The following is a 57,167-nucleotide window of genomic DNA, read 5'->3' on the forward strand; positions in this document are numbered from 1 at the left end:
GCGTTGTGCCGCTCTTCGTTAGCCAGAGGACAGTAGACGGGAACAGCGATGGTTGTCAACCCACAAAAACTTCAGGAGTCAAACCTGCATCTCGCAGGCGGCTTCATCCTCTCTTGCAGAGGCTGATACCGTCTGGCAAAAAGAGAAGGCCACGACCCATTTGAGATCGTGACCTCTCTTACTTTCGCTACAGCGGACTGGAATGCCAAATCGCCTCGGCGCGAAACCTCTTACGGCAGCAAGCCAAACACTGCCACCCCAGTCTGCGTTCCCACATACACCTTGCCGTTCACTATCATCGGCGTGATGAACTTGTTCCCATTGCCGAATGCATCTCGACCGCCCGTCGCCTGACCGGTGTTATACAGCTCATGGCTCAGGTCACTGGCGTCATAAGCATGCAGAACTCCACGGCTCCCAAGGCCCGACTCCAGCGTCCACACAATCCCATTCTGCGTTCCATTCGCCGAGATCCCAGGCGAAGTTCCGGGATACGGAAAGGTGTTCGCCGACTGGCTCGACGGTGTAGTACCCAACTGTGCATTCACCAGCGAAAACGCCTTCAGCGAAGCGCTCACTGGCCCGTAGTAGATCGTGCCGTTGAAGTAGGCGGGAGTGGAGAAAACCGTACCACCCAACTGGCCGTTTATCTGCTGGTAAAGGTTGCTGTCCTGGGGATTGCTCGCCGGATTGAACTTGCCCATATTGTCCCGGTTGGCCAGGTAGATATTTTGGTCCTTGCCCGCGCCCACGATCAGGTGCTGCACATCTCCATGCGCATCCGTCTGGTCAGGCAGCAGCAGCTCGCCCCCCGACCCTAAGTCGAGATCGCCATTCGACTCCGTCTTCGTGTTGTACATCTCGAAGTAGTCGGCCACTGCCAGCTGCCCGTTGGTCGACAGCTTCAACATTGCGTTGCCGTAGTCACCCTTTGCAGGGAAGCCGTTCGTGTCGAAGGTCGTGTCGAAGGTACCGTTCGCATCCAGTAAGTAGATATTCCCGCTGCTGTCTGCAGCCAGCCCATCGCCGCTCATCCAGATCGAACCCTCCTGGCCATTCGGCGTCACATTCAACACCTGCGTCTGTTGCAGTGTCGACTCGCTATATCCCATCACCCATCCCGTATAAAGTCCGTTATCGCAATGGGACGTCCACCCCATGTAGATCGCTCCATTGGCCAGCAAGAGAGCCGCACGCTCTGCATACTGCGACGGATCGAAGACCACTATCCCGTTCTGCGTGTTGTCGCCCAGCCCTGGATAGCTCGCCGTAATCTCCGTCGGACTACCGCTAATCTCCGCGCCCGTCGTTACATCCAGCGCATGCAGCCTCTGGTGATAACTTCCTCCGCCATCCTTGCTCATCCCCACCGCGAACAGCGTCCCATTCGGCCCTTGTGCGCGGTCGATCACCGGCGTTGAAGTAATTCCGATCTCTGGCGAAATCTGGCCGCACCCGTGATCGTCGCTCGGCGTCTCGCCGTTCCCGATCACAGAGACCTGCCAAAGCTGAACACCGCTGTCGGCATCGAACGCATACACGCTGCCGTGTTCGGTGGCCACGTACAACACGTTATGGAGCTGGCCGCCGATCGGCACATTCGCAAGATAGAGCGGCTCCGCATCCACCTTGCCGTCCACTGTATCGAACCCAATCTTCCCAAACAGTGTCGAGTTCACGTTCGTCAGCGTCAGAATCGTCTCCTTCGCATTCAAACCATCCCGCGCCACATCGTAATGATAGGTAGTCACGTCCGGCGCCGCTGTCGTCGCAGCAGCCTGCACCGTCAACTCTAGAGTCACCGAATGATCCAGCCCCGCGGACGTCCCCGCGAACACCACCGTCGAGCTGCTCTGTGCTGCCGTCAACGCTGCCGTCAGCGTCGTACTCTGCGTCACACCCGGAGCCAGCGTCAACGTCGTAGGATTCGCAGTCACTCCACTCGGAAGCCCCGTAATCGTGATCGCCACCGTCCCGCTGAACGCATTGACTCCGTTCGCCGTAAGATTCACCGCCATCCCAGCTCCACCGGCCACCAGCGTCAGTGGAGTCGGCGAAAGCGTCAGCGTGTAATCAGGCTGCGGCCCCGCAATCGTCAGCGCCACGGTAGCCGAGTGGCTCAGCGCCCCCGAAGTCCCAGTCAATGTCAGCGTAGCCGCGCCCGCAGCCACGCCCGGCGCCGCAACCAGCGTCACATGCTGTGCTGTCCCCGGAGTCAGGCTCAGCGTCGCCGGCTCTGCGGTCACTCCCGTTGGCAGACCCGAGATCGCAACCGACACTGCCCCCGCAAACGAGTTCGTCGGAACCGCATTCACACTAATCTGCTGTGTCGCCCCGCCCGACACCAGCGTAAGCGAGCCCGGCATCACCGCCAGCGAAAAATCAGCTCCCGGAGGATTTGTAGCCGCAGCCACCGTCACCGCGACCGAAGTCGTGTGACTCAGCGTGCTCGAAACCCCATTAATCACCACTGTCGAAGCCCCCGCCGCCACACCCGCACCGGCGGTCAGGGTAACGCTCTGCGCCGTCCCCGGAGTCAGGCTCAACATCGCCGGCTGTGCCGTCACGCCCGGCGGCAGGCCGGAAAGATCCACCGTCACCATCCCCGTAAACCCGCCCGACGGTGTAGCCGTCACACTCACCTGCTGTCCCTCACCACCAGGGGAGAGCGTCAAACTCGCAGGCGTAGCCGCCAGCGTAAAGTCCCCCACAACCGAAGGCGTACCCACCGTGCTGCCCGTATCCGTGCCGCCGCCCTTGCTTCCACCGCAAGCGACCAGCCCCACGCAAACCAGCAAACTCACGCACCCCGCCAATGCCTTCTTGCAGAAACTCATCTCGCGTCCCCCGGTTGTTTTTACAGAAAAAGACAGAGTCTCTGCGTTCCGTGCGCTGTCTGCTCTCAACTTACGTTAAACGTCACCGGTTTTGCTATGGATTCTAAGTTGTAGTCCTCCCCCAATCGAATCTCTAATCCACGCGCGTCAGCCCCTCGCGCCACACGCAAAGGGGCTGAACGCACCGCTCCATCTATCTTTCCTGCAGCTTAGGCGCGTACGCCGTACCGCTTGGCCGCATGTTTATGCGAAAGGTTCGGCCCCAGCGCAACCCGCGCCGCATCGAACCTCTCCCAGTCCGCAACCTCTGGCAGCGCCGGAATCGTCACCAGCTCGCCGCGATCAAACCCCGCCAGCGAAGCATCCACCATCTCCTCCGAGCTCATCACAATCTGCTCAGGCAGATTCTGATGGCCGCCAATCCCCGCCCGGTCCCAGAACTCCGACGCCGTCGCCCCCGGCAACACCGCCTGCACCTGGATCCCCTTACCGCCAACCTCCTTGTGCAGCGACTGCGTCAGGTTCAACACGTACGCCTTCGTTCCGCTGTACACGCCATTCAGCATCTCCGGAGCCACCGCAACGATCGACGAGATATTGATGATCGCGCCCTTGCCCCTCGCTAGAAGTCCCGGTACCGCCGCATACGTCAGCCGCGTCAGCGCCGTTACATTCAGCTCAATCATGTTCTCCAGCTCATCGATCTTCGAGTCCACCAGCGAAGCCGTCCCGCCAAAGCCTGCATTGTTCACCAGCGTCGTAATCGACCCGTCCGACCGCAGACGCTCCTCAATCCTGCGCAGATCGGCCTTGTTCGTCAGATCGGCAGCCAGCGCCTCGACCGCACGCCCGGTAGCCGCGCTCAGCGAAGTCGCAAGCTCATTGAGCTTATTGCCATTGCGCGCCACCAGAATCAGGTCGTAGCCGCGCCGTGCCAAACGATCCGCGTAAACAGCACCGATTCCTGTCGATGCGCCAGTGATAAGTGCAGTGCCTTTGGGGGAAGTAGCTGAAGTTGTCATAAGAAAGTCTCCATACCTGCGAAAGATGTGAACTAAAAATCAGTTCCCTTCAATAGAGTAGACCGGTTGGTTAGTGGATTCAAAAGATTCCGCTTCTTGTAAACGCATGCCCGTTCTTCGCCCACTCCTCTTGCTTATCTCGTGACAACTTTTCTCGGTCGCCCGCCCAGAGACCCGTTGGCGCGAGCTGCCACCGCTTTGGGCTTGCTTCGGGAGGAGCCTCCCGCTGCACCCAGACGAGCGGCCATCCACTTGCGAGAGCCAAGGAAGCCTTCAAGAAGCGCAGGCAGGTATAGGTCAGCATCGAGTTTAGGGAAGTGGATGCCGTAGCCGGAGGGCGAGATCTCGATGGTCTCCAGTTGGGATGGCTTCGCATGCTCAAGGCCTTGCGCGTTCTTCGGCGAGAACATGATATCGAGGTTGGTGTTGAGGCTCAAGATGATGCGATCGGCCTTGCGATCGTAGCGTGCAGCCGTGGCTATAGGAGTGGAGGCTTTGCGCTCAGCGGTACGACGATTCGCCTTTTCGAGGGCGCTAGGGGTTGCCATGAATCTCCTTCCAGGCGGCGCATAGCTCCGCAACGGATTTGGTGAGTGCCGCGACCATGCGAAAAATCTCGCGGGTGGAAAAGCCGAAGTTCTCACGCAGATCGACTTGGCCTTTCACGCAGTTTAGATAGAACAGCGCTTCATGCTCAGGTCCGATGACATGAACGTGTGCTGGCCGGTGATCATTCGGGTAGATCACTACTCGAAGGTTGCCAACTCTCAGGACGGTAGGCACAGCAGGAGAATAGCATATTCCTAAGCGGTTGGGTTAATCCACATCGCATGCGTCGAAAGAAGCGATTCGCGAGTGGCACAAAGGCCCAAACCGGAATCGAGAGGGAACGCACGGCAGAAGCGGCCACCAACAGGGTGGCGCATCACCCGAGCAGGTAAGGGGGAAACCGAAACGGGTCATGGAACCATAACCGAATCGCGCCATTTATCAAAACGCTAACCCGGCTAATACTGAGAAAGTTATGGCACGCAGAGCTGCACGCCGCCCAGGGAACATCGGTAGCTTTTGGAGGAAGGACGCCCCGTCGGATCTTCATGAGACGATCGCATGGATCTGGATTGGCTGGGCCTCCGCAACCTTGCTGGCATTCGTTGCCATCCATCTCTTCCACGACTGCCAAATCCTCCACACCGTCCTCAAGCACGAAACAAACCGCCTCAACCAACTCTCCCGCACCCTCAGAATCCTAAGAACCGCGTAGATACTTGGCGTTCCGCCGCACTCGCTTACTTCTTCAGCAGAACATCAAACGCAAAGTGAAGAAAGTTCTCCAGCGGTGCATCACTCTTCTCCGCCTTCATCCGAATCAACGCTCCCTCATAGCTGTTTAACAAAAACTCCGCCAGCGCATCCGGCTGCGTGGACTTCGCCAAATCCCCTCGCTCCACCGCCTCGCGCAGCACATCCGCAAGCGTCTTCTGCCAGAACCCGAAGACCCCTTTCAGCTCCGACCGCAGCCGCGGGCTATGGTCCGCAACCTCCAGGCTCAGGCTCCCCACCAGGCACCCGCTGATCTTCCCTCGCTGTCCGAACACCAAGATCAGCTCTTCAAAGTACCGCCGCAGCCGCTTCAAAGGAGCAACCTTCCGATCTCCAAGCACGCGCTCCAACCGCTCCACCTCGCCCTTCGCATAAAGCTGAAAGACCTCCACGGCAAACTCTTCTTTACTCGGGAAGTAGTGATAGAACGAGCCCTTCGGCACCTTCGCCAGGTCAAGCACCTCCTTGACCCCGGTCGCGGTATACCCGGTTAAGCGCAGCCGCTCCAACCCCACCGCCAGCAGATGATCGCGAGTTGAAGGAGTATCGTTCATAAATAATCAATAATAGACTGGTCGTCTAGTAGGGTCAACCATCGAGAAAAAGTATGTGCAAAGAGAAAAGTCCTCAATATCCCGGCCATCCCGTATCAAATTCGGCACGAACCAACATTGTGTCAAGCCCTATCCCACCTAAACCCGCGCCAAACGGCCAGATTCGCCTGGCGCATTCATCCCCTCCAACCACGTAAAATAGAAGGGAGTACCACCTTAAGGAATGACCGCCTGGTGGTGCTCCGAAAATAACCCCTTTCTTTACAATATTTTGCGGCTAAGTCCCATGTATGGAATATTTTGCGGACACACACTCCCCGCAAACCAAACAAAAGAATAGACTTCCGTACAAAATATCCCCGACGGGTAAGGGGGGAGGGGTACTGCCCCTCGAGAATCTCAAATCTGCGTCTAAACTGTGGAATCACCAGATGGTCCACCTGAGCCGCAGCGCAAAACTCGCAGCAACTCTCCTCGCCGCCACCATCAGCGCGCCACCGTATCTCCACGCTGTGCCGCAGCACACCACGGCCCTGCAACCTGATAACTCGGCTCCGCACCGCACCCGCCTCATCCTCAAGGACGGCAGCTATCAGGTCATCATGAGCTACCGCATCGTCGGCAACGTTGTCCACTACATCAGCGCCGAGCGCGGAGGAGCCGAAGAGGAGATCCCCATCTCCCTCGTAGACCTCGATGCCACCAAACGCTGGGACCGCCAGCACACCCAGCCAACCCCCGACGCCGACAACCCCCAACCCCCAGCCATCGACCCCGAGCTCCTCAAGGAGGAAGCCGACCGCGCCGCCCTCACCCCCGAGGTGGCCCCGGATCTCCGCCTCCCCGAGGAGGACAGCACCCTCGCCCTCGACACCTACCGGGGTACCCCCGAGCTGGTCCCCCTCGCCCAGACCGACTCCGACCTCAATCGCAACACCGGCCACAATCTTCTGAAAGCCGCCGTCAATCCCCTCAGCGCCAGCCACGAGCTTGTCGAACTCAAAGGCGAGTCGTCGCCCATCCAACTCCACGTCAAAGACCCCGTCCTGTACCTCCGCATCGGCGACGAGAGCGTCGGCAACACCGCCGGCACACCCCTCACGGTCGACACCCACGGCGCCACTAGCCGTGTCCAGAGCGACCCCACCGGGGGCTCCCCCCAAAGCCGCTACGTCATCGTCCGCGCCGACGTCCGCAGGGGGGCACGGGTCATAGCCAGCTTCCGCATTGGCCTCCTCGGTAGCGGACAGCGTCAGGAAGATGTGGTCGAAACCACCTCGGAGCTTCTACCGGGGGGCCACTGGCTCAAAATAACCCCCAGAGAACCCCTCGACTTCGGTGAATTTGCCCTCATGGAGGTGATCTCGGACAGAGCCGTCAACCTCGGTGTCTGGGACTTTGGTGTCCACCCCGTTTCCCCTGAAAACCGCGATGTCCTAAAGCCCGAACCCCGCCGGGGTGTCACGCTCGAGCGCCATAAACCAGATTAATCGTGCCTCATAGGCCCCGAAAAAAATCAGCCACGGGGAACGGAATCGCGCTCCAGAAACATCCCAGATACAGCCTGCCTTGCACCCGCAGCGGATCGGGCTACGTCTGAACGTTCCATCATGCCTCTGCCCGCCACCGCAACGTTGTCCCGCGTCACCTTCGCTTCATACATCATCGTGTCGGCCGCACGCAAGATCGTCTGCACCGTACTCCCATCCTCTGGGTACGAAGCCAACCCAAAGCTCCCCGAGAGGGTCAGCGATAACCCGGCACCCTCCAGAAAGCGCGCCGATCGTAGATCTTCGCATAGCGCCATCGTTGTTCCGCTCGCCGCTGCCTTGCCCATCCCAGGCAACAGCGCGACAAACTCGTCTCCGCCATATCGAAAGGCCGAGTTGTTGGGGCCTAAGCTACGCTTCATCAGACTGCCAACCTCCGCCAGCAGCCGACTACCAATCAAATGGCCGTGAGTATCATTCACCGACTTGAAGTGATCGAGATCGACGAACATCAAACTAAATACCTGTCCCCGCGCCACCTCTTCTTCCAGCATGGTGTAAAGATGCCGCGCGTTGAAGAGTCCAGTCACATCGTCTGTAATTGTCAACTCTTGAATGAGCGTCATGGACCGTGCATTCTGAATCGCAATCGCAGCGTAGTCGCACAAAATTCGAAGAAATGAGATGGCGTGCTCCGACTCCAGGTCGAGTTTGCTGTTCAGGAGTTGTATGACGCCCAGAGTCTTGTTGCCCGAACGCACCGGCACGCAGGCGATCGATTGGATCTTCAGGTCAGGATGCTTATTGGCAAATGCCGACCAGTGGGGATCGAGCGCGACATCCGGGACGACCAGTGGATTGCCTGTCGCGGCAACCCAACCTGCCACGCCCTCACCCATCGGCACGCGCAAGCCCTTCAACGTGTCCGCATTCTCACCCACGGCAATGGCGTAGTACAGTTCGCCTGATTTCTCATCCACCATCAGCAGCGACCAGCGCTCGGGCCCAAAAAACTGTGCCATCTTGTTCATGATGGCACCCAGAATCTCCTCTAGTTCAAGACTCGATGTCAGTGCGCGCGCCACATCATGGAACACTCGAAGGTGATCCATTTGGCGACTTTCGATGACTTCAAACTGCCGTCTGTCTTTCAATCGAGGTCCTTGAAATATGTGCATCTTTTTGCACATATCAGATATCAGCCTCTCATAGCTCTCGTAATATTTCAATAAAAGCCACCGCCACAACACCCCGCTAAATCAAGACTTACCCGCCGATATGGACCATGCTGCGCGACGGCTTCTCAAAACCTGGCTCTCCAATATGATGACGAGCTTCTTTCCGCATCAGGATCATGCGAATATACGCAGACACCTCCTCATCTGTTCCACCCCGCAGCATCTCTCCATAGAGGTCGTGATCGCTTTGCGAGAACAAGCAGGTCCGAATCTTTCCGTCCGAGGTCAACCTAACTCGGCTGCAGTGCCCACAGAAGGGGCGTGATACCGGTGCAATGATTCCAATCTCTCCCAATCCATCGGAGAAGGTGAATCGCTTCGCTGTCTCACTGGCTGCGTGTGGCGCCAGTTCCACCAACGGACGATAAGCATTCAAACGCTCCACTATCTCATCCATCGAAACGACCGACTCTCTTTTCCAGCTACGGCCTTCTTCCAGCGGCATCCATTCGATAAATCGGACGATCACGCCCTCTCGTCGCGAGAACTCCGCAAACTGCTCAATCTGCCCATCGTTGAACCCGCGCAACAGCACGCAATTGACCTTTACTGGCCCCAGCCCTACCGCCTGCGCTTTACGAATCCCTGCAAGTACCCTCTCGTGGCTCCGCGGAACCCGAGTAATAGCCGTGAAGGTCTCTGCGTCCACTGCATCCATGCTCACGGTGATGCGGTTCAACCCAGAGTCCTTCAGGGGTTGAGCCAATCCCTCCAGCAGATGTCCGTTTGTAGTAAGTGCAAGATCAAGAGGCCTGCCGTTACCGTTAGCAAAGGTTCCATCCGGAAGAAATGCCGTTCGCATCTCCGCCAACTCGCGGACCATCTCGATCAGGCCCGACCGCAGCAGGGGTTCTCCCCCCGTTAGTCTCACCTTTTCGACTCCTAATGAGACGAACGCCCTAACCATCCTCAGATAGTCTTCGCTAGCAAGCTCAGTGTACTGAGCGCCTTCGTTCCCAGTGCGGCAGTAAACACACTTATAGTTGCATCGGTCTGTCACCGAGACACGCAGGTCCGTTATCGCCCGCCCAAACTTGTCTCGTAATCTCTCCGGCACCTGCAAAGCCTGCTCTTCCGGCTCCAGAACCGCGGTTTCTCTGTGGCTTCTCATCAAGAGTCGTACCCGGCCGCCATCTACTCGATTTCCATTTAAGTGAGATGCATCTTCTTACGAAAGCGGATCAGCAGTACAGAATTTCAGTTGATGATGATACGACTGTAGACCGAGCTGCACCTAATCGCTAACTTCTTCATCCAAAAGTAGTTCGCTGCTTCCGTAACAAACGAAATTACGTATGGTTATCGCCCATAGCTCTGCATTAGCTAACTTGTAGGCGGAAAATATCAGCAATTCGAACGTATCAGGCAGACTTTTTACACAGAACTTTCTGCTGTGAAAGTCATAAAACTCTCTTCTAAATCCTTTTAGAGAAATTTAGTAGCTCACGAACTCATTGCTTCCACGCTTGAGCCGAACCCCGGCTATCCCAAAGATGAGCGCTAAAGTGAAGGTAATTGCGTTCCAATAAACCACCGGATGTGCCCAACCAGGAGACACGGTCAGGTCTTGACCGCTCCACAGAGTCAGCAAAGTTGACACGATCAGGCTCTGGAAGCAGAGAACTAGAAAGAGTTGGCCGCGGCGACGTCGTTTATCCAGCCGTTCCACCTCATCCGGCGTCAAATTGCGTTCTTCGATTGGAAGCAGCGTATTCGCCATTTCGTTCTTGGTCTCCGTCTCTCGTTCATTCCCAGTTCAAATCAGACTGACGAGCTTTCGAGTGTCAGTCTACTTCTGTATTAAATCACAGGCGGCCTGTGCTGACCGTGGCCGCGGAAAAAGTCTTTGATCTGAGCGCCGAAACAGTACTCAGAGACCATCAGGAGCGCTAAATAAACGCCACAGATTGAATCCCCACCACATCGAAGCGCTTCCGGCACCGGATATTCTTGCAACCCATCGGATCATCACGGCGAACCATATAACTTTGAGCCTTCGCGAAACGCGCCCGGTCGCGGTCGTCTGCTCCGCGTGGAAGCTGCGCCTTCTTACGACGCACTACCCATTCGATCTGGTACTCCCCTTGCTGCCCGCAATGGGGACAGGTCATCACGTGGGTCCGCTGCTCCGCCCGCTCATCAAAAAAATCCCGCTCTTCCATCCAGCACCTCATCCGGGTCTTCAGCCGCCAACGGCCAACCGAATCTCCTCTGCAATCCTGCCTCAGATGCCCCCTTACAAGCAAGAGTCATGCATAATCACGCATGGGCCAACCAGGCCCGGAACCGACGCAGGAAGGAACCAGGATGAGCAAGCCGAAGAAGCAGGTCTTTTCGAAGATTAAGGCCGTCAAGGCTAACGCTCGCGAGCGCGTCGGCACACCGCCACCGGAGCGTATCCTCCCCGACCCGAAGCAGAAGCTCGCCGCAAAGCCGAAACACAAAACTACATTAGCCAACCTGCTCGACTCTTCAGGAGAAGATCAATGACTATCGTTCGCCTAGCTTTCTTCGCATGCACTGCCAGTCTGGCCCTCTCGGCGACGATTCCGGCCTTAACCCAGACCATCCAGGTTAACAAGGAAAATCGCACCATCGCGATCACTGCAACCGACAAAGTCATCGCGCTTGCTGATGTGGCAACCGTCCACATCGGTTTCATTGCCTATGGCCCTGACAGCGACTCTGCCTATGCCGCTGGCTCCCGCACCTCCAACGCTATCGTCAAAGCGCTCACCAACGCCGGCGTCCCTAACGACTCGATCGAGAGCGAGAATCAAAACGTCTCCCCGGTGCAGGACTACCAGATCGACAAGCTCACGCCCGCCGAAAAGGCGCAGCGCAAGTTTCAGGTCACGCAGAGTTGGACCGTGCGCACCAACGCGAACGACGCAGCCAAGGTTCTCGACCTTGCCGTGAAGGCAGGGGCTAATCAAAGCGGACAGATCGACTGGAGCCTGAAGGATGAGAACGCTCCGCAGTCTGGAGCAGCTGCCAAGGCGCTCCAGCGCGCCCGCACCGTAGCAGCAGAGATGGCCAAAGGCCTGAACGCCAGCCTCGGAGCACTCCTCTACGCCAGCAACGAAACCCAGGCAGAGCCACTGCGTCCGGTTATGAAAGCAATGGCCGCTCCTCAAATGTCAGGAGGTGGCGGCGGAATCCCCCTCGCCATCAACCCGCGCCAGATCGAAAAAACCGCCACCGTCTACGCCGTGTTCGCCATAGAATAGGCGAACCAAAGATTCGCCAGTCCGCACCCGGACGAAAGTCAGCGAGGGAACCATGCCAGTCCATACCTACCGTGAACTCAAACCCACTCCCGAAGCTGAGGCCCTTTATCGCCGCTGGCTCGCCAAGCTAAACGACGAGTTCACCCGCCAGCAGTCGCCCGAACGTCGCTCCGAGGTCGTCCGCGATGAGCTCTACCAGATCTACTTCGGTCGGCCCCATGGCGGCCACATCAAGGCGGTGCTCAACAGCGAGCTCGCGATGTACTCTCTCTCCGAGAGCTTCGATCCCCGCAACATCACGCTTGAACCGGAGTACTACGGCGACGTCGATGCTGAGCAGTACGCCATCCGCAAGCCTCTCATCTGGTTCTGGCAGATGTTCGACCGCTCGCCGCTTGGCCTGAACCACTGGCTAGGTTTTCGCTTCCGCTGCATGCTCGGCCGCCACATCTTCCGTCACCTCGGCAAACACGTCAAAATCTTCCACAACGTCGAGTTCACCTACGGCTATAACCTCACCATCGAAGACTCCTGCACCATCCACAAGAACGTCTTGCTCGACGACCGCGGCGAGATCATCCTGCACGAAGGCACCAGCATCTCCGACTACGCCAACGTCTACTCTCACACCCACGACATCAACAACCAGTCGAACATCACCAATAAGGTGACGGAACTTGGCCCGCGCGCCCGCGTTACCTACCACGCGACCGTTCTCGCAGGCGCCAGCATTGGCGAAGACGCGATGCTCGGAGCCATGGGGTTGGCCACGAAGCCGGTTCCGCAGGAGACCGTCTCTGTGGGCATTCCGGCTAAGCCGAAGGTCCGTAAGCAGTCCTCACAGCTTGCCGCCGAGACCCTCTAAACCGCAAGGAAACAGTGATCTCGCCTGGGCGCTCCGATGTTTTACCAGGATGCCCAGGCGAAGGCCGCATCTCCGCAAGAGCAACTTTACGGTTCCCTCACGCGAACTTCAGTAGACTTGAACCTGTATGAATCAGGATGTAGTTCTCATCATCTTTCAAGTCGTGGTTTTGGTCCTGGCCTTCAGTGTCCATGAGTGTGCTCATGCCTGGACCGCCTGGCGCCTGGGCGATCCTACCGCCAAGATGCTAGGCCGTGTCACGCTCAATCCGCTGAAACACCTTGATCCGCTTGGCTCAGTCTTTATGCCTCTGCTGGCGCTGGTCTACCACTGGCCGCTCATCGGTTGGGCCAAGCCGACGCCAGTGACCGCGCGCAACTTCAAAAACTATCGGCGCGACGACATTCTGGTCACGCTTGCCGGGCCGGCCAGTAACCTGCTCTCGGCCAGCATCGCACTGATTCTGCTGGTGTTGATCAAGCACCTGGTTCCAGGAGGCGTCCTTGCTATCGGTACCGCGATGGCGCTGGCCTCACACATTCCCGGCATCTCGACCGATAATCTGCCGACGCTCTTTCCTATCGCGCTCTTTCTTTACTTCGTGATTCTCATCAACCTGCTGCTCTTTGTCTTCAACCTGATTCCCATTCCGCCGCTGGATGGGAGCCATATTGTGCGCCACTTTCTTCCTTACCGGGCTGTGCAGGTGTATGACCGCGTGGGGATGTTCGGCATGATCATCTTGTTTCTTGTTGGCGGGAGTTTTATCTTCAGCGTCTTTTTCACTCCACTGCTGAATACCTTCAATCGGATTCTGTTCACGTTGTAGTTTCCTGCAAAAAAATCCCGACGTGGCTGGACAGCGAGTTTCTTGAGATTTGCTGGTGTTTTGAAGGGTGTTTTGGAAAAAGCGGGTGTCTGGACGTGGTTTTTCGATGGTGAGATCGTGGTGGAATGCGTGGTAGACGTGGTGTGCTGACACCGGTTTTCCAAAGCTGAAAAATACGCCACCGATCTGGACTATTTTTTTACCCAGCCCCTCTTTTTCTGCCATGGCCGTCCTGGCCGGGCGCGCTTCTCCACAGTCCGCCCTAATCATTTACCCTTGCAATTGATCGCAATGACTGAAAATACCAACGGCACTCTGACACCTTCACGTCCCCGCGTCCTCAGCGGCATGCGGCCCACCGGCCGTCTCCACCTCGGCAATTACATGGGCGCGCTCTACAACTGGGTCCGTCTCCAGCATGAGTACGACTGCTACTTTTTCATCGCGGACTACCACGCCTTGACGACGAACTATGCCAATACAGCGGGGTTAAAAGAGGACATTCGAGAGGTGGCTCTGGATTTTCTCTCCTCCGGCCTCGACCCCGAACAGTGCACCATCTTCATTCAATCGCATGTGCCCCAACACGCCGAGCTCTTCACCCTGTTCAGCATGTTCACGCCCCTTCCTTGGCTTGAGCGCGTCCCTACCTACAAGGACCAGCAGGAGCAGCTTCGCGAGAAAGACCTGAACACTTATGGTTTTCTCGGCTATCCGTTGCTTCAATCCGCTGACATTCTGCTGTACCAGCCTGACTTCGTTCCCGTCGGCCAGGATCAGGTGGCGCACGTAGAGCTGACCCGCGAGGTCGCTCGTCGGTTCAATGCGTTTTACTGCTCTCAGCCGACACCGGCGATTGAAAGAGCTCGCAAAGACCACTCTGATAAAGAGATTATTACTGCCGAGCTTTCCGCGAACACTGTCGCACTCGGCATTCTGCCGGAGCCGAAGGTGCTCCTTACGCCGTCTCCCAAGCTACCTGGTCTTGATGGCCGCAAGATGTCCAAGAGCTACGACAACACCATCATGCTCTCCGAGCCTGAGGCCGATCTTCGCGCGAAGCTCAAGACTATGGTGACGGACCCTGCACGCATCCGCCGTACCGACGTCGGTAATCCTGATATCTGCCCCGTCTTCGATCTGCACAAGGTCTTCTCGACTGAGGAGAAGCAGCTGGAGGTTCGCGAGGGCTGTACTACCGCAGGGATTGGCTGCATTCAATGCAAGGGCTGGCTAGCAGACGCCATCGTGAGTGAGATTGCTCCGATTCAGGAGCGCCGCCGTGCTCTCGAAGCGGACCCGGGCCAGGTTGACGCTATTCTGTGGGACGGTTCCGCCCGCGCCCGTCAACGCGCGATTCAAACGCTTCAGCACGTTCGCCAAGCTATCGGCCTCGAGTAATGACTATGCCCGACGAGACGCTACCTCCCGAATCATCCGCCGCCGAAGAGGCAAAGACTGACGAGCAGGCCGGCGCTGCGTCTGACGAGACGACTCCTGCAAACGATGCGGCTGTCGCTGCTGACGCCGATACGACAGAGACTACAACTCCCGAAGCCGCCGAGCCCTTCGCTCTGCAGCATCCGCCCGTCCCACCGCCTGCGCCCGAGGCCAAGCGTCCTGCGAAGGACAAAGAGGAGGCCTCGCAGTCTCCGTTCTCGGTCACCATCGGTCAGGTCTACGATGGGCCGCTCGACCTTCTGCTCGACCTGATACGCAAGCAGAATATCGACATCTATGACATTCCGATCGCCCGCGTCACCAGCCAGTTTCTGGAGTACACCCACCACCTGAAGCAGGTGGACGTGGACGCAGCAGGCGAGTTCATCTACATGGCGTCGCTGCTGATCCACATCAAGTCAAAGACGCTGCTGCCGCGCGATCCTTCGGATGTTCTCTCAGGCGATCCCGAAGACCCGCGCCGTGAGCTGGTGGAACGGCTGCTCGAACATGAGCGCTTCAAAGCCGCAGCGCAGATGCTGCTGCAGAAGCAGCAGATTGAAGAGGCCACCTGGACCAACTCCGGGCTGAAGAACTTTCGTCGCGATATCGGGGAGGTAGGCGCGCCAGTACTCGACGAAGATCGCGAGATCGATGCCGATACGGTAGATCTCGTGCGGGTCTTCCAGGATGTTCTGGCGCGTCTGCGCGAGCGTCCCATCCTCAACGTCGATGAAGAGTCCGTCACGGTGGCGCAGATGATCGACTACGTCAAACGCCGCCTATTGATGGAAGACAAACCCATCAGCCTGAAGCGGCTGCTTCACAACACCCACACCGAGCGTGCGCTGATCTGCATGTTTCTGGCGATGCTGGAGCTGGTGCGCCTGCAGGCGGTGCTGCTGCATCAGCCCATCCTGGAGGGCGACATTCTCATCAAGAAGACGGAGAACTTCGACCAGGTCTTTACCGACCAGGCACAGGCCCGCGACGACTGGCGTTAGTAGATCTTGTGCGTCTGCGTCTTGCGAAGCGCCCTGCGGCGAACCGCAGCCGTGAACAGAAGCAGACCGGTCCCGACCAGCATCAGATTGCCGGGCTCAGGCACCGTAGAGACGGTGGTATCGATGGCTTCGTAGATCTCTTCGCCGCTGCCATCGGTCCAGGTGAAGTCGCCGACCGAGTTCAGAAAGACCTGGTCCGCAGACCCGCTGTGCAGAAACTGGAAGTCGTCTCCCGAGCCAATGTATGCACCGTTGGGATTGCCGTTGGCGTTGAACAAGGTCCCTAGTCCGACGTAACCGCTGTTACAGACCTTCTTCGCAGCATTGAAACCTGCGGGAGTTGAAGTGCAGGGAGTTCCGTCGTCGTAGACCATATCCGGAGCGGACTCGCTATGACTGGAAGCCACGCCGTCGATGAAGGTCGTATAACAGGGGCCGAAGGTACCGCACCCATTCCCGTAGATGACCACGTCTCCCGCGGTATCCATACCGTAGATGCTGCGGGCGTTGGCATCGCCGAGATCGAGAATCGTATAGCTGTCGGCGAGTGCGGTCTTCGGACAGGTGAAGGCGGCAACTGCAAAGAGAGCGACCGAGGCGCTAAACCAGCGTGCAAGGAGTTTCATCACAAAGACCCTCGAAAACCTGAATTATAGTACTCATTTTGACAGAAGCGACGGACTTTAGTTGTAGCCCGCGGCAGACTCTAAGGCAAGGTCTGCCGTCGCTTCGAAGTCATAGTGCAACGGGAGGGGATGCCGTTACATCGCGCTCCAGGGCCCGGGGTTCCGTGAGAGAAGTCCGCTCTGCAGGCGGGTGCCGACGCAAACGATTGCAAACAATCGAGGATTGAAGGGAGCCGTGGGCGACTTCATGCGATGGTTGCAGGGTTTTGCGACGTCAAAAGATGCCCATGTTTCACCTTTCTGTAACACCCCATTCTTATTTCAGGCCTATCGTCAGCTCACGCAACCATCTTGAACTTTCAGGCAAACTTAATATGGCCACTCCTGTAATGCCCCCTACCGGCTCGATGCTGGACCAGAAGATGAAGAAGTCGTCGCCAGGCAAGATCGGCGCCGCAGTCTTTGGCGTGTTGGTCGTCGGCGGCCTCGGCTATATTGCCAGCCGGCTTTATACCGATCTTCTACCGGTCCACGAAGGCTCGGCCTTCCCCTTTATTCTGCTGGGCCTCGCGCTGTTCATCGCGCTTGGCTTTGAGTTCGTCAACGGCTTTCACGATACCGCCAACGCCGTTGCGACCGTCATCTACACCCATGCTCTGGAGCCGCATGTCGCCGTGGTCTGGTCCGGCCTGTGGAACTTCATCGGAGTTCTTACCAGCTCGGGTGCGGTCGCGTTCGCCATCATCTCGCTGCTGCCGGTGGAGCTGATTCTCAAGGTGAGTAAAGGCTCCGGCTTCGCCATGGTCTTCGCGCTGCTGATCGCGGCTATTATTTGGAACCTCGCCACCTGGTGGAGGGGACTGCCTGCGTCGAGCTCGCACACCATGATCGGCTCGATCATCGGTGTGGGCGTTGCCAATCAGCTGATGAACGGCAGCAGCGGCGTCAGCGGAGTGGACTGGGAGCAGGTCACCAAGGTCTTCAAGGCGCTGCTGATCTCGCCGCTGGTGGGCTTCGGCTGCGCGGCTCTGGTCTTCCTGCTGATGAAGGCGGTACTGCGCGATCCACGGCTCTACGAGGCGCCCAAGGGAGCTGAGCCGCCGCCGTTCTACATCCGCGCCCTGCTGGTGCTTACCTGCACGGGCGTCAGCTTCGCGCACGGCTCCAACGACGGACAGAAGGGCATGGGACTGATCATGCTGATCCTGGTCGGTACGGTGCCTACCGCGTACGCGCTCAACCATACCGTGGGCGTCAACCAGGTGCAGACGTTTGCCGCGGTCTCGCAGCAGGTGATCGGCGCGGTCGGCAACTACGTGGACCCAAGCACCACCGTGGCGGACAGCGGGCCGGAGCTCGAGGCCTTCGTCAGCACGCATAAGTTTCAGCCTGCGACCATGCTTGCGCTGCAGGAGATGGTCGGTGACATCCGCAACGAGGCGACGCAGTATAAGTCTCTCGGCGCGGTGCCGTCGAACATGCAGGCCAACGTTCGCAACCAGATGTACCTGACCAGTGAGACGCTGCGCCTGATGCCGAAGTATGGCCCCAAGGTTAGCGACGGAGACGAGAAGATCTTCAAGAACTACAAGGGCATGCTCGACAACTCGACGAAGTTCATTCCACCATGGGTGAAGGTCGCGGTGGCGCTGGCTCTCGGTCTCGGCACCATGATTGGCTGGAAGCGCATCGTGGTGACGGTCGGCGAGAAGATCGGCAAGACGCATCTCACCTATGCGCAGGGCCTTTCGGCCGAGCTGGTCGCGATGCTGACCATTCTTGCGGCAGACGGGTACGGGCTTCCGGTCAGCACGACGCATGTTCTCTCGTCGGGTGTTGCCGGTACGATGGCGGCGAACAAGAGCGGCCTGCAGATGTCCACGCTGCGCGATATCGCGCTGGCCTGGGTCTTCACTCTGCCGGTGGCGGCTCTGCTTTCGGGCTGTCTGTTCTGGCTCTTCAACATAATCGCGAAGTAACCGTTCTGGCGCTTTATCTCAAGGAGGGCCTGCCACATCGGCGGCCCTCTTTTTTGCGCCTTTACTGTTGACCCGATGTTGTCGCCCGGCCGATCCGGGTCTGCGCATGACGGGATTTCCGCTTGGTCCCGGGCAGGGGGGCGCGGCGTTGGTATGCTTAGAAGTACACCAACGACACCATGAGCCTTAAAGCCAAGATCGAAGCCGTCATCTACGCCTCAGAAGAACCAGTAACGCTGGCTCAGCTTGCCGGTCTCCTCGGGCATGAAGCCCAGGCCGAGCTGGACCACCTTGACTCCGCGCAGCACTCCTTGGCGCTCGACGCTGAACCGCTCACCACGGATCTCGCGATGGATATGGACGGCCTGAACGGCGAGGTGCTCTCGAACGAATCCGAGGCGCAGTCCGCCGAGGCTGCGGGAGACGACACAGCGCGTCACGAAGCTCTCGAGCATCATCTTCACGAGGCCGCCGCGCACGAGGCTGCCCACGCCCGCGCACTACGCGAGCACGCCGCTGCCGATGCCGCCGCCATGAGCACCTCGGACGATCTCGAACCCGATACGGAGACGCCCGCCGAGTCGGATCGTCCCGCAGAGATTGCAGGAGAAGCCTCAGAGACTTCAGCAACCCAGGAGCAGGGTAGCGAACCCTCTGCCGAGATCGCTCCCACCGAGAAGGACGAGAAGAAGCTCGCCCGCGAGGCCAGAGAGAAGGAGCGTCGCCTCCGCGAGTACTTCCGCACCATCCTCGACCAGCTCATCGCCGACTACGCCACCTCAGATCGCGGCCTCGAGATCCGTGAGGTTGCCGGCGGCTTTCGTCTCGCCACCAAGCCCGAGTATCACGATGCTGTCCGAGGCTTCGTCAAATCGCTCAAGCCCCCCTTGAAGCTCTCTCTCCAGGCGCTGGAGACGCTCGCCGTCGTCGCGTACAAGCAGCCTGTCACCGCTCCCGAGGTCTCGGAGATTCGCGGCGTCGACTCCGGTGGTGTCCTCGGCTCCCTGATGGCCCGCAAGCTGGTTGCGACCGCTGGCCGCAAACAGGTCATCGGCCGCCCGATACTTTATAAAACTACAAAAGATTTCCTTCTCCGCTTCGGCCTCAAAGACATCAACGAGCTTCCCAGCATCGAAGAGTTTGAGAAGATGGCCGGCGAGCTGGCCGAGCAGGAGGAGATTCCCATGGAACACCACGCCCCCGAGTCCTCGAATGAGGTCGAACAGGAGAAGTACCAGGTTGAGCCTCAAGCAGACGGCGACAGCAATGAAGAGAACGACAGCAACGAAACGGTAGCCGACGAGGCCATCGTCGATGGACGCCTCTCCGGTCTGCCGCCGAACTACGATACCGATCAGGTGGTCGAAGGGGAAGACTCCCCGGCCCTCGACGCTGAGATCCAGTCCGATGAGGAGCACGAGTCGGAGGAGGGAAGATAATGCCCTCCAACCTCGATCCGACGCCTGACCCGCTTGACTCTCCTGATACGCCTGAGGACAACGAGCCGGACACTGTCGCCACGCCTGAAGGTGACAACGAAGCTCCGCCCGATGCCCCACTCACGCCTGCTCCGAAGGGCATGCAGCGAACTCCTTCCATCGATACCAACAAGATCTAGCGCAGAGTTGCCGGCGTGCGCGTCCGCCGAACAGAGGTAAAGACCTCTGATACGCTGTTGCTGTTCTTGTCGGACCCGACTTTACGGAATCGGAGTTTTGATGAAACCTGTTACAACCTTCAAGGTCTTTGGCGAAGATGTCGACGTTCTGGTTGACGCTGCCATGAGCAGAGATAACGCGACTGTCCTGATACAAACTATGCACCCAGGGGGTGGCCCTCCACCTCACAAGCACACCAACGAAGATGAGACCTTCACGGTCTTAGAAGGCGACTTCGAATTTCTTCAGGAAGGCGAGTGGACGCCACTTCGCGTGAGTGAGGTGATCTTCGCCCCGCGCGGGCACATTCACTCCTTTCGCAACTCCGGCACCACCGTCGGAAGAGTTCTTATCTTCGTCTCGCCCGGCGGCTTCGAGAGGTATCTTCAGGAGATAGGCCCGCTCTCACCCGCGAATGACATGCCGAAGATCATAGAGATCTCCAACCGTTACGGCATCACCTTCCATCACTCCTAATCCCCACTGCAATCGCCGACAGGCATCTCATGATCGCTCCCACGACCTTAGCGCCTCAACCTCCGAATCCCGAACTCTACTCGCACGTCAAGGTTGTCATCTCGATCATCGTCGGACTCGGCATCACGACGCTGCTCAAGGGATTCGCGCAGTTCGTCCAGCATCCCAAACGTGCCAAGGTCTCCATTCTCCATCTTGGCTGGGCTGCATCGCTTTTGCTCTGGATCATTCACTTCTGGTGGTGGGAGTTTCGGCTTGTGATGGTGCAGCAGTGGAACTTCGCGATCTACTTCTTTGTCATCCTCTACGCAATCCTCTTCTACTTCCTCAGCACCCTGCTCTTTCCTTCGGACCTGAAGGACTACGCCGGCTACGAAGACTACTTCTTGTCGCGCCGTAGATGGTTCTTCGGTTTCCTCGCCGCCACCTTCCTTGCAGACGTCGTCGACACCAGCCTGAAGGGCGCCGCCTATCTTCACTCCTTCGGCTTCGAGTACCCCATTCGCATAGCGGTGTATCTGGCCGTCTGCGTCGTCGCGATGATTACAAAGAATCGGCGCACGCAGCTCATCCTTCTTACTCTGTCGGTCCTCTACCAGATCTCGTTCATCGTGCGGCTCTACGCTACGGAGTAACCTTCCACCCGCTGCCCTCTGTTTCAGTTAGAACAGTCTCGCGTCCCGGCACGATACAATCGATACAGCAGTATCGACCGCGATGAGCCGCCCCGCAGTCAGAAAGCCGGAAACACATGACCAAGTCCCCCTCCGCTGCAAAGCCCAACACCAACGAAGAACCCAAAGGCGACCGCCTTCAGAAGATCCTCGCGCAGGCGGGTATTGCCAGCCGCCGCAAGGCCGAGGAGATCATCCTCGAAGGCCGCGTGCAGGTAAACGGCGTCATCGTCAAGACACTGGGCACTCGCCACGATGCACTGAAAGATCACATCCGCGTCGACGGTAAACTTCTCCACGGCCCCGAGCAGCAGCGCTACTACATGCTCAACAAGCCGCGCGGCTATGTCACCACGCTCGAAGATCCGGAGAAGCGCCCCACGGTCATGCAGTTGATGGCGAAGCAGAAGTCCGGCCCGCATGGCGACAATGTTCGCCTCTACCCGGTAGGCCGCCTCGACTATCTCAGCGAAGGCCTCATCCTGATGACCAACGACGGCAACCTCGCCAACGCGCTCTCAAAGGCTGCAGCCGGCGTGGAGAAGACCTATCTCGTCAAGATCAGCGGCACACCGCCGGCTTCGGGCCTGCAGCAGATCCGCAGCGGCATCATGATCGACCGCGGCCGTCTCGACGAGGTCCGCAGCGGCCGTCGCGACCGCATCATCACCTCACCCGCCAAGGTCGAGCTGGTACGCGGTGGCGACAACCCCTGGTACGAGCTCACCCTCATCGAGGGACGCAATCGCCAGATCAGAAAGATGTTTGAAGAGATCGGCCATCATGTCGAAAAGATTCGACGCATCGGCTACGGAGCTTTGCGCCTCGATGTTCCTCCGGGCGAGTTTCGCGAGCTGACACTCGGCGAAGTGATGGCGCTCGACCGCGCAGCGAAGGGTAAGAAGGTTGTGCCGAAGAAGAAGACGCCGGAGTTCGCGCAACTCAAATCTCCTGCGAAGAAGAAGTCTTCGAAGCCGCGTCGTCAGCCCACAGGAACTAAGTCTGCAAGCCGCCCGCGCAGGCCGAATTAGTCCGTCGTCTATCCGACGTTCACCCCTTCGTAACCATAATCAGAGAACGTTTGTCTAACGGAGTACACACAAGGTACCCGTGTTTTTATACGACCTTTGATCGCTTGACACGGCTCTGTCGGCGCGCTCAAAATACTCGCGCTATTAACCTCTTGGGTGATGACTATCTCAACCCGGGAGCATCCAATAAGTGCATCAAGGATGTAGTCAAGGAGCAGCAGAGTGGCAACGGAAAAAGCAATATTTGGAGCAGGATGTTTTTGGGGAGTTGAGACCCGATTTGGCGAGATCACCGGTGTTATCGATACGGTCGTAGGATACGAAGGCGGCGACCTCGAACACCCAACCTATAAGGAAGTCTGTACGGACCGCACCGGCCATGCGGAAGTTGTCGAAGTCACCTTCGATCCATCCCGTGTCTCTTATGAGACTTTATTAGACGCCTTCTTCGCGCTGCATGATCCTACCCAGGTCAATCGCCAGGGTCCGGACTGGGGCACCCAGTATCGCAGCGTTATCTTCACACGCAACGACGAGCAGTTTATGCAGGCCCGCGCAAAGATCGCAGAGTTGAACGCCGCAGGCTCTTATCGCAAACCTATTGCAACCAAGGTCACTCCTTCGACTACCTTCTGGAAGGCAGAGGAGTACCACCAGCGATATCTCGAAAAGCGTGGCATGGTGAGCTGCCACATCTAACCTCATTCCAACTCAATCAAAAACGGCGGCAACGATTCCATGTATTCGTTGCCGCCGTTTTCTCTTTCTGGCGATCAGCCAGAAACTTATTCCGCACGGAGCGCGGTCGTGGGATCAACCGAAGACGCTCTACGTGCAGGGATGACAGCAGCCAGTAACGCCACCACCGCAATCAGCAACACCACGGCGAAGAGCGTGATCGGGTCCGCCGTCGAAACCCCGAAGAGCTGGCTCTGTAGAAGTCTGCCGAGCAGGATCGAGCAGGGAATCGCCACTGCGACGCCGACTGCTGCCAACCGAAACACATCCAGCAACACCATCCGCGACACGCCCATCCGTGAAGACCCCAGCGCGATGCGAATGCCGATCTCGCGTGTTCGCTGTGCGGTCGAATAAGCCAGCACGCCGTAGAGACCGATCCCCGCCAGCGCCGTCGCGAGTAGGCCAAATGAGATCGCCAGCAGCTCAATCAGGCGTTCGTTCTTCAGGGTGGTGTCGATCTGCTCGTCCATCGTCCGCAGCGAGTCGACTGCAAGCCCGGCGTCGATCTGCTTCATGGCCTGTCTCACCATGCCAAAGCTCTGCTCCGGCGGCGTCGTGGTGCGAAGGTAGAGATAAAGTTCGTCGACCGACTTTGCCTGCTTCAGCGCTCGGAACATCGTAGGCGGAGCCGCATCACGCACGTTGGCGTGCTTGGCATCTCGCGAGACGCCCACGATCACGTAGTCCAGCTTGTTGCCGCCGCCGAAAGCTACGCGCCGTCCAAGTGCCGCTGCCGCGTTCGTAAAGTAGTGTTTGGCAAAGCTCTCGTTGACCACCACAACTATCGGATGCGACGCATCGTCGTCCTCGCTGAAGCTGCGCCCCGCCAGCATCGGCTCCTGCATCCCGTGAAAGAACCCCGCATTGACAGTCGGAACTTCCACGTCGAAGTCGTCCTCTGCAGGCGCGGTGTAGCCCTCCACGGTGACGTTGCCGCTATGCCCATTGTCGGCCAACTCCGCATCGTTGGTAGCGGCAACTGATTGCACTCCCGGCAGCGCCGCCATCGCGTCGAGCACCTGCTGCTGCAACGCCGGAATCTTCTCCTTTGCGTACCCGGAGAGCAGGGGGTCAATGTGAAAGGTGATCAGGTGCGAGGTGTTGATGCCCGTATCGACTCGTCTCAGGTTCTGCATCGTTCGAACAAACAAGCTCGAACCTACCAACAGGAGAACGCTAAGGCCTACCTGCAACGAGACGATCACATGCCGGAAGCTTAGCGTGCCGCCCGCAGCAGTCGTCGTCTGCTGCTTCAGCGAGTTCACGATATTAGGTCTCAGCAGCTGCACCGCGGGAGCAAAGCTGAAGAGGAGGCTCACCGCGAGGGCGACCACGAAGTTGAAGAGCAGCAGGCGCGTATCGAGAGTCGTCGAGAAAGCCGATGCTCCATCCGTGCTTAGCCGCTGCACCAGAACGCGAAGACACAGGGGAGCGATCAACAATCCAGCGACTCCGCCCGCGATGCCGATCAGAACTCCCTCTATCAGGAGCTGCTGCACGACGCGGCGCGCATTGGCTCCCAGCGCATAGCGTAGCGAAAACTCGCGCACCCGCGCCGCCGATCGCACCAGCAGCAGGCTCGCCACATTCACCGCCGCGATCAGCAGCACCAGAAACGCCATCCCCATCACCGCCAGCAGAGGCTTCTGCAGAGACTCCCGCGCATACGAGACACCTCGCGCTCCGGGCGTCATCTCCAGCCTGCTGCGAGTTAGATACTCATCGACGAAGCGCTGCGGCTGTGTTCCCAGCGCCTTCAACTCCTCCGCCCGCAGCGCATGCCACAAGGGAGCCATCGCTACCTCCGCACGCTCCGGAGTCTCACCTGGCTTGAGCCGCCCGAGGATATCCATCCATCGGTCCTTGTGATCCTGCAGTCTAGTGCCCTTACCCGGCATCACCTGATCCAGCATCGACATCGGCACGAAGACGTCGGGAATCTGTCCCCAGATCGCGCTCTGAAACGCCGGCGCGGAGACGCCAATCACCTGGTAGGGAGAGCCGTTGATGGAGATCGTCTGGCCGACAACTCCCGCATCCGAACCCATATGCGTCTGCCAATAGTGATAGCTGACGACCACTACAGGATTTCCCCCGGGCGTTGTATCGTCGCTAGCCGTCAGAAGCCGGCCCTCAGCTGCCGAAACCCCAAGCACGCTGAAGTAGTTGCCGCTCACGATCTCCGCATCCACTAGCTCGGAGACGCCGTGGCGAGTAACCCCGACTCCGGCGGGCGAGGTAGCGATCAGGCCGTCGAACACCGCCGTACCTTTATCCTGCAGGTCGCGGTACATGGGGTAGGAGAAGGACTGCTCCGACCCGCCGCCATGATCGCTGCTATGTCCCTCCCATGCCTTGCCTGTGCCGCTCAAAACCACAAGCTGCTCCGGCGCGCGCACCGGCAGCGACCGCAACAACGCCTGGTCCAGCAGCGAAAAGATCGCCGTATTCGCACCCACTCCCAGCGCGAGGGTCAGCACAGCGGCCACCATGAACCCCGGCGACCGGCGAATCTGGCGAAGCGAGAAGCGAAGATCTTGCGTCAGTGAGTTCATCTCTACCTTGTACCCCGCGAACGATGGCATCCTTTGTGCAGTTGCAGCGCCAACCTGCAGCGCAGCTAACTCTATGGAAACAAATCAAACCTAACCGGTAGTTTTCAATAGTTATGTCCATCCTCGAACCGTTGTGTCCATTTTCGGGCGTTTGAACAGGGAGACTAGTCTTCGCGTAGATCGCTGATTTTTCGCCCAAGACGTACGGGAAAAGAGATTGTCATTTCCCCGTCGTTGCCGCTATTGTTGGGCTAACTGTTCGGTAAACCGAACAACGAGATTCGAGGAAAGTCTATGAATCGGGTGGCTGTACTCGTACTGACAATGGCTTTCTCTACAGCCATTGCCCAAAACCAAAACCTATCTGTACCTGAATTGAGAGAAAAGGCTGAAAAGGGGAACGCTCAAGCTCAATTCTCGATGGGAGAAGCTTTTTACTACGGGAAAGGTATTCCTCAGGATTACGCTCAAGCAATCGTTTGGTATGAGAAGGCGGCTCTCCAAGACGATATTGAAGCAGAATATTCTGTCGGCTATATGCATCGATTTGGACAAGGAGCACCTGTGAGCTATCCCTTAGCCGCCTTCTGGCTCGCTGGAGCTGCGGCTGGAGGATATGCTCCAGCCCAAAGTGAACTTGCTTCGCTTTTTGAATTTGGACTCGGGGTCGAACAGGATTCCACAAAGGCTTTCAATTGGTATATGAAGGCGGCACAACAAAGAAATGTCAGAGGAGAGTTTAATGTTGGCCTAATGTACGAGCAAGGAGATGGAATACCACAAAGCCATACCCGTGCAGTTTATTGGTATCGCAAGGCGGGAGAACAGGGTTATGCGGCAGCTATGTGGAATCTTGGGGAAATGTATCACACGGGTAAAGGAGTTCCGCGAAACTTTGCCGAAGCGTATTTTTGGTTTGATCTGGCACTCTCACAGCGCTGGGACAATATGGACCCTCAGTACCGCACGACCCTTACCACGGAACGAGATGAGGTCGCTTCTCATTTGGCAAACACCGCTTTGCTCCAGACTCAGGAAAGAGCGCGGGTATGGGCTGACGTTCACAAACCGTAGGAAACTTATGTTCTAAATCCCATGGATGGGAAAGTTCACATGACAGATCAGGAACAGAGGTGGTTGACTCTCTATCTTGCAAAGAAGGCTAAATCTCTATATCGGGAGAATCTGGCTCTACGGATGTTAGTCGAGAAACTGAAAGAGATAGGCTATCGGGATGTAGACGAAATCTTAGATAGCGCAAAGGGTTCTCCTGAGGCGGAATCGGCGGCGAATGCTTTTGATCAAGCGATTGACTCTAGGATGCCACCATTTCTCGAAGCTGATGAGGATCAGGCTTTTGGAAAATGGCTTCAAGATTACGGATTTGGTCAAGGAACGCCGAACTAGGTTTTACCAATTTTTCACCCCCTAAAGCCGCCAACGCACATTTCAGACACCACCGAAAATTACTGATCATCGCCAGCTGCATCGTTACTGTGCTACTATTATCTTGTACTCCGGTTAAAAGGAGTGCGGGCATCGCAGGCAAAGACTCTTCATGGACTTCGGAGTTTGGCCAGAGACTGCGATTCGCCTCTTCCCACCGCATACCTTCCCGCACCTTGGAAGCCGCGCTGGTTGCTCTGGCTGGACGACTCGTCAACGGACGAGTCTCGCCGTGCAGCAGCAGCGCTTCGATTCCCGACAGCAATGCTGACTAATTGAAATCCATGATGCCACGCTGGCATCCCTGCATCCTTATGCCGCTTTATAACGCCCACTCCGGGCCAGACAGGAAAAACCTTGACCTCCGCAACTCTAGACGCAACCACAGAACAGAACGAACAGATTATCCCAGCCCAGCACCACTCCACCCCCGAAGGCAACGCTCCTGTAGCGAATGCAGTCGCGAATCCCGCTGGCCTTCCGCTCGTTGACGACGTTCGCTTCACCGACTTCAACATCTCCGACTCCCTCAAGACCCGCCTCACCAACGCCGGCTTCCTTACGCCGACCCCGGTCCAGGCCAAGGCCATCCCGCCCGCCCTTGAAGGCGCCGACATCCTCGCCACCGCCTCCACCGGCACCGGCAAGACCCTCAGCTTTCTCATCCCTATGATCCAGCGCATGGATGCGAACTCCGTCCCCAGCACCAAGGGCAAGCGCGGTCCTATCCGCGCCCTTATCCTGCTGCCGACGCGCGAACTCGCCATGCAGGTGCTCGAGGCCTACTGGAAGCTCGTTCCCGGCTCCAAGAGCGATGCTGTGCTCGTCTGCGGCGGCCTCTCCGAGAACAACCAACTTGATCAGCTCGACCGCGGTCCCCGTCTCGTCGTCGCCACCCCTGGCCGCCTCGAAGACTTCCTCCGCCGTCGCGAGATCAACATCAACTCCGTCGAGATGCTCGTTCTTGACGAAGTGGATCGCATGCTCGACATGGGCTTCCTCCCCGCAATTCGCCGCATCGTAGGCGCGCTGCCGAAGACCCGCCAGACCATGTGCTATTCCGCGACCCTCGACGCGAACATCCGCGAGATCGTACGCGACTACGTCAACAAGCCCGTCCGCATCGAGATCGGCACCACCTCCAAGCCCAGCGACCGCGTGGAACTTCGCGTCTACACCGTCATGCAGGACCAGAAGCTTGGCCTGCTCGACCAGATGCTGCGCCAGGAAGAGGGAACCTTCCTCGTCTTCTCGCGCACCAAGCACGGCGCCGACCGCATCTCGAAGAAGCTCGAGAAGCTGGGCCACGATGCTGACGTGATCCACGGCGACCGCAGCCAGTCGCAGCGCACCGCCGCTCTCAAGGGCTTTGCCACCGGCCGTCATCGCGTTCTCGTCGCCACCGACGTTGCCGCCCGCGGCATCGACGTCAATGACATCGCACACGTGGTTAACTACGATCTGCCCAACGCTTCGGACGACTTCGTTCATCGCATCGGCCGCACCGGCCGCGCCGGCAAGAAGGGTGTTGCCACAACGTTCGTCATGCCGCAGGAGCGTCACGACGCCCGCAAGCTCGAGCGCGAACTGAAGATAAAGTTTGAGTGGCGCGAGGCCGATAAGAACCTTGAGAAGGAGGTCCGCAATGCACCCCTCGACACAACCGCCAAGGGACAGGACCTCATGCAGCTTGAAACCCGCTCCTGGAAGGGCAACGAGCCCGTCACACCGATGACGACGCCCAACGCCAACTACGGCGGCAACAAGAGCGGCTTCCGCAGCCGCAGCGGTGGCGGCGGCTTCTCCGGCGGACGCAACTCCGGCGGCCGTGGCCCCGGTGGCCGCCCCAGCAGCAACAGCCGCCCCGGCAGCAGCCGCTCCGGCCCAGCTCGCCGCGGTCAGTAACGCCGCCGCTCAGACACTAAGACGCTCCGCCCTGCCAGCCAACCAGCCGCAGCGCGGAGCGTCTCTGCTTTACATCGTCGGTGTAACTTGTCGTCAAAGTCACCTCAGTAATACCTATTAGTTATTCTCCGGAAAGTAGTAATCCGCAGCGCGTTGAGTCTGACAGGCGTTACCCGCTGCACATCTCCCGATACAATCTGGCTATGTCCAAGTCGAATAGGCTGCAACTTGACTTCATCGATGGACTTCGTGCTGTCGCGGCCCTCTATATCGTTGTGCATCACTCCCTGCAGGCAGCAGACTACTTTCCTACAAGCCTCTATTTCATGGCGCGTGGTCACGACGTCGTCACGATCTTCATCGCAATCTCCGGCTTTTGCCTGACACTTCCTTTGGCTCAACGGGGCAACTGGAGCATTCAGGCGAGTCAGTTCTATCGGCGGAGGGCAGTGCGCATTCTGCCCCCCTACTATGCCGCTATCGCAGTAGGATTACTTTTCGCTGCAGTCTACAGTTACAAAAGCTACCTCCAGGATTATGGTGGTGCTCCCATAACACTGACGCTGTTGATGAGCCATCTCTTCCTCGTGCAAAACTGGATCCCGGATCAGAGATTTACTCTTGATGGCCCTTTATGGTCGATCGCGGTAGAGTGCCAGATCTACCTTCTCTTTCCTCTGCTCCTATGGCTGTGGCGCCGCGGTGGGAAGCGGCTTCTTCTTGCAGTGAGCTTCGTCGTGGCACATGCTGTCTTCTACGCGGCCCATCATGTCGGAAGCGCCAACTACCTGTTTATCTTTACGCTCGGAATGTTAGGCGCCGAACTGGCTTTCTCCGAAAGCTCAGGGAAATGGCTGGGAATCACATTTCTATCGAGTGCTATGGCCTATGTGATATCGATTCGGATTGCTCGAACTCCAGTTCAGATTAGTGACATACTGGTCGGCTTAAGTACTGTGTTGCTGATGGCATATCTCACACGAAACCGCGAACATTGGGGCAATAAAGTTCTCGGATGGAAGCCTTTCGCCTGGGTGGGAACGTTTTCTTACAGCTTGTACCTCGTACATAGTTTTGTGCTGTCAGTCGTACGGCGATGGTTTCTAGGTTCAGACGGCGGCCATCTGAGAAGTGGAAAGATGGCTGTCCTCATGGTCTTTGTGGCCGGTCCCCTTGCGGTGGCCTCCAGTTATGGTTTTCATATGCTCTTCGAGCGCCCATTCATTAGTCGGAATCGCCAGCGGGTTGAACACAGACTTGCGTCGTGAGGCAGGGCGCTCATGGTTCGGAGCTTTCTTGACCAGCTACGCTTTTACCGCAAATCTTTCCTCATCAAATCAATTGATAAGATGAAGTTCATTGAGGGAGCAGAGTTTAGTGCCCGACGATTCCAAGAGCCTTCTCCACACTACCCTGCCCCTGCCGTCGAAGATCCATCAAATAAACGGACTTCAGATCATACGGGCCATCGCCGTTGCATTGGTTGCATGGTTACACGCTGGTCAGGACCTGGTGCCGGTGACGAAAGAGATCCTCCCGGAGTTCGGTGCCTTTGGCGTGGACATATTTTTTGTCATCAGCGGATTCATCATGTCGCTGATACTGCTTCGATCACGGCATGAAGCGTCCGGTCTCCGCGCTACATGGGAATTTCTTAAGCGCCGCTTGATCCGGATCTTCCCCATCTACTGGCTCTTCTGCCTGATCATCGCGCTTCGGTTACTTCGAAATCGATCCTTCTTTCAACAAAACTATCTTCCCAGCATCTTCCTCTTGCCCTTTGGCCATCAGCCAACCCCCGCGCTTGTCAGTTTTAGTTGGACACTAGTCTTTGAGATCTTCTTCTACCTGTCGCTCTCTGTAATTCTGATGTTCTTTTCTGCGCGGCGGGCTGTCTTGGTCTCGATCGTATCTTTCTGCTCTGCAATTTTGCTTGGGGAAGTAGCAGGAACTCAGCATCCATTCTGGATCATCGGCTGTAATCCCATGTTGTTGGAGTTTGTCTTTGGCGCCCTTCTCGCCCTCGCACATCAGCGCTTGGGACGAATGCGTGGCTTTGGGATTGCACTTCTCCTCCTTGGTGTCGCCGAGGCTCTGTATCTGAGAGCGTTTCCTGATCAGGGTGGCGCAAACGGGATGCAGATGGTACTCGCTGGTGTTCAGGTGATCAGGCGCGTCACCACCTGGGGACTCTCCGCTGCGATGATCGTAGGCGGTATTATCTTCTGGTCGCCGGTGATCACGAAAAAACTGGGTCGCATCGTCGTTATCCTGGGGAACGCCTCGTATTCCACTTACCTCGCATCGGCCCTACTCATCGAATTTACGATGCGGCTCATCCTGAAAATTCGTGGCGAGGCAACGATGTCTACCCCTGAGCACGTCGCCTATCAGACGCTCATCGTCTTCGCGGTCTTCGCAGGCGGATGGCTCTGCTACCAATTCATCGAGTGGCCAATGATTCGAAAGCTGCAAGGAATGGTCTAGCCCGGATGTTTTGCGTCGGGTCATTCGCCTTCGAGTCATCGTTTTTTTGCTCGCTACATGATGGCCATAGACAATTCGTTACACTACTCTTGAACCTTCCGGGCTTTTCTGATGAGAATTTGTAACAAACGAAGTCTCTGCCAAAGGTATAGCTGGCTTTCGCCACGTGAGATTCGCTATGTTCTCTACGCCTGTCAGACCCAGGTCTATAGAGGCCACTGTGTTCGCACCGAAGAATGTAAGCTGTTGCTCAAAGGTCGAATACTCCCTTGGCTGTTATCGTGTCAGTTGCTCCAGCCCATTCAGAGATGTTCCCCATGAACTCTGCGAACTACAGACGTCTCTACAACATTGCCGCGGCGGTTGTGCTGGCCAGAGTGGCCGGCATCTGGCTTCAGAACCTCTGGGCTTTCCAGCGTAAACCTCTCGCCTTCGACGACTCCTACATGTTTGCCCGATACGCGATGAACATCCGGCGCGGGCTCGGCATCTCGTGGAATCTCGACGGGGTCCATACCTACGGACAGACCTCTCCGCTCTGGGGTTTCTTCATTCTTGTTCTCAGCTATCTTCCTCTCAGCACGTGGAAGATGCTTACCCTTGGCTCTTGGATCTGCTCCCTCGCAGCGGTCGTTGCGCTGTCCTGGGCCGTCGCGGCAAATGCCCGCAGCGAGTTCCTGGCCAGCACCTGGCGTGTCCTTCCTCTGGTTGTTTTGCCGTTAGCGGACACGCTTGTCTTCTCCGGAAACCAGGCGACCGGCATGGAGACCATGCTGGCAACTCTTCTCTGCGCCGTCTTCGTCGGTCTCACGCTGTCCTGGGCGCGCGGTGTCGTAAGGCCGGAGATTGTAGCGGTCATCGGCCTCCTGCTCTTTCTGACGCGCCCCGAATCGGCTCTCGCCATCATTCTGCTCCCGTTTCTGCTCTTCTTGCTCATGCCGACGCCGGCACTTTCCAAGAGGAGTATTGCGACCCTGCTCGGCCTCTTCTTCGTCGGAGTCGTCCTCGAACTCGTCGTGTGCAATCTGTACTTCCACACCGTCTTTCCGCTCAGCTTTTATATGAAGGGCAAGCACGCCTATGAGGGCTACCGCGAGGTATGGCATCCCGAACTGCTCATGCTGGCCTTTCTTGCCGGATGCCAGATCTACCTCGCGGCACTCATCCTGCTAGGCCGAAGGCAGGATTGGCGTCTGATCGTCTGTTGTCTTGCGCCGGCGGGTGCTGTCTTTGCTTATCTCGGCACAGTCACGCAGATCATGGGCTTCAACGCTCGCTATTACACGCCGTACTTCGCATTTTTCATCGTTCCCGCGCTGCTGCTGGTGGATCGCTGGCTGATACCGAACGAGGCCTCGACTGAGTCGCGATGGCCGCGCCACACCCTTCTCCTCAGGTCCGGTGCGACTGCGCTTTTAATGCTCTGCTTCCTCGCGCTCTCGTCCGAGGGAGTTCAGGCTACGGTCCGCCGCTTGGAAGCAAGGCCGCGCTTCGAATATGAGCCCGCGCATCTCGACATTGCCGCAGGCACCGCGCTCCCTGAAAAGACCTGGCAGGAGATCATGACCAATCTCACCGATCTTCTGATATCCCCCTTGCCGAAGGGAACAACGGTAGCTGCAACGGAGGTCGGGTATCTCGGAAGCAAATCGCCTCAGGCAAACATTATCGATCTCGCGGGTCTCAACGACACTGACATCGCCCTGCACGGCTTTGACATGGCGAGGCTGCTCAAGCGCAAGCCGGATATCATCTGGATGCCCAACACCAGCTACACCTATCAGCGCGGTCTCATGTTCTCCGATCCCGCCCTCTTGGCGCAGTATGACGTCTATGACGGAGCCGCAAACTATGGCCTCGCCATTCGCAAGGACTCACCCTCCCGGCCTCAAATCGATCAACAGATGCAGGCCTTCTGGAGCGCGGTCTATCCGGGATATGAGAAGAAAGATTATCTCGTCAGGTCCGCGACCTGGTCCGGACGAAAGTTCAAAGTAGTCGGCGACTAACGCTGCCTCGACTTCCAATCACACGTCTAGTCCAGGCCGTTCTGCCGGTGAAAGTTCTTTCCGAACCACTAAAAGGCGTCGGCCTACGCGAATCAGCGGCATCTCGATGAGGTAATAGCTTGTGATCGCGCAGGCAAAGGTGCAGACCAGGCCTACGGTAGTAGATCTCTGCAGAAGATGAATGGCGCCCGGGTATTCAAAGGTACGAGTCAGAAACAGGGTCTGCCAGAGATAGAGACTGTAAGAGATGCGCCCGACAAACTTCAAGGGAGCCGTCTCGAGCAAGCGAGTGACAACATGTTGCGGGTGCAGAACGGTGCTCAATAGCAGCAGAGGATTGAAGATCGCCTTTGCCAGAACGATCCTTAGAAGATAGGGCGCGCTGCCTTCGTGGTCATAGAACGTAACGAACAGAACAATCACGCACAGCACCCAAGGCGAAAGGTATCGTACAGCGGTCTTCTTTGTAGAGGCAGATCTTAGTGACATCGCGAAGATGGCGGGGATAAGCAATCCGCCGATGCAGAATTCGGTCCGCTGCTCCCAGAAGAATGGCAGGATCTTCGCAGAGGGAACCAGGAGGAAGAAGGCGAGCCACCCCAGGGAGACTCCCGTAAGGCACAGAAGGATCTGACGGCGGAATCGAGGAAAGAAGATGACGACGGAGGGGAGAAGGAGATAAAAATGCTCTTCCACGCTCAGAGACCAGAAGTGACCGGTAAACCAGCTGGCTGCAGTTGCTCCAAAAAAATAATGCCAGTAGTTGCGATAGAAGAATACCGCCGCCATCCAGGACGAAAGGTCGAACGGGATGATGTGCAGCACTCCTAGAAACGCGATGACGAGAAGATAGGTCAAAGCAGCCGGGAGAATCCGGAATGCCCGTCGAATATAGAAATTCCTGAGGGAAGCGCGTCCATATGCCCACTCTTCATCGAGCATGCGAGAACAGATAAGGAAACCGCTTATGGCAAAAAACAGCCAAACACCCTCCGCTCCATTTCGTTGCAGATGATGCTGAACGGTCAGAGAGCCAAAGGGCCGTGCATGGTCCAGTAGGACAGCTACAACAGCAATTGCGCGCCAACCGTCCAAGCTATGGAGATAGCTTCTGCTTTGCTCATTCGGCCGCAATTAGACGTTAGCTCCTGTCGTCGTCAACTATAACAGCGCGCCCAAGTGCGAATTGCTATCCTGAGTGAAAGGCTCCAAGCCTTCAAGGGCCTGACCTTCTCGTTGATGCATGGCAGCTGGCTCTCCACAAGGATGCAATGAAACTTCGCCGCATCACGTCGCACGGAAACTGGATTCCCGAGATCGATGGCCTGCGTTTCGTCGCCATAGCCGCGACCCTGCTGGTTCACATCCTCGGAGAGACCTATACCCGCGGGGGGCAGACCTTCCCGGCACGCTACTACGAAGCCGTCATGACCTGCATCGACCACGGCGGCCGTGGCGTCCTTCTCTTCTTCGCGATCAGCGGCTTCATCCTCGCGCAGCCCTTTCTCCGTCAGCATCTGCTCCACGGCCAGCCTGTCTCCATCAAGGGCTTCTTCAAACGGCGGCTCACGCGGCTCGAGCCTCCTTACATCCTGTCGCTGCTTCTCTACGCCGTCGCGCTGGCGATCAGTCAGCATCATCCCGGCATCTTTCTGTTGCCGCTTCTCGCTCACATCGTCTACCTGCATAACTTCACGCCGTTGCCTGCCATCAACTTCGTCACCTGGAGCCTGGAGGTCGAGGTGCAGTTCTACATCCTCGCTCCGGTCCTTGGACTTCTCTACACCCTCTCCTCTCCATGGCTTCGCCGCGGCGCGATGGTATCGCTCATCGCCGCCAGCGCCCTCTTCCAGTACACCTCGCACGGCACCGCCTCGTGGAACCTTCCCGGTCAGTTGCAGTTCTTCCTGGTCGGCTTTCTCCTGGCCGATCTCCGCGCCACCCGCACCGAATCCACCACCAGCCGCTGGTGGGATCTCGCGAGCCTCGTTGTCTGGATCGCAATCTTCACGACTCCGACAAAATACATAGCCTTCTCGCTGCCCGCTCTTATTCTGGTGGCCTACCTTGCAACGTTCAACGGACCAGTCACCCGCCAGATCTTCCGCACCTCATGGATCGCCCTCACCGGCGGCATGTGCTACTCCTTCTACCTCATGCATATGCTGGTCATCTCGGTCGTCTCCAGATTCACGCGCCGGTTCATCACCCCCACCAGCCTGACCCTCAGCTATCTCATCCAGGTCGTTCTGCTGGGAGCCTGCATCTACCTCTTCTGTACGGCTTACTTCGTTCTCATCGAACGTCCCTGCATGGACCCCAGCTGGCCCCGCAAACTCGCCGCAAAACTCGCCGGTCTGACTCGCCAAAATCGGGCCGCCGCCATCGAAAACCGCTAGATCTCATCTATTTACCGTCAGGGCGGTCGTGGGGATTCAACCTTCTTACTGCGTGGAATCTTGTCTCGCCAGATCTATCCGGCAATCTCTTCCTCCCTCAAAGTCCCATTACTTCCGGATCTTTTATCGCAGATCGCCAGATCGTTTTCGTAGGAGTATGATTGCCTAAATCTTCTCAATTGAGCACCACGAAAGATTATTTGATGAAATTTGGGCGATCAGGTTCTATATCATCTCTCCTGCTTGTTGATAAGCAAGTCTCCGAACAGGCCAAAAAGCAACTCTTAGGACAGCCCGACCTACAGTCAGGTATATTCGACTCCTCAAGACTTCGAGAGACGCAGCGGGGGGCAGTTGACTCCAGTTTTGAAGCCACCACTCTGGCTCGGCTTCTGGCTTCTCTCACTCTTAGTTCTACCCTCGAAGAGGCGCTGGCGCGGTTTTATTCTTTTCTTCCAGAGCCGGAGTTGCATCTGCGCATCTCCGTCGTTCTGGCCAGGATGTACGAGATTCTGCCGGAAGACATCGCTTCGAAACTGAGACGCATTGGGAGCCTTTCGGTCAACCTGCTGACTAGGACAGGCGCGGCCAAGCGTTCTCAGTCGGAGTCTCTTGGTCTGCTGAGCCTCCTGCTCGTCAGCGGATTGATTCTGGTGCTTGCGGTGGTCGGCGCATTTACAACCTACGGCTACGTTGCAGCTCACTTCCATCCGCTTACCGCAGGAACGACATCAAATCGAATCTTGAAGAACCTCTTCTTTATGGTCTGCACCTGTTCTGAGCACTCCAAGTGACAGATCGGAGAGGCTGCCGGGTGGCGTGAAAAATCAGCGTTGATAAGGAACGTCGCATAGCGAATCGAACTCCCGATAAATCTTATCGGCTTCTCTCGCGAAGCGCCGGCCGGCGATGCCTGGCGCGCATCTATGGGCATCGGGATATGCAAAAGCATAGTGTCACGGCAGACAGCGCAAGGAAAACGAACCGGCTGACTCTCTGGTTCGTTTTCCTTGCGCTATTAACAGCCTGAACGAGCAAATTGCCGCAAAACCCAGCTAAAATGAAAGTAATACCATGATCTCAGTCTCTAACGTCACTATGCGCTATGGCTCGAAGCTCCTCTTCGAGGATGTCTCCGTCACCTTTACCACGGGTCGCCGCTACGGCCTCACCGGCCCCAACGGCGCCGGCAAATCCACCTTCATGAAGTGCCTCACCGGCGAGATCGATCCCCAGAAGGGAACCGTCGTGAGGCCCAAAAAAATCGGCGTTCTTAGTCAGGACCAGTATGCCTTCGACGCCCATCGCGTCATCGACACCGTCATCATGGGCAACAAGGCCCTCTGGGCCGCTCTTGAAGAGCGCGAGATCATCTACAACAAGCCCGAGATGACCGATGAAGACGGCTCCCGTCTCGGCGAACTCGAAGGCGTCGTCGGCGACGAAGACGGCTACGAAGCCGAGTCCAACGCTGCCGTCCTTCTGCAGGGCCTCGACATCCCCGACGAGCTCCACGAGCGCAAGATGTCCGAGCTGCAGGGCGGCCAGAAGGTTCGTGTCCTGCTCGCCCAGGCACTCTTCGGCAACCCGCAGGCGCTGCTCCTCGACGAGCCCACCAACTATCTCGACCTCGAGTCCATTCACTGGCTCCAGGACTTCCTCATCCGTTACAACGGCACCGTCATCACCATCTCGCACGACCGGCACTTCCTCAACAACGTCTGCACCCACATCGCCGACATCGACTACGAGACCATCATCACCTACAACGGCGGCTACGACGACATGGTCTTCCAGAAGACCAGCGTCCGCACCCGCATCGAGAGCCAGAACGAGCAGCGCGAAAAGAAGATTGCTCAACTCAACGACTTCATCGCCCGCTTCTCCGCCGGTACGCGCTCCAGCCAGGTGAACTCCCGCAAAAAGGAGGTCGAGCGCCTCGCCACCAGCGAGCTCGCCCGCTCCAACATCGCGCGCCCCTTCATCAGCTTCAAGATGGAGCGTCCCTCCGGCAAGAACGTCCTCGAGTTCGAGCAGGTCAACAAGTCCTACGTGCAGAAGGATGGCAAGACCGAGCATGTCATCAGTAACTTCACCGCAGCTGTCAACCGCGGCGACAAGGTCATCCTGATGGGCCGCAACGGGCAAGGCAAGACCACGTTGCTCAAGGCGCTCCTCGCCAATGGCCCCGGCATCGAAGAGAAGGACGTCTCCATCGACTCTGGCACCGTCAAATGGGGGCACGAGGTCTCCATCGGCTACTTCGCTCAGGACCACAAAGGCTCGATCCAGCTTGGCATGACGGCCTCCGACTGGCTGCACCAGTTCGACCCGCAGGCCACCAAGGAAGACATCCGCGGCATCCTCGGCCAGATGCTCTTCAAGGGCGAAGAGGGCCTCAAGAAGACCGACGCTCTCTCTGGAGGCGAAGCTGCCCGTCTGCTCTTCTGTAAGATCATGCTGCAGAAGCCCAACGTCCTCGTCCTCGACGAACCCACCAACCACTTGGACCTCGAGAGCATCAACGCACTCAACCAGGCGATCCAGAAGTACGAAGGCACCGTCTTCCTCGTCACCCACGACCAGGACCTGATCGAAGAGGCCGGCACCCGCATCTGGCACTTCGAGGGCGGCCCCACCGACTTCCACATCACGGACCACAAAGGCCCCTATGAGGAATATCAGCAACAGCTAGCCATCGCCGCAAAGTAGTCTTGTTTCAGTCACAAATTGAAAACGCACTGCTAAAAGCACCTCCGATAGTTACAAAAATGCCCGGTCCGCAATCTCTCGCGAACCGGGCTTTCTTCATCAGCCTGCCAAGGCGTGCTGAATCATCTCCCGCAGCCCGAACACGCCATTCACCGCCAGCGACGGAGTCCAAAGCGGATTCAAGCTCACGTAAGAGCTCGAATCGGCCAGCAGCAGCCCGACAAACGTCTCCGCAACAATCCGTCCGCCCACCGGCCCCAGCTTCCTTGTCGCAATCTTCTTATCGCCCTGCAGCGTCTTCACGGTAAGTTTGCTCTCAATCGTCTCCGCCAGAACATACGTCCACAATGGGCAGTTCCCGACGAAGCCCTTGCCATCGCCGACCGTCGCAACGCTCTTGGCCACAATGTCCCCCGGATCGCCGGTGAACTTCCCGATCACGATCTTGTCATCGGTCAGCGGCACCAGCCCCATGGCCCTCGCCACATCCTGTCCGCTCGGTAGCCTCATTCGCCATCCGCGCTCCAGGTTCCGCTGTGCCAGTATGCTCGGGTTCACCGCCACCGAAGGCGGCAAGACTCCCAGCGGATTCACCAGGGAAGTGTCGATCTTGTACGCCAGTTGCAGCCGGTTTTTGTTCGTAGGGTCGTTCTGGTCAGGATTAGCAACCAGCGTCCCATAGTCCAGGGGCACTAGGTCGATGTACCTTCTCCAGTCCAGAGCCCAATCCGGCGGAGGAGCCTGAAAGCCGCGCAGATCCTGCGCATTCGCACCCCGCTTGAAGATCGACTGTGGCCCCACCGTGCTGTTCACCCGATACCCCGGCCTCACCATCGAGTGCCCGAACCGGTACGCCGCCGCAGAAAACTCCAGCGGCATAAACGCAAAGTTCTTGTAGTGAAAGAACTGCAGGTTCGCCTTACTCACCACCGATTTGTTGTCCTTGAACGGCAGCACCCCCTCCAGCACCTCCTTCGCAATGATCGTCGGCAAAAAATCATGCAGCAGAATCCATTGGTAATGAAATCGCACCATCTGCTGCACCTGCGGAAACGTCAGCGTCGGATTATCCTTTGCGATCTTGTTATGGAATCTCTGCCAGAGCCCCTGCAGCTGCGACACGATCTTGTTCTCATCATTCCGCGGATCACCGATCAGCGCTCGCGCCGGCGTCTGCTGATTCCTTTGCAGATCATGCGCGTTCCCATTCACCTCGGGCGCGCCCGTCATCGGATTCCCCAACACAAAGCTGCGTCCATCCGCCGTGTAGAGATAGGGTTGGTCATCAGGTCCGCGTCCGTACAAGTTATCCATGTCGAACTGCGGCGTCCTGAAGTCCACCAGCGCATCCGGATCGTTCTGCTTCTGCAGACTGCTTGCTGGGTCGAACGTCAGGTCGTGATCGATAAACTGCCCGAAGTAGGTATACGCCGCGGGAATCCCGCTCTCCTCATTATCCGGACCATCCTTCGGATCTTGCGGATCTGCGACCGAGGTCATAGCCGTCGCAAGCGCTGCCAGGTTGCTAAGGGTCGTCGGATCGTCCGGGCCGAAGTCCGCCGGCGGCACCGCTCGAAACATCTTTCCGAACGGTCCATCAAACAGCAGGGAACTCCGAGACAGGTTTGCGCCACGTACCCCTCCATGGGGGCGAAAGTTATTAACTGGGGGCATGGGTTCTCCTTCAAGTCATTTCTTCGAAGATTCTGCGGACTTGGTCCTCCGTCTCGCACTCAGCGGCAGAGCCGGCGCGAACAGATGCGAACCAGTACCTCACAGGGCCCAGAACACAGAAAAAGAGAAACAGTGTTCGATTGTGGGTGTTGGGGCCGATTTCCCGGTGGCCGTGCGTCTTCAGCCAATCTACGGGGCCAATCTGAGGTCGACCTGGGGTCAACCGATGGAACGACCCAAAATATCACAAACCAGGCCTCGCTGAAATCAAAACGCGCGGTCATACACAACGCAACTCGCTGCCCGCACCCTCCTGTCCGAAAAGTGGGATACTGGACCCTGAGAGATCTTGTAACCATGCCTAGCGTTGAACCCATCAAGAACCGTGGCAAGAACGTCCTCGGCCAACCCCTCGACATCTGCGGCTGCGAGCCCATGACCGGCTTCTATCGCACCGGCTGCTGCGAGACCGGCCCCGACGATCACGGCGTCCACACCATCTGCTGCCTCGTCGACGCACCCTTCCTCGAAGCTTCCAAAGCCCTCGGAAACGATCTCAGCACCCCCATGCCCCAATACGGATTCGCTGGCCTCAAACCCGGCGACCGCTGGTGTGTCTGCGCCGCACGTTGGCTTCAGGTCCAGCAAGCCGGAGCAGGCTGCCCCATCATCCTCGAAGCCACCCATGAGAACACCCTCAAAATCGTGCCCTTCGAGCTCCTGATTCAGTACGCCGTCATCCCGAGCCAGCTCCACTAGCTACCGCACTCCAAAGGCGCACACCCAAGAGGTCCAACCTCTCGACGCAACTTCGACAAAAAACGCTGTCCCGAGCGTCTTGTAACACCGCGTCAATCCCCCATTCATAATCGCCCTTGACAGTCCAGACCCTAGGCCTGACTGTTTAAGTACTACGACAAAGTCATTTGAGGTTGCACGCGAACGTCTCCGGAAGACACCAAACCCGGATTCCTATAGCCGCTAGCCATTCACACATCGTTTTTTAATCGGTGTCTATTCAGGAGCCAGTCCATCTATGAAGCTTCCTCCCGCCTGTAAAGGCCTGTTAGCGTCTCTCGCAGCAGCCCTTTTTCTCACCTCGTCTGGCCTTCCAGCCGCCGCTCAAACCTCCGGCAACGGCAACATCGTTGGCACCGTGACCGATACCTCCGGCGCAGCTGCTCCCGGAGTCGCCGTCATTGTCACCAACAATGACACCGGCATCTCGCGCTCGCTCACCACCAACGGCGACGGCTCCTACACCGCCAACTTCCTGCTCCCCGGGCACTATGAGGTCATCCTCGGCGGCGGCGGCTTCGGCAAGATCGACCGCAAAAACCTGACCCTTACCGTCGGCCAGATCCTCACCATCGACGCGGCGCTCCCTGCCGCCTCGGTCTCCACTCAGGTTGAGGTCACCAGCGACTCTCCGCTCGTCGACACCGACAAGACCGAAGTCGCTCAGACCATCGGCGAACACCTGATCTCGAATCTTCCCGTCGCCAGCCGCAACTGGAGCGCCTTCGTCCTCAACACCCCCAACGTTACGCAGGATGGCGGCAGCGGTCTCGTCAGCTTCCACGGCATCAGCGGTCTCTACAACCAGAACTACGTCGACGGCTCCAACAACAACCAGATGCTCTTCTCCGAGGCTCGCGGTCGCGCCTCAGGTGCTCCCTACGTCTACTCCATCGACTCCATCAAGGAGTTTCAGGCTGAAACCTCCAACTACTCGGTTGAGTTCGGTCAGGCCGCAGGCGGTCAGGTCAACGCCATCACCAAGAGCGGAACCAATCACTTCCACGGCGACGCCTTCTACTATCTCCGCTACCCGGATCTGAACGCCCTCGATCCCTACAACAAGTTCCAGGCCCTCCATAACAACGGAAACGCCTTCCTGCTGACCCAGCCCGTCCACCAGCAGCATCAGTTCGGCGGCTCCATCGGCGGCCCGATTCTTAGAGACCGCCTCTTCTTCTTCTTCACCTACGATGGCTTCCGCAAGGTCGGCCGCGTCCTCTACTCCGACTCCAATACCATCTCCACAACGGGCTCTGGGTTGTACGGCGCTTCGACCACTGTCACTCCGAACCAATGCCCGGTCGTCGGCACCCCTGGCTACAAAGGCACAACTGGTATCTCCGCCGCACAGTGTCTCAACGGCATCCAGTTCCTTCTCAACGTGGCGAACATCAACCCCGGCGACGCACCGCCCGCCCGCTTCCAGAAGCAGAACCTCTTCTTTCCCCGCTTGGACTATCACATCAACCAGCGCAACGACGTCTTCGTCGATTACAACTTCGCCGACTACGACAGCAGCTACGGCTATAGCCCTGCCAACACCTTCAGCAACAGCTCCCCCACCACCAACGGGCCCACCAGCTACCACGAGCGCTTCCTGGTCGCAGGCCTCACCACTCAGATTGCCAAGGCCTCCATCAATCAGGTTCACTTCCAGTACGGTCGCGATCTCGAGACCGCAGGCGCCAACGCCTCCGGACCCAGCGTCGCCACCGGTGTCGTCACCTTCGGTATGCCAAACGCTCTGCCGCGTATCGCAGAGCCTGACGAGCATCGCATTCAGTTCACCGACGTCTTCTCCACCACCAAGGGTCGTCACACGCTCAAGTTCGGCGGCGACGTCAACCTCGTCCACGAAGTCCTGATCAACCTCTTCCAGGGCGGCGGCGTCTACAGCTACGCCGACACTACCAACACCGCAGCCTTCCAGGACTGGATCGCCGACGCCTTTGCAGGTCAGCCGGGCGACACCGACCCCTACGCCGGTTATCACTACAACACCTTCGTCCAGACCATCGACAAGGTCAACACCGCACCCGGCACCCAGGGCAAAGACGACTTCTGGATGAAGATGTACGACGCCTTCGCAGAAGACTCCTGGAAGATCCGTCCCAACCTGACCCTGACCCTCGGCGTGCGCTACGACCTTCAGCTCACACCCGCCCCCGGTCTGGTCAACAACAACTTCCCGCCCATCTCCACCGAGTACAGCCAGACCATCAAGAACGTTGCCGACCGCGTTCAGCCGCGCGTTGGCTTTAGCTGGTCGCCCCAGAATGGAACTGTCGTTCGCGGCGGATACGGTCTCTTCTCCGCGCTCAACCAGGGCAGCACCTACTACGCCATGCGCGTAGAAAACGGTGTCGTCCAGGTCAACTACAACTACACCGGTTGCGAGAGCCTCGTCGGCAGCGCCTCTGGTGCGCGATGCCCCACAGTTCCTAGCGCGACCAACAGTCTGCAGTATCCCTTCGTTCCCTTCCCGGTCACCGGCCCGTCTCTCTCCACTGCCGTCACCCCCGTCGGCGGTACAGCACCAGCCGTCAACGGTCCGGCTAAAGTTGGTACCCAGAGCTTCCACGGTCTCGATCCCAACTTCGTTCCGCCGCTGTCGCACGAGTTCCAGCTGGCCGTCGAACAGGCCCTTCCCGGCAAGATGACTGTCTCGATCGGATATGTCGGCACCCGCGCCCTGCGTCTGCCCGTCTTCCTCGATGCCAACCTCATCGGACAGACGCCCAGCGGCGTCCGCACCTACGACGTGCTCAACGCAACCGGCGGAGTCCAGCAGGTTCTCACGGTGCCGGTCTACCGGCAGCAGGATCGCCGCAACCCCAACATCACCTCCATCAACACAGGCTTCAGCGTAGCCAATACCTGGTACAACTCCCTCGCCGCTACCGTTCGCCGGCCCTTCAGCAACGGTCTTGAGGTGATTGCAAACTACACCTGGGCGCGCGCAACCGACGACGGTCAGGTCGGCGGAGCCAACGGCACCTTTTTCGGCGGCGACACTCCGCTCGACCCCAACAACATCCGCCGCGATAACGGCCCGTCGGATACAGACATCCGGAACCGCTTCACCCTCAGCTTCGTCTACCAGCCCAAGATCTTCCCCGACAACAAGGTCGTCAAATATGCCTTCGATGACTTCACCTTCTCCGGCGGCTTCATCGCCTCCGGCGGTCAGCCCATCTTCCTGGGCATGAACGGCACCGTCTTCTCGGGCACGGGAACAAGCTACGGAGCAGACGGCAACATCTACGGTGGCGCTATGAGCTCCAGCTCCGGCACCCCAACCACCGGCCGTCCTCCTCAAATCGGCCGCAACAGCATCTATGGACCGGGTTTCAACGACCTCGACTTCCGCGTTGCCCGCAACATCCCCATCCACGAGGCCATGTATCTGCAACTCTCCGCAGATGCCTTCAACCTCGTTAATCACACCATCATCACCGGAGTGCAGGGAACGTTCTCGCAGTATGCGGCAGCGTCAACCTCTGCAACGTCTGCCTGCAGTAGCGCCATAGGCACGGCAACCGGAGGCACCGCTCCTGCAGGATCGGCGCTCCAGGGCTGCATCTCGCCTTACACCGGCACCGGCCTCTCAGCCTTCGGCGCAACCTCCGGCACTAACAACAGCCTCTATGGCGCACGTCAGATGCAGTTCGCCGCGAAGTTCTTCTTCTAACCACTTCGTGGGTCTCCCGTTGGTCGGCGGAAGATAATTCCACCGCGACCAACGGGAGCGCCCACCGAAGGAATATACAAGTCACGAAGTGACCGCTCCACGCGAAGTGGGCCCGTCCGGCAGGACATCTCTCTAAAGCCCTCAAAATTGGACCGAAAATAACAAAGCCACCGGCTCACCGGTGGCTGATTTTTTGGTCCAACAAAAAAGGGAAAAGATGGTGCGCCCGAGAAGATTCGAACTTCTGACCTACAGCTTCGGAGGCTGCCGCTCTATCCAGCTGAGCTACGGGCGCGTACCTCTAGCCTAGCACGGTTGACAGCCCGGGCCCACCCGGTTGAGCATCAACTCCAGCACCCAAGAGCCTTCCAAACCGCAGCCCCACACACCCCGAAAGAGAGTCCAAAATGTACCTCCGCTCCCTGGCCATCGCCGCCTGTTGTACGTTCCTAATCGCCGCAACCCCACTCCAGATGCACGCTCAAAACGGAGCCGCCATGACTGGCCCTCCCAAACCCCCGGCCAGCCCCGCCGCCTCCACCGACGTAAGCCTCAATGGCAAGCAGATCGTCATAAAATATAACTCCCCCCGCCTCAAGGGCCGCGCCATCGGCACCACCATCGTGCCCTACGGCCAGGTCTGGCGCACCGGAGCCAACCCAGCCACCACCCTCATTACCGCGTCAAACCTCAAGATTGGCACCCTCGACGTTCCCGCCGGGACCTACACCATCTATACCCTGCCCAGCGCCGACAAATGGCTTCTCATCGTCAATAAGCAGACCGGCCAGTGGGGCACCGAATACTCCGAAGCCCAGGATCTCGGCCGCACCCCGATGACCAGCAAAACCCTCCCTGCCTCGCAGGAGAACATGTCCCTCTCCTTCGAGCACACCAAGGGAGCAACCACCGAACTCCACGTCAAATGGGGTACCACTGACGAATATGTAACCGTCAAAGGAAAGTAGATTCGAAGCAAATCATGGCCGAGCCGGAGAAGTAGAAGCACGAAGCAGAGAACACTCTACTTCGCTGCCTCCTTCTCCAGCTCCAGCCGGTCCAGCCTCAACCGTTCCATCACGGAGCCCACCAGCTCCTTCGCCCCATTTAGATTCATCATCACAGCCTGCAGATCCAGCGCTGGAACCGCAGGGTTTCGCGTGCTCGCGCAGTAAACTCCGTGCTGTCCGATCAGGATCAGCGCATCGGTCAGCACATCCAGCGTCACCGCCAGCCGCCCACGCGCCTCTCCCATCATGAACTCGTACTTCTCCAGCTCCGCCTGCCGGTCGTCGAAGACAGACACGCTACCACTCCTTCGCAGCCGTATCGACGAGCACCGGCTCAGCAGCCACAGGAGCCTTCCACCTCAAAATCGGCTTCCTCGCCGCGGTCGTCTCATCCAGCCGCTGCAGCCGCGTCGTATGCGGGGCAGTCTGCACCAGCTCAGGATTCTCCTCTGCCTCCCGCGCAATCTGCTTCAGCGCATCGATCAGCAGATCCAACTCCTCGCGGCTCTCGCTCTCCGTCGGCTCAATCATCATTGCGCCGTTGACCACCAGCGGAAACGAAACCGTATACGCATGGAAGCCGTAGTCGATCAGCCGCTTGCCCATATCGCCCGTCTTCACGCCGTTGCGCGCCTGCAGCTTATCTGAGAACACCACCTCGTGCAGCGACCGCGTTTTGTACGGCAACTCAAACGTGCCCTCCAGCTTTGCGCGAATGTAGTTCGCATTCAGCACCGCATCCTCAGTCGTTTGCCGCAGACCGTCCGGCCCATTCGCGAGAATATATGCCAGCGCCCGCACAAACATTCCAAAGTTGCCATAGAACATTCGCACGCGACCCACTGTCTGTGGCCGGTTGTACTCCAGCCCAAGCGTCCCATCGGCCTTCGTCACGAGAATAGGTGTAGGCAAAAACGGCTCCAGAATCTTCTTGCAAGCCACCGGCCCCGACCCCGGACCACCTCCGCCATGCGGAGTAGAAAACGTCTTGTGCAGATTCAAGTGCATCACATCGACACCGAAATCTCCTGGCCGCGTCTTACCCACCAGCGCATTCATATTTGCGCCGTCCATGTACAGCAGCGCGCCCTTCGCATGCAGAATGTCCGCGATCTTCTTGATATCCGACTCGAATACGCCGATGGTCGAAGGGTTCGTCAGCATCAGCGCCGCCGTATCCTCATCCACCATCCGCTCTAACTCGTCGAGGTCGACCATCCCCTGTGCATTCGACTTCAGGTTCGCAACCTCGTACCCGCACACCGCCGCAGTAGCTGGGTTGGTCCCATGCGCCGAGTCCGGAATCAGAATCTTCTTCCGCGCATTGCCTTTGCTCTCGTGATACGCCCGCACCAGCAGGATGCCGGTAAACTCACCATGCGCGCCCGCCGCAGGCTGCAGCGTAATCGTGTCCATGCCGGTAATCTCGATCAGCGCATCGGACAGCGTCTTCATAATCCCCAGGCAGCCCTGCGACAGCGACTCCGGCTGATAAGGATGCGCCTCCGCGATCCCCTCCATCCTCGCCACTGCTTCGTTCACGCGCGGGTTGTACTTCATCGTGCAGCTTCCCAGCGGATACATGCCGAGGTCAATCGCATAGTTCCAAGTCGAAAGCCGCGTGAAGTGGCGGATGATCTCGATCTCGCTCAGCTCCGGCATCACACCCAGATCAGTCCGCACGGAGTCCCCAAGCAGTGCAACCGAGTCTACCGCCGGCACATCCAGCTCCGCCAGCCGGTAGGCCTTCTTCCCCGGCGAAGACTTCTCAAACATCAGATCTTCGTTCTGATTGGTGTGCGTCGTAGCCTTCTTAGGCGTCCCTACAAACTTCTCAACTGCCATAGTTAAAACTCCTGCGCATCGGCTGCGCTTCCGGTCTCCGAGTAGCTCCCAGTCTCCGGCCCATCCAAATCTTCTTCCCGCAACGAAAGCCCAAACACCGTGCCGTTCTCAAACTCAATCGTCAGTGCATCGCCCTCTTCGAGCGATGCCTGCACCACCTTGTCGTTGATCTGCGCGCACAGTGCATTCCGATACTCCGGCTCGCCATAAGCCAGCGAAAACTCGGGAAACAAAACATGCGGCCATGCATAGAGCGTCAACGAGGGCTCATCAAAACGAAGCTGCAAAAAGTCCTCAACGAACTCAACTGCCTTCAACTCTTCGCCAACAATCGCAGATACGTCCATCGCTAAGCCTTACCCGCAAGCGCCGCAGCGGCTGCATCCATCTGCTTCTTCGTCGTCAGCTCCGTCGCGCACCAAAGGCTCGCATTCGGGCCAAGCTCGGGATACCACTTCGCCAACGGCAACCCGCCGATGATCTTGTCTCCAAGCAGCGCAGTGTTGGTCTCCTCCGCACCCTTGGGTGTCTGCAGCACAAACTCATGAAACCGCGGCGCGCCATCAAACAGCACCTTCGCGCCAGCAGAAGAACCAAGCACGCTCTGCAAATAAGCTGCCTTTGCAAGATTCTGTTCTGCTAGATCCTTCATCCCTTGTTTGCCGTACACGCTCAGGAAGATCGTCGTCATCAGCGCAACCAGCGCTTGGTTAGTGCAAATGTTCGAAGTCGCCTTCTCCCGCCGAATATGCTGCTCGCGCGTCGAAAGCGTCAGCACAAACCCGCGCTTGCCATCCTTGTCCTTCGTCTCGCCGATCAAACGTCCCGGCATCTGCCGCAGAAACTTCTCCTTGCAAGCGATCACGCCGCAGTAAGGCCCACCATATCCAACCGCCACGCCATACGACTGCGCCTCCAGCGAGACGATATCCGCCTCAGCCGGTGGCCGCACAATCCCCAGCGACACCGCCTCCGCAATCGAAACGATCAACAGTGCGCCCTTCGCATGAGCAATCTCTGCAATCGCAGCAACATCCTCAATCGTCCCAAAGAAGTTCGGCGACTGAATCAGCACGCAAGCCGTATCCTTCGTAATCGCGGCATCGAGCGCCGACAAATCCACGCGCCCATCCGCCGAATATCCAACCTCAACAGTAGGAATCTCCTGGTGCTGCGCATACGTCGCAATCACCTCGCGGTACTCCGGGTGCACCGTCCGCGCAATCACTGCGCCATCACGGCCCGTCACGCGCACCGCCATCATGATCGCTTCAGCCGCGCCGGTCGAACCGTCATACATCGACGCGTTCGCGATCTCCATGCCCGTCAGCTCGCAGATCATCGTCTGAAACTCGAACATCGCCTGTAGCGTGCCCTGCGAGATCTCCGGCTGATACGGCGTATAGCTCGTCAAAAACTCGCCGCGCTGCACCAGCGAGTCGATGATTACGGGCCGATAGTGCCGATAAACACCCGCGCCCAGAAAGCTCGAATAACCAACCGCATTATTCTCCGCAAACTCGCGAAAGCGATCCAGAATCTCAGACTCCCCATGCTGCCGTGGAATCTTCAGATCGCGCTTCAGTTGAAACTCCGCTGGAATCGTAGAAAACAGATCGTCGATCGACGCCACGCCAATCTCGGCAAGCATCTCCTCGCGATCCAGGGGGGACTTCGGCAAATAGCGCATCTTTTAGTGTCCGGTCTCTTCGTTGGTAAATTTCTCGTAGTCCGCTGCCGTCAGCAGGCCATCAATCTGCTTCGCATCCGCGAGTTCAACCTTCAACAGCCAGGTCGTATTCGCAGCAGCGTTAATCTTCTCGGGAGCATCCTTCAGCTCCTCGTTGATCGCCGTAACTTTGCCCGTCACCGGCGAAAACAGATCGGAGACCGCCTTCACCGACTCTACCGAACCGAAGGTCTTCGCAGCCTCAACCGCATCGCCCACCTTGGGCAGGTCGACATACACAATATCGCCCAGCGAGTTCTGCGCGTAGTCCGTGATGCCGACCGTTCCGATATTGCCGTCGACCTGAATCCACTCGTGTTCCTTCGTGTAGCGATAGTCCGCAGGATAAGCCATTCGTCGTTCTCCGTAGAAAGTGTGTGTATCTCAATTGTAGATGCTGCGGCTATGCGGATTTCTTCGCTCTTTTATAGAAGGGAAGCGGCACAACCTTCGCCTTCACCATCTGTCCGCGAATCTCCACCGCGACCTCAGTATCGAGCGCCGTAAAATCCACAGGCACATAGGCCATCGCAATATTCTTCTTCAAGAACGGCGCAGGCGATCCGCTGGTAATCTCGCCGAGCCGCTTCCCTTCAAGCGAAAACACGGTGTACCCGTCCCGTCCGATTCCACGCTCGATCATCTCCAGACCCACCAGCTTGCGACCGGGTCCGCCCTCAGCCTGTATCTTCGCCAGAGCCTCACGCCCGACAAATTCTCCCTTGTCGAGCTTCGCATAGCGTCCCAGCCCAGCCTCAAACACATTGATCGTGTCCGAGATCTCATGCCCGTACAGCGCCATTCCAGCCTCCAGCCGCAGCGTATTTCGCGCTCCCAGCCCACACGCCAGAATCCCAAACTCCGAGCCTGCCTCCAGCACCTCGCCCCATACTCGCGCGCTCGTCGGTTCGTCCGAAGGGATGTAAATCTCAAATCCATCCTCGCCGGTGTATCCCGTCCGGGCGATCATTACGTTGTGCAGACCGCACACCTGCCCCCACGTAAACCAATAGTTCTTGATCGTGCTCAGATCCGTCGAAGTCAGCTTCTGCAGCGTCTCCGCCGCCCTCGGCCCCTGTATCGCAAGCTGCGTGTAGTAGTCGCTGAAGTCGTTCACATGCACGCCAGGCATATGTCCAATCTGCTTCCGCACCCACTGCACGTCCTTCTCGCGCGTCCCCGCGTTGATCACGATCAGGTAGTCATTGTCCGAAAGCTTGTGCACCACCACATCATCGACAAACGTGCCATTGGGATGAAGCATCGCCGAATAGTGTGCCTGTCTCACTGCCAGCTTCGAAGCGTCGTTCATGCAAAGCTGTTGCACCGCCGCCAGCGATCCAGGCCCGCGCAGTTGAATATCGCCCATGTGCGACACATCGAACACGCCCACCGCAGTTCTTACCGCCATGTGCTCCGCAATCAGGCCGCAGCAATCCACCGGCATATCCCAACCACCGAAGTCCACCATCTTGGACTTCGCTGCCCGGTGTACCGCGTTCAGTGCTGTCTTGCGAAGGGGTGCCATTGTCTCTGCCATGCGGTGCTTCCTCTAATCTTTCTCGTGGGTGCTGCCCATAAACGATAGCATTCGATGGCCACCTTCAACCACCCGCGAGCGAGTCGCGCCACGCACCTCTATCTCGCACTCTTCCCCGCCAAACCCTCAACCTGTTGCTTTAACGCCGCATAAGCCGCATCGGTCGGTTGGCCTTGGGTCTGCCAGACTACGTTTCCCTGCCCGTCCACAATCAGCAGGTAAGCATCATCGGCCGCGCCATAGTGGACCACTTCCCGCCATCCCTCTTCATTGCTCGTAATCGGCAGGATCCGTTGGTAAGCCCGCTCCGGCGTCGACGACTTGATCGATCGCAAAACAAGTCCACGCAACAGACTCGGTACTGAGGCCACCACCGGCAGCTCATAGAACGCCACCACTTCGGAGCTTCGATAGTCTCCAGCGATCTTCTGCGCCCAATCCGTCACAGCCTCACGAGATCCGCGACTGAACCCCAGCACAAGAATACCCGCGGCCTTATCCTGCAACTGCGCCGGAAGACTCACAGCCTGATTCGCAAACGAAGTGCCATGCACCTCGGGAATTCGCGCACCAGCCGCATGATCGGTGACAGCCAATCCATTCACTGCAAGCAGCGCGAACAACAGATGGCAGCGGAGAGAAGACTTCACGCCCATAGCCATCCCTTAAGTCTATCCGCCTCCACCCGTCGGCTTCTCTGCCAATACCCCGCGTCAGCAACTTCTTACCATCCACTGAAACTCTGGCCGCGATTCGTTGATAAGCATCCGTTTCGAACAGCATCAGTGCATGGAGCTAGGCAGAGACTTGGTCAGCCTGCCCGCATCCAGCACCAGGCTCGCCAGTGCTTCGTCGAAGTTGTGATCGTGCGTCTTCTGCTTTGCCGCCGGAGCCACAGACTCCGTCAACGCCCAGAGAACATAGTGCGTCGGCCTGTCATAGATCACCAATCGGAACATCGGCAGCGGATCGGACGCACCCTTCTGCTTATCCGCATTCGAAGGCCCGTTCGGAGCCGAGAGCTGCAGCTCAAACACAAGATCAGCCTCCGCTGGCGTGGCCACCAGCTGATACCGTCCCCAGCTGGAAACATCGGCATAAAACTGGTTGTAAGCCCGATCCGGATCGCCGCTGAACGGATGAGGGAACAACCCGCTATCCGCTCCCGCATTCGAGAGGAAGACAGTCTTCGCGTTCAGCAACAAAGGCGGAACCGGTGCAGTCTCAGGAGTCACAGGCTCCTGCGCCACTGCGAGAACCCCGGACAGAACTACCAAAGCACAGCATCCTGCAATCGATCGAAACCCCATCATCGTCATGTCCTCTCCATGCAGGACGGAGCATCCATCGCGAAACACTGTCCGTCCGCGCACTCAAGAGACGCACTCACAAGAACAAATGTTTCGCCGAATGCCGCAACGGCGAGTCGAGAAAAAGGGAAAAAGTCACGAAGCGACTGCCAAACCGGGGTCCCCGCAAACAGGTCTTGTTTGTGGGGTGGCTAGGCGCAGGAGGACCGTCCCGCAGGACTAAACAGTCACCGACTCGCGATACTCCCCAAACACCCTCCGCATCACATCCGCAATCTCGCCCACTGTAGCGAAGCTCTCCACGGCGTGCAAAATCTGTGGCATCAAATTTCCCCCACCCCGAGCCGCATCCTCCACTCTTCGCAGCGCCGCAGCATGGACACCCGCATCCCGCCGCATCCGCATCGCCCGCACCCGCTCAACCTGCCGTCCCTCCAGTGCCTCATCGATCCGCTGAATCGGAATCGCGACCTCCTGCTCACTGGCAAACTCATTCACCCCAACCACCACGGCTTCCCTCGCATCCACTGACCGCTGATACGCATACGCCGCATTCTGTATCTCCCGCTGCACATATCCCTTATCGATCGCGCGCAACATCCCGTACTTTCCGCCCAGATCGAAGCGCGCAATCGTAGCGAGATACTCCTCCGCACGCCGCTCAATCTCATTGGTTAGCGACTCCACATAAAAAGAGCCTGCCAGCGGATCGACCGTCTGCGCCACCCCACTCTCATGCGCCAGAATCTGCTGCGTCCGCAGAGCAATTCGTGCCGCATTCTCTGTCGGCAAAGACAGCGCCTCATCGAATCCATTCGTGTGCAGACTCTGCGTCCCGCCCAGCACCGCTGCCAGCGCCTGCAGCGTAGTGCGCGCAATATTGTTCTCCGGCTGCTGCGCCGTCAGCGTAGACCCGGCCGTCTGCGTATGAAACCGCAGCATCCAGCTGCGCGGATTCTTCGCGCCAAAGTGCTCCCGCATGATCCGCGCCCACATCCGCCGCGCCGCGCGAAACTTCGCCACCTCTTCCAGCAGATTGTTATGCGAGTTAAAGAAAAAACTCAACCGCGGCGCAAACGCATCCACGTCCAAACCCGCGTCAATCGCAGCCTGCACATAGGTCATGCCATCGGCCAGCGTAAACGCCACCTCCTGCACCGCCGTACAGCCGGCCTCGCGCATGTGGTAGCCGGAGATCGAGATCGTATTCCACTCCGGCACCTCATCCGCCGCCCAAGCGAAGATGTCGGTCACAATTCGCATCGCCTGCGTCACCGGATAGATATACGTCCCGCGCGCGATGTACTCCTTCAAAATATCGTTCTGGATCGTCCCATTCAGCTTCTTCGCATCCGCCCCCGTACGCTTCGCCACCGCGACATACAGCGCCAGCAAAATCGAAGCCGTCGCATTGATCGTCATCGATGTTGAAATCGTATCCAGCCGTATCCCATCGAATAGCCGCTGCATATCCTCGATCGAATCGATCGCAACCCCAACCTTGCCCACCTCACCCAACGCCAGCGGCGAGTCCGAGTCATACCCAATCTGCGTCGGCAGATCGAACGCCACACTCAAGCCTTTCGTCCCATTCGCCAGCAGAAACTTGTATCGCTTGTTCGACTCCTCGGCATCGCCCATCCCCGCATACTGCCGCATCGTCCACAACCGCCCGCGATACATCGTCGGCTGGATTCCACGCGTAAACGGATACTCCCCCGGCTCGCCCACCGTAGCGGCCGCATCGAAGCTCTGAAGATCTTCCGCTCCATAGACAAGCTTCACTGGAATCCCGGAGCTCGTCTTGGTCTCTTCCATCTTCTTTTTTATCTGTTCAGACATGCCGAACAAGTGTACCCGCACACGCGCAACGCTAACTGCGCTTGCCCCTGCGATTCGCCTTTACGAAGCTGCTGGCGCAGAAGTATCCAAACACCACCGCCATCGCCGCAGTCAGCAGCAGATGCACATGCGCGTCATGGTTCGCTGCCGTCTCGTGCCACTCTCCGCGCATCTTCCACGCGCTGGTCGCCGCAAACACCGCGAAGATCCCGAAGAACACGCCAGTCAGCTCCAGCCACAACTGGCCGGACAGCTTCACGAATGGTCCCCACACCGCCTCGCCAAAGCGTTTCCCGCCACGCTTCAAACCATGCCCGGTCTGCACCACCTGCGCCGTCGTCCGCGCCGCCTTCTCACCCAGCCGAGCCCCAGAAGCCTCAGCCTTACTCCGGTCGACACTCGAAGCCGCACCACCAGCCTTCGCCGCACCAGAGGGATTCGGTGCCGTAGCCGCATCCACCGCCGTCACCAGCGTCTTAGCCGCTGCACGAGCCCCAACCCCCAGCGCACGACCAAACCGAACCGAATCCATAATCCAAAGTGTAGCCGTTCCCCGAATATCCACAAAGCCATCCCTGAAAACTGCAACACCTTCACGCCTCTCCGCATCCAAGCCCCAGAACACGTCGTTCTGTGCACCGGAATCAAAACAGGAAAAGGAACCTCCCCATGAAGAGCACGCTTTGGATGATCGGCGGATTCTGTGCTGCCGCCGCTGGCTTTTTAGTCTTTGGTTGCCGCAAGACCCCGCCGGTCGAACTTCTCGCCCACCGACTCCAGGATGCCTGGGCCGACCATCACACTGTAGCGGAAACCACTTAGCTTCTCTCCCTCTTGCCACGAAGGAAAATCACGTTGCAGCCTCCGCAACGATGGGCGTATTCTTGAACCAGTAACTTTGCGATGCAGTTATACCCGCAATGCCGTTCCCGCCGGGCACCTTCGCCGGGAATACCCGATGCGTGGAGATGTTCGACCCATAGGGCAGCCCGGAGGTGGCATTGAATCAGAAGGTCAAAAACCTGATACAGAAACTTGGCGAAGCGATCCACGAGTCCGTCTCGGAGTCGGAGGATATAGCAGGCGTCGTCAAAAACATCCGCGAACAGGGTTTTGATGTCCTCCTTATGCTTGAGGCCACCATCGGTCTCAACGAGGTTGAGGCAGAAGCCGATGAGGTAACCGACGCTGCCGAAGACGGCACCGAAGGACCATTTACCTCAAACGATCTATCCTTCCTGAAATCTTTGCGCATCAGCCTCTCTGAAGATGAAGCAACCGACGTCACCGATAGCACTGACTCCACAGATCCACCCGACGTCACCGAAGTCTAATCAGGGCCACGCGACGAGGTTCAGGCTCACCCCGTCTGGATCTCGTCGCCGTCCTCTCCCTCATTCGTTCCCAAGACCCTCTCTGCGTGGTAGACTCGCGTTTCTCCGTAACACGCCGGTCACTTTGTGCATCTGACTGACGTGACACGAAGTTAAGCCGTCTAACGCAGAAGTCGGAGTCCGGAAGATTATGAGAGATACCCTTGGTGTTCTACTCGCTGGTGGTGCTGGCGAACGACTCTTTCCCCTCACCCGCGATCGAGCGAAGCCTGCCGTCCCCTTCGCCGGCCAGTACCGCATCATCGACATCACCCTCTCCAACTGCATCAACTCCGATCTACGCCACGTCTATATCCTCACCCAGTACAAGGCGCTCTCGCTCAACCGTCACATCCGCGAAGGTTGGGGCACCGTCGTCGCCAACGAGCTGGGCGAGTTCATCGAGATCCTCCCCCCCATGCAGCGCGTCTCCAAATCCTGGTACCAGGGCACCGCAGACGCCGTCTACCAGAACATCTACTCCATCGGCTCCGAGGAGCCCAAGTACGTCCTTATCCTCTCCGGCGACCACATCTACAAGATGAACTATGCCCTCATGATGCAGCAGCACGTCGACACCGGCGCTGACGTCACCATCGCCACCCTCCCCATCAAACCGGAAGACGTATCCTCCTTCGGCGTTGTGGAAGTCGCCCGCAACGGCGAAGTCATCGGCTTCGAGGAGAAGCCTAAAGAGACAAAGCTCCGTTCGCCCTTCAACCCCGACATGGTCGACGCCTCCATGGGCATCTATCTCTTCAACACCGACATCCTCCTCCCCGAGCTCATCAAGGACGCGGAAGACCCAGACTCCAAGCACGACTTCGGCCACAACATCCTGCCCAACATCCTCGGCCGCGTAAAAATGCACGCTTACAACTTCGTCGACGAGAACAAGCAGAAGGCTCTTTACTGGCGCGACGTGGGAACCCTCGAGGCCTACTACGAGGCCAACATGGACGTTGCCGGCGTCACCCCTATCTTCAACCTCTACGACAAGTCCTGGCCCATGCGCACCCGCCCCTATCAGTACCCGCCTGCCAAGTTCGTCTTCGGCGAGCCGGGCCGCACTGGCATGGCCATCAACTCCATCGTCGCTGCCGGATCTATCGTCTCGGGAGCAGTCATTCGCAACTCCGTCGTCTCCCAGGACGTCCGCGTCAACTCCTACGCCGATGTCGACTCCAGCATCGTCTTCTCTCACGTCAACATCGGCCGACACTGCCGCATCCGCCATGCCATCATCGACCGCGACGTCCACATCCCGGACGGCACCGTCATCGGCTACGACCCCAACGAAGACAAGAAAAACTACTTCGTCTCCCAAAGCGGTCTTACCGTCGTCACTCGCGACTACTCCGTCTACGAAAACCCCGTCTCCCCCGAATTCCTCCAGCAGGGAAACTCCTGGTAGAGCAAAAAGGACTACCGATAAAAACGAAATAGCACGGACTAAAGGCAGCTATCTGGCCTCTAAATCCGTGCTATCGGTTTTATCCGCGGTCTGCTTTTACTTCTCTTTGCCTATCCGGTAAACCACACCTGCCGAGATAGAAAAGAACTCCCGAGTCTCCGTTCCGAAGTGCTCAAAGATCAGATCAGGCGAAACCCGAATCGCCCAGTTCTTCGAGCGGTTGAAGTCGAGACTCGCTCCCACCGCAGCAATCGGGCTGGTACGGTTCGAGTAGAGCCCCGTAGACGCATACGCCTGGGCTATGGGCACCACCAGGTTCCTGAAGCTGTAGTTGAAAGTTCCGTGAGACGCACCGCCGTAGGCATGAAAGTTCAACGCGGCATATTGGTTCTTGTACCGAGTGCGAT

53 protein-coding genes, 1 tRNA gene and 1 pseudogene (1 of these 55 cut by a window edge) are annotated in these 57,167 nt (G+C 58.1%); 30 read left to right on the forward strand and 25 right to left on the reverse strand.

The window, feature by feature from the left end; all coding sequences use genetic code 11:
- Positions 1 to 230 precede the first annotated feature (230 nt).
- The 4 genes from GSQ94_RS20185 to GSQ94_RS20200 all read right to left on the reverse strand — a co-directional run bounded on the left by GSQ94_RS20185 (position 231) and on the right by GSQ94_RS20200 (position 4,606).
- A complete protein-coding gene (locus tag GSQ94_RS20185) occupies positions 231 to 2,837 on the reverse strand; it encodes a PQQ-like beta-propeller repeat protein (RefSeq protein WP_254064020.1) in 2,607 nt (868 codons plus the stop codon).
- Positions 2,838 to 3,046: 209 nt separating this feature from the next.
- Positions 3,047 to 3,859 (reverse strand): SDR family oxidoreductase, encoded by an 813-nt coding sequence (locus GSQ94_RS20190; protein ID WP_158945766.1) that lies wholly within the window; start codon positions 3,857 to 3,859, stop codon positions 3,047 to 3,049.
- A gap of 134 nt (positions 3,860 to 3,993) precedes the next feature.
- On the reverse strand, positions 3,994 to 4,407 hold the full coding sequence (locus GSQ94_RS20195) for a DUF2442 domain-containing protein (RefSeq protein WP_158945768.1): 414 nt from the start codon (positions 4,405 to 4,407) through the stop codon (positions 3,994 to 3,996).
- Positions 4,394 to 4,606, reverse strand: a complete 213-nt coding sequence (locus GSQ94_RS20200; RefSeq protein ID WP_216843150.1) for a DUF4160 domain-containing protein — start codon at positions 4,604 to 4,606, stop codon at positions 4,394 to 4,396. The genes GSQ94_RS20195 and GSQ94_RS20200 overlap by 14 nt, the downstream gene beginning before the upstream one ends.
- A gap of 277 nt (positions 4,607 to 4,883) precedes the next feature.
- Between GSQ94_RS20200 and GSQ94_RS20205 the strand changes: the two genes are divergently transcribed.
- Positions 4,884 to 5,123, forward strand: a complete 240-nt coding sequence (locus tag GSQ94_RS20205; protein WP_158945772.1) for a hypothetical protein — start codon at positions 4,884 to 4,886, stop codon at positions 5,121 to 5,123.
- Between the two features lie 25 nt (positions 5,124 to 5,148).
- On the opposite strand, the gene GSQ94_RS20210 is transcribed toward GSQ94_RS20205, so the two are convergent.
- Positions 5,149 to 5,736: a TetR family transcriptional regulator C-terminal domain-containing protein gene (locus GSQ94_RS20210; RefSeq protein ID WP_158945774.1), complete on the reverse strand. Its 588-nt coding sequence runs from the start codon at positions 5,734 to 5,736 to the stop codon at positions 5,149 to 5,151.
- A 431-nt stretch (positions 5,737 to 6,167) separates the two neighbouring features.
- Here GSQ94_RS20210 and GSQ94_RS20215 point away from each other — a divergent pair, with 431 nt between their 5' ends.
- Positions 6,168 to 7,226: a hypothetical protein gene (locus GSQ94_RS20215; protein ID WP_158945776.1), complete on the forward strand. Its 1,059-nt coding sequence runs from the start codon at positions 6,168 to 6,170 to the stop codon at positions 7,224 to 7,226.
- Between the two features lie 26 nt (positions 7,227 to 7,252).
- Here GSQ94_RS20215 and GSQ94_RS20220 read toward each other — a convergent pair whose 3' ends face one another.
- The 4 genes from GSQ94_RS20220 to GSQ94_RS20235 form a co-directional block, all read right to left on the reverse strand.
- The gene (locus GSQ94_RS20220) at positions 7,253 to 8,416 is read right to left on the reverse strand and encodes a diguanylate cyclase domain-containing protein (protein ID WP_371417584.1); all 1,164 of its coding nucleotides are present in this window, start codon (positions 8,414 to 8,416) and stop codon (positions 7,253 to 7,255) included.
- A 76-nt stretch (positions 8,417 to 8,492) separates the two neighbouring features.
- Entirely contained in the window at positions 8,493 to 9,575 is a 1,083-nt protein-coding gene (gene moaA / locus GSQ94_RS20225) for a GTP 3',8-cyclase MoaA (protein WP_158945780.1), read from the reverse strand.
- A 324-nt stretch (positions 9,576 to 9,899) separates the two neighbouring features.
- Entirely contained in the window at positions 9,900 to 10,184 is a 285-nt protein-coding gene (locus GSQ94_RS20230; RefSeq protein ID WP_158945782.1) for a hypothetical protein, read from the reverse strand.
- A 169-nt stretch (positions 10,185 to 10,353) separates the two neighbouring features.
- Positions 10,354 to 10,626, reverse strand: a complete 273-nt coding sequence (locus GSQ94_RS20235) for a hypothetical protein (RefSeq protein WP_158945784.1) — start codon at positions 10,624 to 10,626, stop codon at positions 10,354 to 10,356.
- Positions 10,627 to 10,771: 145 nt separating this feature from the next.
- Between GSQ94_RS20235 and GSQ94_RS20240 the strand changes: the two genes are divergently transcribed.
- The 6 genes from GSQ94_RS20240 to GSQ94_RS20265 all read left to right on the forward strand — a co-directional run bounded on the left by GSQ94_RS20240 (position 10,772) and on the right by GSQ94_RS20265 (position 15,832).
- Positions 10,772 to 10,954 (forward strand): hypothetical protein, encoded by a 183-nt coding sequence (locus tag GSQ94_RS20240; protein WP_158945786.1) that lies wholly within the window; start codon positions 10,772 to 10,774, stop codon positions 10,952 to 10,954.
- Entirely contained in the window at positions 10,951 to 11,694 is a 744-nt protein-coding gene (locus tag GSQ94_RS20245; protein ID WP_158945788.1) for an SIMPL domain-containing protein, read from the forward strand. Before GSQ94_RS20240 ends, GSQ94_RS20245 begins: the two co-directional genes overlap by 4 nt.
- A gap of 52 nt (positions 11,695 to 11,746) precedes the next feature.
- Entirely contained in the window at positions 11,747 to 12,559 is an 813-nt protein-coding gene (locus GSQ94_RS20250) for an acyltransferase (protein WP_158945790.1), read from the forward strand.
- 127 nt (positions 12,560 to 12,686) lie between these two features.
- Positions 12,687 to 13,388 (forward strand): site-2 protease family protein, encoded by a 702-nt coding sequence (locus GSQ94_RS20255; RefSeq protein ID WP_158945792.1) that lies wholly within the window; start codon positions 12,687 to 12,689, stop codon positions 13,386 to 13,388.
- Between the two features lie 291 nt (positions 13,389 to 13,679).
- Entirely contained in the window at positions 13,680 to 14,789 is a 1,110-nt protein-coding gene (gene trpS, locus GSQ94_RS20260; protein WP_158945794.1) for a tryptophan--tRNA ligase, read from the forward strand.
- Between the two features lie 5 nt (positions 14,790 to 14,794).
- A complete protein-coding gene (locus GSQ94_RS20265; RefSeq protein WP_158945796.1) occupies positions 14,795 to 15,832 on the forward strand; it encodes a ScpA family protein in 1,038 nt (345 codons plus the stop codon).
- On the opposite strand, the gene GSQ94_RS20270 is transcribed toward GSQ94_RS20265, so the two are convergent.
- Positions 15,829 to 16,458 (reverse strand): PEP-CTERM sorting domain-containing protein, encoded by a 630-nt coding sequence (locus GSQ94_RS20270; RefSeq protein WP_158945798.1) that lies wholly within the window; start codon positions 16,456 to 16,458, stop codon positions 15,829 to 15,831. The genes GSQ94_RS20265 and GSQ94_RS20270 overlap by 4 nt on opposite strands.
- Before the next feature lie 374 nt (positions 16,459 to 16,832).
- Here GSQ94_RS20270 and GSQ94_RS20275 point away from each other — a divergent pair, with 374 nt between their 5' ends.
- The 7 genes from GSQ94_RS20275 (at position 16,833) to msrA (ending at position 22,976) form a co-directional block, all read left to right on the forward strand.
- Complete coding sequence (locus GSQ94_RS20275; RefSeq protein WP_158945800.1) at positions 16,833 to 18,437, forward strand: inorganic phosphate transporter; 1,605 nt, start codon at positions 16,833 to 16,835, stop codon at positions 18,435 to 18,437.
- Between the two features lie 179 nt (positions 18,438 to 18,616).
- The gene (gene scpB, locus GSQ94_RS20280) at positions 18,617 to 19,876 is read left to right on the forward strand and encodes an SMC-Scp complex subunit ScpB (RefSeq protein ID WP_158945802.1); all 1,260 of its coding nucleotides are present in this window, start codon (positions 18,617 to 18,619) and stop codon (positions 19,874 to 19,876) included.
- Positions 19,876 to 20,055: a hypothetical protein gene (locus tag GSQ94_RS20285; protein WP_158945804.1), complete on the forward strand. Its 180-nt coding sequence runs from the start codon at positions 19,876 to 19,878 to the stop codon at positions 20,053 to 20,055. Before scpB ends, GSQ94_RS20285 begins: the two co-directional genes overlap by 1 nt.
- Before the next feature lie 100 nt (positions 20,056 to 20,155).
- Positions 20,156 to 20,572 (forward strand): dimethylsulfonioproprionate lyase family protein, encoded by a 417-nt coding sequence (locus tag GSQ94_RS20290; RefSeq protein ID WP_158945806.1) that lies wholly within the window; start codon positions 20,156 to 20,158, stop codon positions 20,570 to 20,572.
- Positions 20,573 to 20,601: 29 nt separating this feature from the next.
- Entirely contained in the window at positions 20,602 to 21,207 is a 606-nt protein-coding gene (locus tag GSQ94_RS20295) for a hypothetical protein (protein ID WP_158945808.1), read from the forward strand.
- Positions 21,208 to 21,323: 116 nt separating this feature from the next.
- Entirely contained in the window at positions 21,324 to 22,277 is a 954-nt protein-coding gene (locus GSQ94_RS20300) for a pseudouridine synthase (RefSeq protein ID WP_158945810.1), read from the forward strand.
- 222 nt (positions 22,278 to 22,499) lie between these two features.
- Positions 22,500 to 22,976 (forward strand): peptide-methionine (S)-S-oxide reductase MsrA, encoded by a 477-nt coding sequence (msrA, locus tag GSQ94_RS20305; protein WP_158945812.1) that lies wholly within the window; start codon positions 22,500 to 22,502, stop codon positions 22,974 to 22,976.
- Positions 22,977 to 23,062: 86 nt separating this feature from the next.
- Here msrA and GSQ94_RS20310 read toward each other — a convergent pair whose 3' ends face one another.
- On the reverse strand, positions 23,063 to 25,573 hold the full coding sequence (locus GSQ94_RS20310; RefSeq protein ID WP_158945814.1) for an ABC transporter permease: 2,511 nt from the start codon (positions 25,571 to 25,573) through the stop codon (positions 23,063 to 23,065).
- A gap of 294 nt (positions 25,574 to 25,867) precedes the next feature.
- Between GSQ94_RS20310 and GSQ94_RS20315 the strand changes: the two genes are divergently transcribed.
- From GSQ94_RS20315 to GSQ94_RS20340, 6 genes are all read left to right on the forward strand, one after another.
- Positions 25,868 to 26,647 (forward strand): tetratricopeptide repeat protein, encoded by a 780-nt coding sequence (locus GSQ94_RS20315; RefSeq protein ID WP_158945816.1) that lies wholly within the window; start codon positions 25,868 to 25,870, stop codon positions 26,645 to 26,647.
- Positions 26,648 to 26,686: 39 nt separating this feature from the next.
- The gene (locus GSQ94_RS20320) at positions 26,687 to 26,980 is read left to right on the forward strand and encodes a hypothetical protein (protein WP_158945818.1); all 294 of its coding nucleotides are present in this window, start codon (positions 26,687 to 26,689) and stop codon (positions 26,978 to 26,980) included.
- Positions 26,981 to 27,376: 396 nt separating this feature from the next.
- Complete coding sequence (locus GSQ94_RS20325) at positions 27,377 to 28,924, forward strand: DEAD/DEAH box helicase (RefSeq protein ID WP_158945820.1); 1,548 nt, start codon at positions 27,377 to 27,379, stop codon at positions 28,922 to 28,924.
- Between the two features lie 203 nt (positions 28,925 to 29,127).
- Positions 29,128 to 30,192 carry an acyltransferase gene (locus GSQ94_RS20330; protein WP_158945822.1) on the forward strand — a complete coding sequence of 355 codons (1,065 nt, stop codon included), beginning with the start codon at positions 29,128 to 29,130 and terminating at the stop codon, positions 30,190 to 30,192.
- 109 nt (positions 30,193 to 30,301) lie between these two features.
- Complete coding sequence (locus tag GSQ94_RS20335) at positions 30,302 to 31,411, forward strand: acyltransferase (RefSeq protein WP_158945824.1); 1,110 nt, start codon at positions 30,302 to 30,304, stop codon at positions 31,409 to 31,411.
- A gap of 317 nt (positions 31,412 to 31,728) precedes the next feature.
- Positions 31,729 to 33,420 (forward strand): hypothetical protein, encoded by a 1,692-nt coding sequence (locus tag GSQ94_RS20340; RefSeq protein WP_158945826.1) that lies wholly within the window; start codon positions 31,729 to 31,731, stop codon positions 33,418 to 33,420.
- Positions 33,421 to 33,438: 18 nt separating this feature from the next.
- Here GSQ94_RS20340 and GSQ94_RS20345 read toward each other — a convergent pair whose 3' ends face one another.
- Positions 33,439 to 34,554: an acyltransferase family protein gene (locus GSQ94_RS20345; protein WP_371417585.1), complete on the reverse strand. Its 1,116-nt coding sequence runs from the start codon at positions 34,552 to 34,554 to the stop codon at positions 33,439 to 33,441.
- A gap of 137 nt (positions 34,555 to 34,691) precedes the next feature.
- On the opposite strand from GSQ94_RS20345, the gene GSQ94_RS20350 reads away from it, so the two are divergent.
- The 3 genes from GSQ94_RS20350 to GSQ94_RS20360 all read left to right on the forward strand — a co-directional run bounded on the left by GSQ94_RS20350 (position 34,692) and on the right by GSQ94_RS20360 (position 38,531).
- Positions 34,692 to 35,819 carry an acyltransferase gene (locus GSQ94_RS20350; RefSeq protein WP_158945830.1) on the forward strand — a complete coding sequence of 376 codons (1,128 nt, stop codon included), beginning with the start codon at positions 34,692 to 34,694 and terminating at the stop codon, positions 35,817 to 35,819.
- A 203-nt stretch (positions 35,820 to 36,022) separates the two neighbouring features.
- A complete protein-coding gene (locus GSQ94_RS20355; protein WP_158945832.1) occupies positions 36,023 to 36,613 on the forward strand; it encodes a hypothetical protein in 591 nt (196 codons plus the stop codon).
- A 280-nt stretch (positions 36,614 to 36,893) separates the two neighbouring features.
- Positions 36,894 to 38,531, forward strand: a complete 1,638-nt coding sequence (locus GSQ94_RS20360) for an ABC-F family ATP-binding cassette domain-containing protein (protein WP_158945834.1) — start codon at positions 36,894 to 36,896, stop codon at positions 38,529 to 38,531.
- Positions 38,532 to 38,630: 99 nt separating this feature from the next.
- On the opposite strand, the gene GSQ94_RS20365 is transcribed toward GSQ94_RS20360, so the two are convergent.
- A complete protein-coding gene (locus GSQ94_RS20365) occupies positions 38,631 to 40,205 on the reverse strand; it encodes a heme peroxidase family protein (protein WP_158945836.1) in 1,575 nt (524 codons plus the stop codon).
- Between the two features lie 357 nt (positions 40,206 to 40,562).
- Between GSQ94_RS20365 and GSQ94_RS20370 the strand changes: the two genes are divergently transcribed.
- Together GSQ94_RS20370 and GSQ94_RS21740 are read left to right on the forward strand one after the other, a co-directional pair.
- The gene (locus GSQ94_RS20370) at positions 40,563 to 40,964 is read left to right on the forward strand and encodes a DUF2237 family protein (RefSeq protein ID WP_158945838.1); all 402 of its coding nucleotides are present in this window, start codon (positions 40,563 to 40,565) and stop codon (positions 40,962 to 40,964) included.
- 277 nt (positions 40,965 to 41,241) lie between these two features.
- The gene (locus GSQ94_RS21740; protein ID WP_158945840.1) at positions 41,242 to 44,697 is read left to right on the forward strand and encodes a TonB-dependent receptor; all 3,456 of its coding nucleotides are present in this window, start codon (positions 41,242 to 41,244) and stop codon (positions 44,695 to 44,697) included.
- A gap of 218 nt (positions 44,698 to 44,915) precedes the next feature.
- Here GSQ94_RS21740 and GSQ94_RS20380 read toward each other — a convergent pair.
- A tRNA-Arg gene (locus GSQ94_RS20380) sits at positions 44,916 to 44,992 on the reverse strand.
- 112 nt (positions 44,993 to 45,104) lie between these two features.
- Between GSQ94_RS20380 and GSQ94_RS20385 the strand changes: the two genes are divergently transcribed.
- Entirely contained in the window at positions 45,105 to 45,665 is a 561-nt protein-coding gene (locus GSQ94_RS20385) for a DUF2911 domain-containing protein (protein ID WP_158945842.1), read from the forward strand.
- 56 nt (positions 45,666 to 45,721) lie between these two features.
- Here GSQ94_RS20385 and GSQ94_RS20390 read toward each other — a convergent pair whose 3' ends face one another.
- The 10 genes from GSQ94_RS20390 to GSQ94_RS20435 form a co-directional block, all read right to left on the reverse strand.
- The gene (locus GSQ94_RS20390) at positions 45,722 to 46,003 is read right to left on the reverse strand and encodes a hypothetical protein (RefSeq protein WP_158945844.1); all 282 of its coding nucleotides are present in this window, start codon (positions 46,001 to 46,003) and stop codon (positions 45,722 to 45,724) included.
- 1 nt (position 46,004) lies between these two features.
- Positions 46,005 to 47,552 carry an aminomethyl-transferring glycine dehydrogenase subunit GcvPB gene (gene gcvPB / locus GSQ94_RS20395; RefSeq protein WP_158945846.1) on the reverse strand — a complete coding sequence of 516 codons (1,548 nt, stop codon included), beginning with the start codon at positions 47,550 to 47,552 and terminating at the stop codon, positions 46,005 to 46,007.
- A gap of 2 nt (positions 47,553 to 47,554) precedes the next feature.
- Positions 47,555 to 47,899 (reverse strand): hypothetical protein, encoded by a 345-nt coding sequence (locus tag GSQ94_RS20400; protein WP_158945848.1) that lies wholly within the window; start codon positions 47,897 to 47,899, stop codon positions 47,555 to 47,557.
- A 2-nt stretch (positions 47,900 to 47,901) separates the two neighbouring features.
- The gene (gene gcvPA / locus GSQ94_RS20405) at positions 47,902 to 49,242 is read right to left on the reverse strand and encodes an aminomethyl-transferring glycine dehydrogenase subunit GcvPA (protein ID WP_158945850.1); all 1,341 of its coding nucleotides are present in this window, start codon (positions 49,240 to 49,242) and stop codon (positions 47,902 to 47,904) included.
- Between the two features lie 3 nt (positions 49,243 to 49,245).
- Positions 49,246 to 49,635 (reverse strand): glycine cleavage system protein GcvH, encoded by a 390-nt coding sequence (gcvH, locus tag GSQ94_RS20410; protein WP_158945852.1) that lies wholly within the window; start codon positions 49,633 to 49,635, stop codon positions 49,246 to 49,248.
- Between the two features lie 49 nt (positions 49,636 to 49,684).
- On the reverse strand, positions 49,685 to 50,821 hold the full coding sequence (gene gcvT, locus GSQ94_RS20415; protein WP_158945854.1) for a glycine cleavage system aminomethyltransferase GcvT: 1,137 nt from the start codon (positions 50,819 to 50,821) through the stop codon (positions 49,685 to 49,687).
- Positions 50,822 to 50,919: 98 nt separating this feature from the next.
- On the reverse strand, positions 50,920 to 51,483 hold the full coding sequence (locus tag GSQ94_RS20420; RefSeq protein WP_158945856.1) for a hypothetical protein: 564 nt from the start codon (positions 51,481 to 51,483) through the stop codon (positions 50,920 to 50,922).
- A gap of 120 nt (positions 51,484 to 51,603) precedes the next feature.
- Positions 51,604 to 52,140: a hypothetical protein gene (locus GSQ94_RS20425; protein ID WP_158945858.1), complete on the reverse strand. Its 537-nt coding sequence runs from the start codon at positions 52,138 to 52,140 to the stop codon at positions 51,604 to 51,606.
- 210 nt (positions 52,141 to 52,350) lie between these two features.
- Positions 52,351 to 53,973, reverse strand: a complete 1,623-nt coding sequence (locus GSQ94_RS20430; protein WP_158945860.1) for a methylmalonyl-CoA mutase — start codon at positions 53,971 to 53,973, stop codon at positions 52,351 to 52,353.
- 31 nt (positions 53,974 to 54,004) lie between these two features.
- A complete protein-coding gene (locus GSQ94_RS20435) occupies positions 54,005 to 54,538 on the reverse strand; it encodes a hypothetical protein (RefSeq protein ID WP_158945862.1) in 534 nt (177 codons plus the stop codon).
- A gap of 104 nt (positions 54,539 to 54,642) precedes the next feature.
- Here GSQ94_RS20435 and GSQ94_RS20440 point away from each other — a divergent pair, with 104 nt between their 5' ends.
- The 3 genes and pseudogenes from GSQ94_RS20440 to glgC all read left to right on the forward strand — a co-directional run.
- Positions 54,643 to 54,795, forward strand: coding sequence for a hypothetical protein (locus GSQ94_RS20440; protein ID WP_158945863.1), 153 nt, complete (start codon positions 54,643 to 54,645; stop codon positions 54,793 to 54,795).
- A gap of 173 nt (positions 54,796 to 54,968) precedes the next feature.
- Positions 54,969 to 55,307: a hypothetical protein gene (locus GSQ94_RS20445; RefSeq protein WP_371417586.1), complete on the forward strand. Its 339-nt coding sequence runs from the start codon at positions 54,969 to 54,971 to the stop codon at positions 55,305 to 55,307.
- Between the two features lie 175 nt (positions 55,308 to 55,482).
- A pseudogene (glgC, locus tag GSQ94_RS20450) lies at positions 55,483 to 56,760 on the forward strand (glucose-1-phosphate adenylyltransferase); the annotation flags it as partial.
- 96 nt (positions 56,761 to 56,856) lie between these two features.
- Here glgC and GSQ94_RS20455 read toward each other — a convergent pair.
- Positions 56,857 to 57,167, reverse strand: partial view of a hypothetical protein gene (locus GSQ94_RS20455; protein ID WP_158945867.1) — the 3' portion only. Its footprint extends 523 nt past the window's final position; 311 of the gene's 834 nt are visible here — the last part of the coding sequence; its start codon lies beyond the right edge, outside the window; the stop codon is at positions 56,857 to 56,859.

Origin of the sequence: Granulicella sp. S190, from assembly GCF_009766095.1 — a bacterium.
Taxonomy (GTDB): domain Bacteria; phylum Acidobacteriota; class Terriglobia; order Terriglobales; family Acidobacteriaceae; genus Edaphobacter.

Bases quoted from the DNA above. Each gene is read 5' to 3' on its own strand.
- GSQ94_RS20185 (WP_254064020.1), bottom strand. From the start codon at position 2,837: ATGAGTTTCTGCAAGAAGGCATTGGCGGGGTGCGTGAGTTTGCTGGTT.
- GSQ94_RS20190 (WP_158945766.1), bottom strand. From the start codon at position 3,859: ATGACAACTTCAGCTACTTCCCCCAAAGGCACTGCACTTATCACTGGC.
- GSQ94_RS20195 (WP_158945768.1), bottom strand. From the start codon at position 4,407: ATGGCAACCCCTAGCGCCCTCGAAAAGGCGAATCGTCGTACCGCTGAG.
- GSQ94_RS20205 (WP_158945772.1), top strand. From the start codon at position 4,884: ATGGCACGCAGAGCTGCACGCCGCCCAGGGAACATCGGTAGCTTTTGG.
- GSQ94_RS20210 (WP_158945774.1), bottom strand. From the start codon at position 5,736: ATGAACGATACTCCTTCAACTCGCGATCATCTGCTGGCGGTGGGGTTG.
- GSQ94_RS20215 (WP_158945776.1), top strand. From the start codon at position 6,168: ATGGTCCACCTGAGCCGCAGCGCAAAACTCGCAGCAACTCTCCTCGCC.
- GSQ94_RS20220 (WP_371417584.1), bottom strand. From the start codon at position 8,416: ATGTGCAAAAAGATGCACATATTTCAAGGACCTCGATTGAAAGACAGA.
- moaA (WP_158945780.1), bottom strand. From the start codon at position 9,575: ATGAGAAGCCACAGAGAAACCGCGGTTCTGGAGCCGGAAGAGCAGGCT.
- GSQ94_RS20230 (WP_158945782.1), bottom strand. From the start codon at position 10,184: ATGGCGAATACGCTGCTTCCAATCGAAGAACGCAATTTGACGCCGGAT.
- GSQ94_RS20235 (WP_158945784.1), bottom strand. From the start codon at position 10,626: ATGGAAGAGCGGGATTTTTTTGATGAGCGGGCGGAGCAGCGGACCCAC.
- GSQ94_RS20240 (WP_158945786.1), top strand. From the start codon at position 10,772: ATGAGCAAGCCGAAGAAGCAGGTCTTTTCGAAGATTAAGGCCGTCAAG.
- GSQ94_RS20245 (WP_158945788.1), top strand. From the start codon at position 10,951: ATGACTATCGTTCGCCTAGCTTTCTTCGCATGCACTGCCAGTCTGGCC.
- GSQ94_RS20250 (WP_158945790.1), top strand. From the start codon at position 11,747: ATGCCAGTCCATACCTACCGTGAACTCAAACCCACTCCCGAAGCTGAG.
- GSQ94_RS20255 (WP_158945792.1), top strand. From the start codon at position 12,687: ATGAATCAGGATGTAGTTCTCATCATCTTTCAAGTCGTGGTTTTGGTC.
- trpS (WP_158945794.1), top strand. From the start codon at position 13,680: ATGACTGAAAATACCAACGGCACTCTGACACCTTCACGTCCCCGCGTC.
- GSQ94_RS20265 (WP_158945796.1), top strand. From the start codon at position 14,795: ATGCCCGACGAGACGCTACCTCCCGAATCATCCGCCGCCGAAGAGGCA.
- GSQ94_RS20270 (WP_158945798.1), bottom strand. From the start codon at position 16,458: ATGAAACTCCTTGCACGCTGGTTTAGCGCCTCGGTCGCTCTCTTTGCA.
- GSQ94_RS20275 (WP_158945800.1), top strand. From the start codon at position 16,833: ATGGCCACTCCTGTAATGCCCCCTACCGGCTCGATGCTGGACCAGAAG.
- scpB (WP_158945802.1), top strand. From the start codon at position 18,617: ATGAGCCTTAAAGCCAAGATCGAAGCCGTCATCTACGCCTCAGAAGAA.
- GSQ94_RS20285 (WP_158945804.1), top strand. From the start codon at position 19,876: ATGCCCTCCAACCTCGATCCGACGCCTGACCCGCTTGACTCTCCTGAT.
- GSQ94_RS20290 (WP_158945806.1), top strand. From the start codon at position 20,156: ATGAAACCTGTTACAACCTTCAAGGTCTTTGGCGAAGATGTCGACGTT.
- GSQ94_RS20295 (WP_158945808.1), top strand. From the start codon at position 20,602: ATGATCGCTCCCACGACCTTAGCGCCTCAACCTCCGAATCCCGAACTC.
- GSQ94_RS20300 (WP_158945810.1), top strand. From the start codon at position 21,324: ATGACCAAGTCCCCCTCCGCTGCAAAGCCCAACACCAACGAAGAACCC.
- GSQ94_RS20310 (WP_158945814.1), bottom strand. From the start codon at position 25,573: ATGAACTCACTGACGCAAGATCTTCGCTTCTCGCTTCGCCAGATTCGC.
- GSQ94_RS20315 (WP_158945816.1), top strand. From the start codon at position 25,868: ATGAATCGGGTGGCTGTACTCGTACTGACAATGGCTTTCTCTACAGCC.
- GSQ94_RS20320 (WP_158945818.1), top strand. From the start codon at position 26,687: ATGACAGATCAGGAACAGAGGTGGTTGACTCTCTATCTTGCAAAGAAG.
- GSQ94_RS20330 (WP_158945822.1), top strand. From the start codon at position 29,128: ATGTCCAAGTCGAATAGGCTGCAACTTGACTTCATCGATGGACTTCGT.
- GSQ94_RS20340 (WP_158945826.1), top strand. From the start codon at position 31,729: ATGAACTCTGCGAACTACAGACGTCTCTACAACATTGCCGCGGCGGTT.
- GSQ94_RS20350 (WP_158945830.1), top strand. From the start codon at position 34,692: ATGAAACTTCGCCGCATCACGTCGCACGGAAACTGGATTCCCGAGATC.
- GSQ94_RS20355 (WP_158945832.1), top strand. From the start codon at position 36,023: ATGAAATTTGGGCGATCAGGTTCTATATCATCTCTCCTGCTTGTTGAT.
- GSQ94_RS20360 (WP_158945834.1), top strand. From the start codon at position 36,894: ATGATCTCAGTCTCTAACGTCACTATGCGCTATGGCTCGAAGCTCCTC.
- GSQ94_RS20365 (WP_158945836.1), bottom strand. From the start codon at position 40,205: ATGCCCCCAGTTAATAACTTTCGCCCCCATGGAGGGGTACGTGGCGCA.
- GSQ94_RS20370 (WP_158945838.1), top strand. From the start codon at position 40,563: ATGCCTAGCGTTGAACCCATCAAGAACCGTGGCAAGAACGTCCTCGGC.
- GSQ94_RS21740 (WP_158945840.1), top strand. From the start codon at position 41,242: ATGAAGCTTCCTCCCGCCTGTAAAGGCCTGTTAGCGTCTCTCGCAGCA.
- GSQ94_RS20385 (WP_158945842.1), top strand. From the start codon at position 45,105: ATGTACCTCCGCTCCCTGGCCATCGCCGCCTGTTGTACGTTCCTAATC.
- gcvPB (WP_158945846.1), bottom strand. From the start codon at position 47,552: ATGGCAGTTGAGAAGTTTGTAGGGACGCCTAAGAAGGCTACGACGCAC.
- GSQ94_RS20400 (WP_158945848.1), bottom strand. From the start codon at position 47,899: ATGGACGTATCTGCGATTGTTGGCGAAGAGTTGAAGGCAGTTGAGTTC.
- gcvPA (WP_158945850.1), bottom strand. From the start codon at position 49,242: ATGCGCTATTTGCCGAAGTCCCCCCTGGATCGCGAGGAGATGCTTGCC.
- gcvH (WP_158945852.1), bottom strand. From the start codon at position 49,635: ATGGCTTATCCTGCGGACTATCGCTACACGAAGGAACACGAGTGGATT.
- gcvT (WP_158945854.1), bottom strand. From the start codon at position 50,821: ATGGCAGAGACAATGGCACCCCTTCGCAAGACAGCACTGAACGCGGTA.
- GSQ94_RS20420 (WP_158945856.1), bottom strand. From the start codon at position 51,483: ATGGCTATGGGCGTGAAGTCTTCTCTCCGCTGCCATCTGTTGTTCGCG.
- GSQ94_RS20425 (WP_158945858.1), bottom strand. From the start codon at position 52,140: ATGACGATGATGGGGTTTCGATCGATTGCAGGATGCTGTGCTTTGGTA.
- GSQ94_RS20430 (WP_158945860.1), bottom strand. From the start codon at position 53,973: ATGTCTGAACAGATAAAAAAGAAGATGGAAGAGACCAAGACGAGCTCC.
- GSQ94_RS20440 (WP_158945863.1), top strand. From the start codon at position 54,643: ATGAAGAGCACGCTTTGGATGATCGGCGGATTCTGTGCTGCCGCCGCT.